Source organism: Bradyrhizobium sp. CCBAU 53351, from assembly GCF_015291745.1.
Taxonomy (GTDB): domain Bacteria; phylum Pseudomonadota; class Alphaproteobacteria; order Rhizobiales; family Xanthobacteraceae; genus Bradyrhizobium.
The window spans coordinates 1,184,468-1,237,876 of record NZ_CP030059.1 but is presented as its reverse complement, the minus strand read 5'-3'; the positions used below and the strand labels follow the sequence as shown (position 1 = coordinate 1,237,876).

General features: G+C 65.3%; 62 protein-coding genes and 1 riboswitch (2 of these 63 only partly in view). Of the genes, 42 read left to right on the top strand and 20 right to left on the bottom strand.

Features of this window, described 5'->3' with window-relative positions:
• Positions 1-337 carry the 3' portion of a nuclear transport factor 2 family protein gene (locus XH83_RS05960; protein WP_194406114.1) on the top strand. It extends 104 nt beyond the left edge of the window, so only the last 337 of its 441 coding nucleotides appear in the window; the start codon falls outside the window, past its left edge; it ends in the stop codon at positions 335-337.
• Positions 338-370: 33 nt separating this feature from the next.
• Here XH83_RS05960 and XH83_RS05955 read toward each other — a convergent pair whose 3' ends face one another.
• Entirely contained in the window at positions 371-622 is a 252-nt protein-coding gene (locus tag XH83_RS05955) for a hypothetical protein (protein WP_194406113.1), read from the bottom strand.
• Between the two features lie 24 nt (positions 623-646).
• Between XH83_RS05955 and XH83_RS05950 the strand changes: the two genes are divergently transcribed.
• The 3 genes from XH83_RS05950 to XH83_RS05940 all read left to right on the top strand — a co-directional run bounded on the left by XH83_RS05950 (position 647) and on the right by XH83_RS05940 (position 2,622).
• Positions 647-1,570, top strand: a complete 924-nt coding sequence (locus XH83_RS05950; protein WP_194406112.1) for a hypothetical protein — start codon at positions 647-649, stop codon at positions 1,568-1,570.
• Positions 1,571-1,774: 204 nt separating this feature from the next.
• Positions 1,775-2,197 carry a hypothetical protein gene (locus XH83_RS05945; RefSeq protein ID WP_194406111.1) on the top strand — a complete coding sequence of 141 codons (423 nt, stop codon included), beginning with the start codon at positions 1,775-1,777 and terminating at the stop codon, positions 2,195-2,197.
• A 287-nt stretch (positions 2,198-2,484) separates the two neighbouring features.
• Positions 2,485-2,622 carry a hypothetical protein gene (locus XH83_RS05940; RefSeq protein WP_007614812.1) on the top strand — a complete coding sequence of 46 codons (138 nt, stop codon included), beginning with the start codon at positions 2,485-2,487 and terminating at the stop codon, positions 2,620-2,622.
• 41 nt (positions 2,623-2,663) lie between these two features.
• On the opposite strand, the gene XH83_RS05935 is transcribed toward XH83_RS05940, so the two are convergent.
• From XH83_RS05935 to XH83_RS05925, 3 genes are all read right to left on the bottom strand, one after another.
• Positions 2,664-2,810 (bottom strand): hypothetical protein, encoded by a 147-nt coding sequence (locus XH83_RS05935; protein WP_018318322.1) that lies wholly within the window; start codon positions 2,808-2,810, stop codon positions 2,664-2,666.
• Between the two features lie 199 nt (positions 2,811-3,009).
• Positions 3,010-3,492, bottom strand: coding sequence for a MaoC family dehydratase (locus tag XH83_RS05930; RefSeq protein ID WP_194406110.1), 483 nt, complete (start codon positions 3,490-3,492; stop codon positions 3,010-3,012).
• Positions 3,492-3,944 (bottom strand): MaoC family dehydratase, encoded by a 453-nt coding sequence (locus tag XH83_RS05925; protein WP_194406109.1) that lies wholly within the window; start codon positions 3,942-3,944, stop codon positions 3,492-3,494. The genes XH83_RS05930 and XH83_RS05925 overlap by 1 nt, the downstream gene beginning before the upstream one ends.
• A 166-nt stretch (positions 3,945-4,110) precedes the next feature.
• On the opposite strand from XH83_RS05925, the gene XH83_RS05920 reads away from it, so the two are divergent.
• A complete protein-coding gene (locus XH83_RS05920) occupies positions 4,111-4,407 on the top strand; it encodes a DUF4282 domain-containing protein (RefSeq protein ID WP_018648333.1) in 297 nt (98 codons plus the stop codon).
• A 111-nt stretch (positions 4,408-4,518) separates the two neighbouring features.
• Here the strand turns inward: XH83_RS05920 and ychF are convergent, their stop codons facing one another.
• From ychF to XH83_RS05900, 4 genes are all read right to left on the bottom strand, one after another.
• Positions 4,519-5,616 (bottom strand): redox-regulated ATPase YchF, encoded by a 1,098-nt coding sequence (gene ychF, locus XH83_RS05915; protein WP_194406108.1) that lies wholly within the window; start codon positions 5,614-5,616, stop codon positions 4,519-4,521.
• Between the two features lie 5 nt (positions 5,617-5,621).
• The gene (gene pth / locus XH83_RS05910) at positions 5,622-6,227 is read right to left on the bottom strand and encodes an aminoacyl-tRNA hydrolase (RefSeq protein ID WP_194406107.1); all 606 of its coding nucleotides are present in this window, start codon (positions 6,225-6,227) and stop codon (positions 5,622-5,624) included.
• A gap of 61 nt (positions 6,228-6,288) precedes the next feature.
• Positions 6,289-7,005, bottom strand: coding sequence for a 50S ribosomal protein L25/general stress protein Ctc (locus XH83_RS05905; RefSeq protein WP_194406106.1), 717 nt, complete (start codon positions 7,003-7,005; stop codon positions 6,289-6,291).
• A gap of 275 nt (positions 7,006-7,280) precedes the next feature.
• Positions 7,281-7,544: an accessory factor UbiK family protein gene (locus XH83_RS05900; RefSeq protein WP_194406105.1), complete on the bottom strand. Its 264-nt coding sequence runs from the start codon at positions 7,542-7,544 to the stop codon at positions 7,281-7,283.
• 179 nt (positions 7,545-7,723) lie between these two features.
• Here XH83_RS05900 and XH83_RS05895 point away from each other — a divergent pair, with 179 nt between their 5' ends.
• The 6 genes from XH83_RS05895 to XH83_RS05870 all read left to right on the top strand — a co-directional run bounded on the left by XH83_RS05895 (position 7,724) and on the right by XH83_RS05870 (position 13,128).
• Positions 7,724-8,461, top strand: a complete 738-nt coding sequence (locus XH83_RS05895) for a dienelactone hydrolase family protein (RefSeq protein ID WP_194406104.1) — start codon at positions 7,724-7,726, stop codon at positions 8,459-8,461.
• Between the two features lie 8 nt (positions 8,462-8,469).
• Positions 8,470-9,315: a prolipoprotein diacylglyceryl transferase gene (gene lgt / locus XH83_RS05890; protein WP_194406103.1), complete on the top strand. Its 846-nt coding sequence runs from the start codon at positions 8,470-8,472 to the stop codon at positions 9,313-9,315.
• Between the two features lie 20 nt (positions 9,316-9,335).
• Positions 9,336-10,451 carry a class I SAM-dependent methyltransferase gene (locus XH83_RS05885; RefSeq protein ID WP_194406102.1) on the top strand — a complete coding sequence of 372 codons (1,116 nt, stop codon included), beginning with the start codon at positions 9,336-9,338 and terminating at the stop codon, positions 10,449-10,451.
• Entirely contained in the window at positions 10,451-11,218 is a 768-nt protein-coding gene (gene pgeF, locus XH83_RS05880) for a peptidoglycan editing factor PgeF (RefSeq protein WP_194406101.1), read from the top strand. Before XH83_RS05885 ends, pgeF begins: the two co-directional genes overlap by 1 nt.
• Before the next feature lie 146 nt (positions 11,219-11,364).
• Positions 11,365-11,982, top strand: coding sequence for a hypothetical protein (locus XH83_RS05875; RefSeq protein ID WP_194406100.1), 618 nt, complete (start codon positions 11,365-11,367; stop codon positions 11,980-11,982).
• A 192-nt stretch (positions 11,983-12,174) separates the two neighbouring features.
• The gene (locus XH83_RS05870; protein ID WP_194406099.1) at positions 12,175-13,128 is read left to right on the top strand and encodes a ribose-phosphate pyrophosphokinase; all 954 of its coding nucleotides are present in this window, start codon (positions 12,175-12,177) and stop codon (positions 13,126-13,128) included.
• Between the two features lie 110 nt (positions 13,129-13,238).
• Here the strand turns inward: XH83_RS05870 and XH83_RS05865 are convergent, their stop codons facing one another.
• Positions 13,239-13,811 carry a 6,7-dimethyl-8-ribityllumazine synthase gene (locus XH83_RS05865; RefSeq protein WP_194406098.1) on the bottom strand — a complete coding sequence of 191 codons (573 nt, stop codon included), beginning with the start codon at positions 13,809-13,811 and terminating at the stop codon, positions 13,239-13,241.
• A gap of 75 nt (positions 13,812-13,886) precedes the next feature.
• Positions 13,887-14,045, bottom strand: a riboswitch (FMN riboswitch).
• A gap of 437 nt (positions 14,046-14,482) precedes the next feature.
• Between XH83_RS05865 and XH83_RS05860 the strand changes: the two genes are divergently transcribed.
• The 3 genes from XH83_RS05860 (at position 14,483) to XH83_RS05850 (ending at position 17,455) form a co-directional block, all read left to right on the top strand.
• The gene (locus XH83_RS05860) at positions 14,483-14,983 is read left to right on the top strand and encodes a YbjN domain-containing protein (RefSeq protein WP_194406097.1); all 501 of its coding nucleotides are present in this window, start codon (positions 14,483-14,485) and stop codon (positions 14,981-14,983) included.
• 204 nt (positions 14,984-15,187) lie between these two features.
• Positions 15,188-16,027, top strand: a complete 840-nt coding sequence (proC, locus tag XH83_RS05855; protein WP_194408178.1) for a pyrroline-5-carboxylate reductase — start codon at positions 15,188-15,190, stop codon at positions 16,025-16,027.
• A gap of 75 nt (positions 16,028-16,102) precedes the next feature.
• Positions 16,103-17,455: an NAD(P)H-dependent oxidoreductase gene (locus tag XH83_RS05850; protein WP_194406096.1), complete on the top strand. Its 1,353-nt coding sequence runs from the start codon at positions 16,103-16,105 to the stop codon at positions 17,453-17,455.
• Positions 17,456-17,488: 33 nt separating this feature from the next.
• On the opposite strand, the gene XH83_RS05845 is transcribed toward XH83_RS05850, so the two are convergent.
• The 5 genes from XH83_RS05845 to XH83_RS05825 all read right to left on the bottom strand — a co-directional run bounded on the left by XH83_RS05845 (position 17,489) and on the right by XH83_RS05825 (position 21,836).
• A complete protein-coding gene (locus XH83_RS05845) occupies positions 17,489-17,881 on the bottom strand; it encodes a thioesterase family protein (RefSeq protein WP_194406095.1) in 393 nt (130 codons plus the stop codon).
• 112 nt (positions 17,882-17,993) lie between these two features.
• Positions 17,994-18,197: a tautomerase family protein gene (locus XH83_RS05840; RefSeq protein WP_008144861.1), complete on the bottom strand. Its 204-nt coding sequence runs from the start codon at positions 18,195-18,197 to the stop codon at positions 17,994-17,996.
• A gap of 100 nt (positions 18,198-18,297) precedes the next feature.
• Complete coding sequence (gene hisS / locus XH83_RS05835; RefSeq protein ID WP_194406094.1) at positions 18,298-19,818, bottom strand: histidine--tRNA ligase; 1,521 nt, start codon at positions 19,816-19,818, stop codon at positions 18,298-18,300.
• Between the two features lie 208 nt (positions 19,819-20,026).
• Positions 20,027-20,551, bottom strand: a complete 525-nt coding sequence (locus tag XH83_RS05830; protein ID WP_194406093.1) for a YegJ family protein — start codon at positions 20,549-20,551, stop codon at positions 20,027-20,029.
• Between the two features lie 202 nt (positions 20,552-20,753).
• Positions 20,754-21,836 carry a branched-chain amino acid aminotransferase gene (locus tag XH83_RS05825; protein WP_194406092.1) on the bottom strand — a complete coding sequence of 361 codons (1,083 nt, stop codon included), beginning with the start codon at positions 21,834-21,836 and terminating at the stop codon, positions 20,754-20,756.
• Positions 21,837-22,175: 339 nt separating this feature from the next.
• Here XH83_RS05825 and XH83_RS05820 point away from each other — a divergent pair, with 339 nt between their 5' ends.
• The 3 genes from XH83_RS05820 to XH83_RS05810 are packed head-to-tail and all read left to right on the top strand — an operon-like array spanning position 22,176 to position 24,854.
• Positions 22,176-22,718, top strand: a complete 543-nt coding sequence (locus XH83_RS05820) for a MarR family winged helix-turn-helix transcriptional regulator (RefSeq protein ID WP_246776418.1) — start codon at positions 22,176-22,178, stop codon at positions 22,716-22,718.
• A 2-nt stretch (positions 22,719-22,720) separates the two neighbouring features.
• Positions 22,721-23,446, top strand: a complete 726-nt coding sequence (locus tag XH83_RS05815) for a response regulator (RefSeq protein ID WP_194406090.1) — start codon at positions 22,721-22,723, stop codon at positions 23,444-23,446.
• A gap of 19 nt (positions 23,447-23,465) precedes the next feature.
• Entirely contained in the window at positions 23,466-24,854 is a 1,389-nt protein-coding gene (locus tag XH83_RS05810; protein ID WP_194406089.1) for an ATP-binding protein, read from the top strand.
• A 66-nt stretch (positions 24,855-24,920) separates the two neighbouring features.
• Here XH83_RS05810 and XH83_RS05805 read toward each other — a convergent pair whose 3' ends face one another.
• Complete coding sequence (locus XH83_RS05805) at positions 24,921-25,451, bottom strand: DUF3617 family protein (protein ID WP_194406088.1); 531 nt, start codon at positions 25,449-25,451, stop codon at positions 24,921-24,923.
• Positions 25,452-25,496: 45 nt separating this feature from the next.
• Positions 25,497-25,796, bottom strand: a complete 300-nt coding sequence (locus XH83_RS05800; RefSeq protein ID WP_194406087.1) for a hypothetical protein — start codon at positions 25,794-25,796, stop codon at positions 25,497-25,499.
• 185 nt (positions 25,797-25,981) lie between these two features.
• Between XH83_RS05800 and XH83_RS05795 the strand changes: the two genes are divergently transcribed.
• From XH83_RS05795 to XH83_RS05780, 4 genes are all read left to right on the top strand, one after another.
• The gene (locus XH83_RS05795) at positions 25,982-26,443 is read left to right on the top strand and encodes a hypothetical protein (protein ID WP_194406086.1); all 462 of its coding nucleotides are present in this window, start codon (positions 25,982-25,984) and stop codon (positions 26,441-26,443) included.
• 120 nt (positions 26,444-26,563) lie between these two features.
• Complete coding sequence (locus XH83_RS05790) at positions 26,564-27,268, top strand: ribonuclease T2 (RefSeq protein ID WP_194406085.1); 705 nt, start codon at positions 26,564-26,566, stop codon at positions 27,266-27,268.
• 123 nt (positions 27,269-27,391) lie between these two features.
• Entirely contained in the window at positions 27,392-28,252 is an 861-nt protein-coding gene (locus XH83_RS05785) for a 23S rRNA (adenine(2030)-N(6))-methyltransferase RlmJ (RefSeq protein WP_194406084.1), read from the top strand.
• Between the two features lie 281 nt (positions 28,253-28,533).
• On the top strand, positions 28,534-28,749 hold the full coding sequence (locus tag XH83_RS05780; RefSeq protein ID WP_008544396.1) for a cold-shock protein: 216 nt from the start codon (positions 28,534-28,536) through the stop codon (positions 28,747-28,749).
• Between the two features lie 114 nt (positions 28,750-28,863).
• Here XH83_RS05780 and XH83_RS05775 read toward each other — a convergent pair whose 3' ends face one another.
• Complete coding sequence (locus XH83_RS05775; protein ID WP_194406083.1) at positions 28,864-29,487, bottom strand: outer membrane protein; 624 nt, start codon at positions 29,485-29,487, stop codon at positions 28,864-28,866.
• 251 nt (positions 29,488-29,738) lie between these two features.
• Between XH83_RS05775 and uvrC the strand changes: the two genes are divergently transcribed.
• From uvrC to XH83_RS05730, 9 genes are all read left to right on the top strand, one after another.
• Positions 29,739-31,781 carry an excinuclease ABC subunit UvrC gene (gene uvrC / locus XH83_RS05770; RefSeq protein WP_194406082.1) on the top strand — a complete coding sequence of 681 codons (2,043 nt, stop codon included), beginning with the start codon at positions 29,739-29,741 and terminating at the stop codon, positions 31,779-31,781.
• Between the two features lie 96 nt (positions 31,782-31,877).
• Positions 31,878-32,495, top strand: a complete 618-nt coding sequence (gene pgsA / locus XH83_RS05765) for a CDP-diacylglycerol--glycerol-3-phosphate 3-phosphatidyltransferase (protein WP_194406081.1) — start codon at positions 31,878-31,880, stop codon at positions 32,493-32,495.
• Positions 32,492-32,743 carry a molybdopterin converting factor subunit 1 gene (gene moaD / locus XH83_RS05760; protein ID WP_194406080.1) on the top strand — a complete coding sequence of 84 codons (252 nt, stop codon included), beginning with the start codon at positions 32,492-32,494 and terminating at the stop codon, positions 32,741-32,743. The genes pgsA and moaD overlap by 4 nt, the downstream gene beginning before the upstream one ends.
• A 3-nt stretch (positions 32,744-32,746) precedes the next feature.
• Positions 32,747-33,229, top strand: coding sequence for a molybdenum cofactor biosynthesis protein MoaE (locus XH83_RS05755; protein WP_194406079.1), 483 nt, complete (start codon positions 32,747-32,749; stop codon positions 33,227-33,229).
• Complete coding sequence (gene prmB / locus XH83_RS05750) at positions 33,229-34,188, top strand: 50S ribosomal protein L3 N(5)-glutamine methyltransferase (protein ID WP_194406078.1); 960 nt, start codon at positions 33,229-33,231, stop codon at positions 34,186-34,188. Before XH83_RS05755 ends, prmB begins: the two co-directional genes overlap by 1 nt.
• Before the next feature lie 92 nt (positions 34,189-34,280).
• A complete protein-coding gene (locus XH83_RS05745) occupies positions 34,281-34,868 on the top strand; it encodes a phage holin family protein (protein ID WP_194406077.1) in 588 nt (195 codons plus the stop codon).
• Positions 34,868-35,998, top strand: coding sequence for a YihY/virulence factor BrkB family protein (locus XH83_RS05740; RefSeq protein WP_194406076.1), 1,131 nt, complete (start codon positions 34,868-34,870; stop codon positions 35,996-35,998). The genes XH83_RS05745 and XH83_RS05740 overlap by 1 nt, the downstream gene beginning before the upstream one ends.
• 162 nt (positions 35,999-36,160) lie before the next feature.
• The gene (locus XH83_RS05735) at positions 36,161-37,666 is read left to right on the top strand and encodes an EAL domain-containing protein (protein WP_194406075.1); all 1,506 of its coding nucleotides are present in this window, start codon (positions 36,161-36,163) and stop codon (positions 37,664-37,666) included.
• 15 nt (positions 37,667-37,681) lie between these two features.
• On the top strand, positions 37,682-38,536 hold the full coding sequence (locus XH83_RS05730) for a TIGR01459 family HAD-type hydrolase (RefSeq protein ID WP_028140142.1): 855 nt from the start codon (positions 37,682-37,684) through the stop codon (positions 38,534-38,536).
• Between the two features lie 201 nt (positions 38,537-38,737).
• Here the strand turns inward: XH83_RS05730 and XH83_RS05725 are convergent, their stop codons facing one another.
• Positions 38,738-39,133, bottom strand: coding sequence for a response regulator (locus XH83_RS05725; RefSeq protein ID WP_008567674.1), 396 nt, complete (start codon positions 39,131-39,133; stop codon positions 38,738-38,740).
• A gap of 229 nt (positions 39,134-39,362) precedes the next feature.
• Here XH83_RS05725 and XH83_RS05720 point away from each other — a divergent pair, with 229 nt between their 5' ends.
• From XH83_RS05720 to arfB, 7 genes are all read left to right on the top strand, one after another.
• Entirely contained in the window at positions 39,363-40,346 is a 984-nt protein-coding gene (locus tag XH83_RS05720) for a bifunctional riboflavin kinase/FAD synthetase (protein ID WP_194406074.1), read from the top strand.
• Between the two features lie 207 nt (positions 40,347-40,553).
• Positions 40,554-43,553 carry an isoleucine--tRNA ligase gene (gene ileS / locus XH83_RS05715; RefSeq protein ID WP_194406073.1) on the top strand — a complete coding sequence of 1,000 codons (3,000 nt, stop codon included), beginning with the start codon at positions 40,554-40,556 and terminating at the stop codon, positions 43,551-43,553.
• Positions 43,554-43,561: 8 nt separating this feature from the next.
• Entirely contained in the window at positions 43,562-44,056 is a 495-nt protein-coding gene (lspA, locus tag XH83_RS05710) for a signal peptidase II (protein WP_194406072.1), read from the top strand.
• A 96-nt stretch (positions 44,057-44,152) separates the two neighbouring features.
• Positions 44,153-44,881 carry a hypothetical protein gene (locus XH83_RS05705; RefSeq protein WP_194406071.1) on the top strand — a complete coding sequence of 243 codons (729 nt, stop codon included), beginning with the start codon at positions 44,153-44,155 and terminating at the stop codon, positions 44,879-44,881.
• A gap of 192 nt (positions 44,882-45,073) precedes the next feature.
• Positions 45,074-46,465: a pitrilysin family protein gene (locus XH83_RS05700; protein WP_194406070.1), complete on the top strand. Its 1,392-nt coding sequence runs from the start codon at positions 45,074-45,076 to the stop codon at positions 46,463-46,465.
• Entirely contained in the window at positions 46,462-47,826 is a 1,365-nt protein-coding gene (locus XH83_RS05695) for a pitrilysin family protein (RefSeq protein WP_194406069.1), read from the top strand. Before XH83_RS05700 ends, XH83_RS05695 begins: the two co-directional genes overlap by 4 nt.
• Before the next feature lie 116 nt (positions 47,827-47,942).
• Entirely contained in the window at positions 47,943-48,359 is a 417-nt protein-coding gene (gene arfB / locus XH83_RS05690; protein ID WP_194406068.1) for an alternative ribosome rescue aminoacyl-tRNA hydrolase ArfB, read from the top strand.
• A gap of 63 nt (positions 48,360-48,422) precedes the next feature.
• On the opposite strand, the gene XH83_RS05685 is transcribed toward arfB, so the two are convergent.
• The gene (locus XH83_RS05685) at positions 48,423-48,839 is read right to left on the bottom strand and encodes a hypothetical protein (protein WP_246776417.1); all 417 of its coding nucleotides are present in this window, start codon (positions 48,837-48,839) and stop codon (positions 48,423-48,425) included.
• Positions 48,840-49,032: 193 nt separating this feature from the next.
• Between XH83_RS05685 and XH83_RS05680 the strand changes: the two genes are divergently transcribed.
• The 4 genes from XH83_RS05680 to XH83_RS05665 are packed head-to-tail and all read left to right on the top strand — an operon-like array spanning position 49,033 to position 52,005.
• Positions 49,033-49,419 carry a cytochrome c family protein gene (locus XH83_RS05680; protein ID WP_194406067.1) on the top strand — a complete coding sequence of 129 codons (387 nt, stop codon included), beginning with the start codon at positions 49,033-49,035 and terminating at the stop codon, positions 49,417-49,419.
• Positions 49,420-49,815, top strand: coding sequence for a VOC family protein (locus XH83_RS05675; RefSeq protein ID WP_194406066.1), 396 nt, complete (start codon positions 49,420-49,422; stop codon positions 49,813-49,815). It begins immediately after the preceding gene.
• Positions 49,816-49,860: 45 nt separating this feature from the next.
• The gene (locus XH83_RS05670) at positions 49,861-50,409 is read left to right on the top strand and encodes a gluconate 2-dehydrogenase subunit 3 family protein (RefSeq protein WP_194406065.1); all 549 of its coding nucleotides are present in this window, start codon (positions 49,861-49,863) and stop codon (positions 50,407-50,409) included.
• A 27-nt stretch (positions 50,410-50,436) separates the two neighbouring features.
• Entirely contained in the window at positions 50,437-52,005 is a 1,569-nt protein-coding gene (locus XH83_RS05665) for a GMC family oxidoreductase (protein ID WP_194406064.1), read from the top strand.
• 278 nt (positions 52,006-52,283) lie between these two features.
• On the opposite strand, the gene XH83_RS05660 is transcribed toward XH83_RS05665, so the two are convergent.
• Positions 52,284-52,601, bottom strand: coding sequence for a ribbon-helix-helix domain-containing protein (locus tag XH83_RS05660; RefSeq protein ID WP_194406063.1), 318 nt, complete (start codon positions 52,599-52,601; stop codon positions 52,284-52,286).
• Positions 52,602-52,849: 248 nt separating this feature from the next.
• Here XH83_RS05660 and mutL point away from each other — a divergent pair, with 248 nt between their 5' ends.
• Positions 52,850-53,409: the 5' end (the start) of a DNA mismatch repair endonuclease MutL gene (gene mutL / locus XH83_RS05655; RefSeq protein ID WP_194406062.1), read on the top strand. Its footprint extends 1,255 nt past the window's final position; the window shows 560 of its 1,815 coding nt (coding positions 1-560); its start codon is at positions 52,850-52,852; the stop codon falls past the right edge of the window.

Genomic DNA, 53,409 nt, shown 5'->3' with positions numbered 1-53,409 from the left:
GGCGCTTTACGGCCCGATCGACATGTTTCCGTTTCTCGGCGCGCGCCAGGGCAGGGACGCCGTGCTCGACGTCATCCGCCAACTCGCCGACAATTTTACGGTTCGCCGCTTCGACCGCGAGAGCATCATGCTCGGCGTCGATTCCGCCGCCTCGATGGTGCGTTATTCGCTGACGGCGCTGGATTCGAACAAGCCGATCAGCTTGCGGGTCGCGCAGTTCGCCCAGTTCAGGGCGGGCAAGCTCGTCAGCATGCGCGTCCTGATCGACACGTTCGACCTGGTCGAGCAGGCACTCGGCCGCGCCATTCATCTGCCGAAGATGACCCGCGTCGGCTGACGCATGCAACAACAACCTGAAGCGCGATGAGGATCATCGGGCTTCTGGGGGGATACCAACGGGCCCCATTTCGGGACCGATCACGATGCCGGCTGCGACGTTCTGGCCTCCAGCCCCGCCGGATGCCGTCGCATCGAGACGCTTGTGATCGGGCGCGCCTGTCGCGCGGCCCGTTGGTTCGCTGCCCTGAAATGCCGCCACAATTTCGCAACGATGGATCAGCATTTTGCGCGCGGAATGGCGCATGGTCTTTGCTGACGGCCGATATATATTCTCGGACAGCATGCGCCGGGGTTCGCGGGCAGGACGATGGAATTCTCGACAGGTTTCGGCTGGACCCGGCTGCCAGTGCTGGCGGCCGCATTCATTCTGGGCTCGGTGCTGACAGTCTCGGCGCAGATCATTCCGCCCTTCTCACCCCCCGCGGCCGCGCCTGACGACGAGGCCGAGACCGAGGCCGTTGCGGAGGCCCCCGACGTCAACGACCCCGACGTGCTCAAAGGCATCGACGTCGACAAGCTCGACTGGAGCCAGCTGGCGGTCGATGCCGGCACCGGCATCGACCCCATGGCCGCGAAGAAGCGCGCCCAGGCCGCCGCCAAGGACGGGCTGGACTGGTCGTCGAATGCCAATGCCAACGGCTCCTCGGCGGTCACGGTCAAGCAGTCCGTGTTCTCGTTCTGGGATACGCGGATCGGCGCCGACATGACGGTGACCAGCGAGCCGCGAACCATGTCCGAGCTGCTGGCACAGAAGGCCACCAACGGCGGCAGCCTGCCGCAATCCTCGGGCAGCGCCTGGGCGACGGCAACCGCGCCCGGCGCGGGTGTGATCTGGGACAAGACCGCGGTGGAAGCCCGCGTCAATCCCGCCTCGGAACAGAGCAAGCTCGGGGCCTCGCTGACCAAATCGGTGCCATTGTCGGGCGACACCTCGCTGACGCTGCAGAACGGCTACAGCGTCAACCAGCAGGGCACCAGCGCGGTGCCCGGCGTCGGCGGTCACGTCACCCGCAATTACGAAACCGACCAGTCCGCCAAGGTCACCCTCACCGACACCGGCACCAGCATCACCGCCGGCCAGACGCTGTCGACCACCGACGACAAATGGCTGCGCAAGGTCGGCGCCGAGCAAAAGCTGTTCGACAACGTCACCGTCTCCGGCTCGGTCGGCGAGACCTCGCAAGGCGCGATCAACAAGAGCGTGTCGGCGGGATTCAAGAAGAGCTGGTAGCGACCTCGGCGCCCTCCCTCGTCCCGAAAGCGCATTGCGGCGTTCACACTCTCCTAACCATACGCCACGGCAAAGCCCCCGAATCGTCCGCCCTTGCCGTATCTCGGCCAAGTTGCGGTCAAATTCCGACGCCCTAGTCGGGCTGACCGAATTCGTCGTGCGGGGGACACTCGCGCTGCACTCAACGCGAACAGGGGAACAACGATGAACGCCATGCGCCCGGAAAAGATCGAAGGCACCGAGACCGAGACGGTCGACACCAACCTCGCCGCCGTGACGGAAGTCGAGGCCGGCATCCGCGACTTCGTTCGCAACGACATCGCCTATCTGCGCCGTCCGGCGTCGACCACCACCGACGCACCGCCGCTCGACCCGAGCGCGGAAGCCACCGTCAACAACGTCAACTCGCTGATCCAACGCGTCGCCGGCACCTCGCTCGCCGAGATCGAGAACCTGATCTCCGAGCTCGAGAGCCTGCGCGATCTGCTCCATGCCGAAGGCCAGCGCGTCCAGCGCGAGATCTCCGGCTATGCCCAGCTCAGCCAGGCCGCGATGAAGTCGACCCGCATGATCGCCGACAACGTCGCGCAGTGGAAGCGCGCCGCCGACGGCCTGCGCAACAGCTGATCGCTCAACCAAGCATCACCGGACCGCCGCGTTCCGCAAGGAGCGCGGCGGTTTTGATTCTGGCGGTCTCGTGCCCCGGACGCGGTGCGGCACGCAGTGACGCGCCGCAGAGCCGGGGCCCATGGTCCGGCGCATGAGCGGCGGGATGGGTCCCGGCTCTGCGCAGCAGCGTTGCACGCTGCAGCGCGTCCGGGACACGAGCGTTCACCTTTGAACCCCCATCCCTTCCCCGGCGACCAATGCCAGGCGCCCGTGGCCTCTTCGGCCGGGCCTGGGGAACATTTCACATGGAAAGCATTCGGCCCGACACCACGGACCCGATCCCGTTGCGGCCCGCGCCGAATCAATTCGGCACGATCATGCTGCGCTTTGTCGGGCTGCTGGCGGTTGCGATCGCCATATTGGCGTTCGTCTATAGCCGCTGAGTGCGGCGGCCGGATGCCGGCCGCGAAAACTTAACGAACTCTTACCGGCTCGCGTCGACGGCCGAGGCTTCCAGGGTGTAGGCCCCATCGGCGTAGCCCTTCACCACCATGCCGGCGACCAGCATGACGGCCAGCGTCGCGGTCGCGAAGATAAATCCAACAAATTTGAGTGCGCCGCGATCAGCCATGGTTCTCGTCCCCTGTCGTCTGCCCAATTCGTTTCAAATAGACAGCGACAGGTTCATAATTAGTTAGCACCTGAGTGGTTCCGCCAAACTGCTTCGCGGTAACCATGTTGCGCTGGCTTATGGCAGCCGCCCGGAATCGCGTCCATAGCGCGCGGGCAACACTCGCCCACGGATTTGGACCGTTCATCTTGGAACAGGTCTAAGCGCTCTTCGCACGCATCGGCACGAATGCCGAGGCCGTGATGGAATAGACGTCCTCACCGCGCTGGTTGGTGCCGGTGGTGCGGGCGGTCAGGATGCCCCAGCCGGGGCGCGAGGCGGACGTGCGCTTGTCGATCACGACATTGACGTAACCGACGGTGTCGCCGGCGAGCACCGGTCTGATCCAGCGCAGGTCGCGAAAGCCCGGCGACGGGCCCCACACCGCGACCTCCTCGCCGCGCGAGGCGGCCTCGCGCGCCAGACGCTGGCCGTCGGCGACAAGCAGGCTCATGCAGGCCGAACCGACATGCCAGCCCGACGCGGCGAGCCCGCCGAACAGCGAGTTCTTGCCCTCCTCCTCGTCGAGATGAAAACGCTGCGGATCGAACTTGGCGGCGAATGTCTTGATGGCTTCGGCCGTGAACGTATAGGTGCCGATCTCGCGGCGCTGACCGATCTCGATGTCGTCGAAGAACCGCATCAGACCGCTCCCTCGCGCCGCTTGATCAGGATCGGCGAGGTCATCTCGGCGAGCGCCTCACCCTTGGCGTTGCGCGCGGTGCATTTGAACTTGACGATGCCGAGCTCGGGGCGGCTCTTGGACGTGCGCGCCTCCAGCACGTCGACCTCGAGCGTGAGATCGTCGCCGGGCCGCAGCGGCGACAGCCAGCGCACCTCGTCGACGCCGGGAGATCCCAGCGATGCGGCGCGGGTAATGAAACCGTCGGCCATCATCCGCATCATCAGCGAGCAGAGGTGCCAGCCCGAGCCGGACAGGCCGCGCAGCATGCTTTTGCCGGCGGCCTCCTTGTCCAGATGCATGGGCTGCGGATCGAACTCGGCGGCAAAGGCCAAAATCTCGTCGCGGGTGACGTGGCGCGGGCCGAACGTGCCGAACCGGCCGGGCGGGAAATCTTCGAAGGTCAGGATCATCTCGGGAAAGCTTTGCGGGAATGACAGATTGTGGCCGCACTTTGCGGCAATCTCAACCCGCCGGCCCGCATGGCTCGTGCTACATACCGGGTGGCGGCGTTGATCCGAGTCGGATCGACCGAGGACCGAGATCCATTTACCAAGGCCCAATGCCCTGGGGAGAGCAATGTTTTCATTCAGCGACCTGTTTCAGTGGGACCGCTTCATCACGCCGACGATCATCAAGACCTTCTATTGGCTGGTGATCGCGCTGATCTGCCTGTTCGGCCTCTCCGGCATCTTCTCCGGCCTGGCTGCGATGGCGATCAGCCCGTTCGGCGGCTTCCTGGTGCTGCTGTCGTCGATCGCGAGCGTCGTCGTCGGCATCGTGTTCTCGCGCATCGTCGCCGAGCTGATCCTGATCGTCTTCCGCATCAACGAGCATCTCGGCGCGATCCGCGACCAGGGCGGCGGGATGCGCTAGCCCGTCGTTCCGGGGCGCCTCGAAGAGGCGAACCCGGAATCCATTCATCCTTTGGTTCTGGCGCCCGATGGATTCCGGGTTCGCGCTCCGCGCGCCCCGGAATGACAGGCCTTACGTATTGAACCTGAAATGCATCACGTCGCCGTCGGCGACGACGTATTCCTTGCCTTCGAGCCGGAGCTTGCCGGCATCGCGCGCGCCGGCCTCGCCGCCGAGCGCGACGTAATCCTCATAGGCAATGGTCTCGGCGCGGATAAAGCCCTTCTCGAAGTCGGTGTGGATCACACCCGCCGCGCCCGGGGCCTTGGTGCCGCGATGGATGGTCCAGGCGCGCGCTTCCTTCGGGCCGACCGTGAAATAGGTGATGAGGTCGAGCAGCGTGTAACCGGCGCGGATCAGGCGATCGAGGCCGGCTTCCTCCAGACCCAGCGTCTCCAGGAAGTCGGCACGTTCGTCGCGCGAGATCGTTGCGATCTCGGATTCGATCTTGGCGGAGATGACGACGGCGACCGCGCCTTCCTTGGCGGCCTGGTCCTGGACGGCTTTCGAGAACGAATTGCCCGTGGCGGCCGAGCCTTCCTCGACGTTGCAAACATAGAGCACGGGCTTGGACGACAGCAGGCCGAGCATCCCGAAAGCACGTTCCTCCTCCGCCTTGCGCTCGACGAGACGCGCGGGCTTGCCCTCGCGCAGCAGCACCAAGGTGCGGTTGACGAGGTCGAGCTGCTCCTTGGCGTCCTTGTCGTTGCCCTTGGCCTTCTTGGTGAGGTTGTCGACGCGCTTCTCGAGGCTGTCGAGATCGGCGAGCATCAGCTCGGTCTCGATGGTCTCGATGTCGGCGAGCGGGGCGATCTTGCCCTCGACATGGGTGATGTCGGAATCCTCGAAGCAGCGCACCACATGCGCGATGGCGTCGACCTCGCGGATGTTGGCCAGAAATTGATTGCCGAGGCCTTCGCCTTTGGAGGCGCCGCGGACGAGGCCCGCGATGTCGACAAAGGTCAGCCGGGTCGGAATGATGTGACCCGACTTGGCGATCGCCGCGAGCTTGTCGAGCCTGGGATCAGGCACGGCGACCTCGCCGACATTCGGCTCGATGGTGCAGAACGGATAGTTCGCGGCCTGCGCCGCGGCCGTCTCGGTCAGCGCATTGAACAAGGTCGACTTGCCGACATTGGGCAACCCGACAATCCCGCATTTGAATCCCACGAGCGTTATTCCTTGCCGTTGTCGTCCTTGGTCAAAAATCCCTTCGCCTGCATCGCAAGATGCACCCTGTTGGCGAAGGTCGCGTCCGTGCCCTTGGCGACCAGGCCTGCGTGCTCGGCCACCGCCTCACACAGCGTCGCCACCCAGTCATTGTCGGCCTTGGCGAAGTCCGACAGCACGTGGCCGTGCACCAGTTCCTTGACGCCGGGATGACCGATGCCGAGGCGCACGCGGCGATAATCGTTGCCGATATGCGCCGAGATCGAGCGCAGGCCGTTGTGGCCGGCGATGCCGCCGCCGATCTTCACCCGCACCTTGCCCGGCGGCAGCTCGAGTTCGTCATGGAACACGGTGACGTCGCCAGGCGCGATCTTGAAGAAGTTTGCAGCTTCCTGCACGGCGCGGCCGGACTCGTTCATGTAGGTCGTCGGCTTGAGCAGGATCACGCGCTCCGTGCCGAGCGTGCCTTCCGAGGTCTCGCCCTGAAAGCGGCGGCGCCACGGCGCAAAGCTGTGACGGCGCGCGATCTCGTCGACCGCCATGAAGCCGATATTGTGCCGGTTACGTGCGTATTTCGCGCCGGGATTGCCGAGCCCAACAAAGAGTCGCATGACGCGGCGCGCCCCTCAGCCAGCGCGCGATCAGGGACCGCGCGCCAGCTCCTTCGAGAGATTACTTCTTCTTGTCGCCGCCGGCGGGAGCCTTGGCAGCAGCAGCCGGTGCAGCAGCACCCGCAGCCGGAGCCGCAGCGCCAGCCGCCGGAGCAGCCGCAGCAGCGCCAGGAGCAGCAGCCGCAGCCGCGGCCTTCTGCTCTTCGGCGTAGCCGGACGGCGGCACGATGGTGACGAGGGTCGCGTCCTCGCGGGTCAGCGCCTTCACGCCGGCCGGCAGCTTGACGTCCGCCAGATGCAGCGAGTGACCGATTTCCAGCGCGCCGACATCGGCCTCGATGTACTGCGGAATGCTCTCGACGCCGCATTCGAGCTCGATCGCGTGGGCGACGATGTTGACGGTACCGCCGCGCTTCACGCCCGGGGAGGTTTCCGCCTTCACGACATGCAGCGGCACGCTGATGCGGATGGTGGCGCCTTCGCCGAGCCGCATGAAGTCGACATGGATCGGGAAGTCCTTGACCGGATCGAGGTGATAGTCGCGCGGAATCACGCGGTGCTTCTTGCCCTCGAGATCGATGTCCACCAGCGTGGTCAGGAACCGGCCGGCGAGGATGCGCTGGCGCAGTTCGCGATCTTCGATCGAGATCGTGACGGGGGGCTGGTTGTTGCCATAGATCACTCCGGGCACGCGCCCGGCGCGACGCTCAGCCCGGGCGGCCCCCTTGCCGCTCTTCGGACGTGCGGTCGCCTTCAATTCCTTGACGGTCGTCGCCATGTCGTTAAGTCCTTGTTTTTGCAAAAGTTAATGGGCCGCAGCGCGGCCCATGGCATAGCTCGCAGCAAGCCTCCAGGGGTGCGGGGGCCACGAACTTGGCGGGCTTTTACCCGGAAGATGCGGAAATGACAAGGAGAATGGGCTGGCGGAAGGTCCCGGATCTGCCGTCATTCCGGGGCGATCGCGGCAGCGGCCGAACGATGGTGCGCAATTGCGCACCTGAGAATCTCGAGGTTCCGGGTTCGGTCCTGCGGACCGCCCCGGAACGACGCCGGTCAGGACGTCGGCGCGCCCGCCAGCTTCGCCTCCAGCGCCGCGATGCGTGCCTTCAGCGCCTCGTTCTCCTCACGCGCCAGGCGCGCCATGTCCTTGACCGCCTCGAACTCCTCGCGCTTGACCAGATCCATGTCGCGCAGGAATTTCTCGGCTTGGGTCCGCATCACCGTGTCGAACTCGCGCTTGACGCCCTGGGCGGCGCCTGCGGCATCGTTCATCAGGCGGCCGATCTCGTCGAAAAACCGGTTGTTGGTCTGGGTCATTTCGGCCTCCTGGCAGATCAGATAAACTTTACGCGAACGCTCGGAAAGACAATGGCAATCCGCGCGAGGCCGTTCAAGTGCCCATCGGCGGTATCCTTGTCATGACCCGGTTTCCTTGCAATCGTATTCGACGTCCCTGCATAAGAAGAATCACAAGGCGCAAGTAAAAGATCGAACAGATGATCGACCAGCAGATCGCGATCCCCACCAAGGACGGCCACACCGCAACCTTCATCAGCCATCCCGAACGCGGTGGGCCGTTTCCGGTCATCCTGTTCTACATGGATGCGCCGGCGATCCGCGAAGAGCTGCGCGACATGGCACGCCGGCTCGCGACGTCCGGCTATTACGTGATGCTGCCGAACTTGTACTACCGCTCCGGCGTGATGGAGCTCGGTGCGCTGCCGGCCGACCCGAACGCGCCGGAGCGAAAGCGCATGTTCCAGCTGATGGGCTCGCTCACGATTCCCATGATCATGGACGACACGCGAGCGCTGCTCACCTATGCCGAGGGCCAGGCGGAAGCGAACACCAGGCTGGTCGGCACCGTCGGCTACTGCATGAGCGGCCGCTACGCCATCAACGCCGCGACGCACTTCCCTGCGAATGTCAAAGCGGCCGCCTCGATCTACGGCGTGCAGCTCGCGACCGATCAGGACGACAGCCCGCATCTCGCCGCAAGCAAGACCAAGGCCGAACTCTATTTCGGCTGCGCGGAGACCGACGTCTATGCGCCGCCGGAGATCATCGAGAAGGTCAAAGAGGGCATGAAAGGCGCGAAAGCCGAGGTCGAAATCTATCCCGGCACGCATCACGGCTTCGCCTTCCCCAAGCGCCCGGTCTATGACCGCGACGCTGCCGAGCGGCATTGGGAGCGTCTGCTGGCGCTCTATCGCCGCAATCTCGTCCAGGTATAGAAGGCGCGATGCCCTTTTTGCTCATCGACTTCCCCGCCTTCAAGCCGATCGCGCTCGAGATTGGTCCGTTCGCGATCCGCTGGTATGCGCTCGCCTACATCTGCGGCATCGTGTTCGGCTGGCTCTATGCGCGTTCGCTGCTGAAGAACGAACGCCTGTGGGGCGGCCCCGCGCCGATCTCGCTGCTCCAGGTCGACGACTTCATCCTCTGGGTCACGCTCGGCATCATTCTCGGAGGCCGCACCGGCTACGTGCTGTTCTACAACCTTCCCTTCTTCATCGACCATCCGGCGGCGATCTTCAGATTGTGGGAGGGCGGCATGTCCTTCCATGGCGGCTTCCTCGGCTGCGTCGTCGCGGTGATGTGGTTCGCCTACCGCAACAAGATTCCGATCCTGTCGCTCGGCGATATCACGACTGCTGTCGCCCCGGTCGGGCTGCTGCTCGGGCGGCTCGCCAATTTCATCAACGGCGAGCTGTGGGGCCGCGCCACCGATGCGAGCCTGCCCTGGGCGATGATCTTTCCCAACGATCCGACGCAGTTGCCGCGACATCCGAGCCAGCTCTACGAGGCCGGCATGGAAGGCATCCTGCTGTTCACGGTGCTTGCGATCATGATCCGCCTTGGCGCGCTGAAGCGGCCCGGCATGATCCTCGGCAGCTTCATCCTGATCTACGGCCTGACCCGGATCATCGGCGAGCATTTCCGCGAACCCGACGCCCAGCTCGGCTTCCTCTGGGGCGGATTAACCATGGGCATGCTGCTGTCGATCCCGATGCTTATCGTCGGCCTCGTCCTTATTGTATTGGCCGTCAGGCGCGGTGCGCCGAAGCCCATTGAGGCTATTCGTTAATTCATTTCGAGAAGATGGCCGTGACCGACCAGCCCTTACTCAACGAGATCAAGGCATTGATCAAAGCCTCAGGCCCCATGCCGGTCTGGCGCTACATGGAACTGTGCCTGATGCATCCGCGCTATGGCTATTACCTCTCGCGCGATCCGCTCGGACGTGAGGGCGACTTCACCACCGCGCCCGAGGTCAGCCAGATGTTCGGCGAGCTCTTGGGCCTGTGGACGGCCTCGGTGTGGAAGCAGATGGGCTCGCCGCAATTCTTGCGGCTGATCGAGCTCGGCCCCGGCCGCGGCACCATGATGGCGGATGCGCTGCGTGCACTGCGCGTGCTGCCGCCGCTCTACCAGGCGCTCCATATCCACATGGTCGAGGTCAATCCCGTGCTGCGCGAGCGGCAGGGCGCGACGCTGTCCGCCGTGCGCAACATCACCTGGCACGACAGCATCGACGACGTGCCTGAGGGACCGAGTATCATCCTCGCCAACGAATATTTCGACGTGCTGCCGATCCACCAGATGGTCCGTCTCGAGAACGGCTGGCACGAGCGCGTGATCGAGATCGATCCCAACGGAAAGCTTCAATTCGGCGCGGCGCCGGAGCCGACGCCGCGCTTCGACGTGCTGCTGCCGCCCCTGGTGCGCGCCGCGCCTGTCGGCGCCGTATTCGAATGGCGGCCCGACGGCGAGATCATGAAGCTCGCCACGCGCGTGCGCGACCAGGACGGCGCGGCCCTGATCATCGACTACGGCCATTTGCGCAGCGATGCCGGCGACACCTTCCAGGCGATTGCACGCCACACCTTCGCCGACCCCCTGAAGGCGCCGGGCCTGGCCGACGTCACCGCCCATGTTGACTTCCAGGCGCTGGCGCGCGCGGCCGAGGATGTCGGCGCCCGCGTGCACGGACCGGTGACGCAAGGCGACTTCCTGAAGCGGATCGGCATCGATACGAGGGCGGCCGCCCTGATGCAGAAGGCAACACCGGAAGTGGGCACCGACATTTCGATCGCGCTCAAGCGCCTGACGGACACCGGGCGCAGTGGCATGGGCTCGATGTTCAAGGTGCTCGGCATCTCCGAGCCGCGGCTGACGGGCATTGCCGGCCTCAGCGATCTCGAACAGGCCGGAGACGATTGATGACGGTCACGTCCTCGCTGCTCGCCGCGGTGCCCGGCCTGCGCCATGCCTTCTTCACCCGTGAAGGCGGCGTCTCAAGCGGCATCTATGCCGCGCTGAACGGCGGGCTCGGCTCCAACGACGATCAGGACCTGGTCGCGGAGAACCGCCGCCGCATGGCCGAGCATGTCGGCGTCGCCGCGGACCGCTTCATCAGCCTGCACCAGATCCACTCGCCCGACGTGCTCGTGGCCGAGACACCGTGGCCGAGCGGACCGCGGCCGAAGGGCGATGCGCTCGTGACGAAAACGCCCGGCATTGCGCTCGGCGTTTCCACCGCCGACTGCGGACCGGTGCTGTTCGTCGATCCCAATGCGCGCGTGATCGGCGGCGCGCATGCCGGCTGGAAGGGCGCGCTCACCGGCGTGCTGGAGGCGACGATCTCCGCGATGGAGAAGCTCGGCGCCACGCGTAGCGGCATCATCGCCGCGATCGGCCCCTTGATCCGTCAGGACAGTTACGAGGTCGGCAACGAGTTCGTGGCGCGCTTCATCGAGGCGGATGCGGACAACGCCATGTTCTTCATCCCCTCGGTGCGCGAGGGACACGCGATGTTCGATCTCGCCGGCTTCATCCGCAGGCGCCTCGACGCCGCCGGCATCCTGATGATCGACGATCTCGGTCTCGACACCTATGCCGACGAGCGCTTCTTCAGCTATCGCCGCTCGGTGCATCGCAAGGAGCCGGATTACGGCCGCCACGTCCACGCGATCGCGCTGGAAGGGTGAACACAAGAGCAACCTTTACAATCGTCATTCCGGGGCAGTCCGCAGGATCGAACCCGGAATGACGGGTGCATTGACGCGACGACAGTGAGTTGTGTCGCCCCTGCCCTAGACCTTAACCGATTTTAACGATATCGCTGCCCTCCATAATGAGGGACGCGTCATTCATCCTGGGCCGTGCGGGTTCGCGCGTGCTGGCGGTCATGCTGCTGGCGGCTGCGACCGCGCTTGGCGGCTGCGCCGGCGGTGGCGGCGGCGCCGCCAACTCCTATGCGATGGCGCCGAGCACCGGCTCGGGCGCGACGGTCGCCTTCGAATCGATCGACGGCCCGCCGCCGCCTGTATTCGACCGTATGGTCGGCGTGCTCGACAGCGAATCCAAGCTGCGCAGCCTGTCCGTCGTCTCCCGCGAGGGGACGGCCGCGTACCGCGTGCGCAGCTACTTGTCGGCCCAGGTCGTCCGCGGCAAGACCGTGATCGCCTGGGTCTGGGACGTCTATGACGCCAACCAGCAGCGCGCGCTGCGTCTCTCCGGCGAGGAACCGACCTCGGCCAAGGGCGGCCGCGATCCCTGGAACGCCGCCGACGACCTCGTGCTGCGGAAGATCGCCCAGGCCGGATTCAGCGGACTTTCCAACATGATCAACGGGACTCCGGATGGCTCTAGCCCGGCCCCAGGCTTGCGGGGACCGGCGGTGGCGAGCGTGATCAAGGACGTCCCGGCGCCCGAGATGCCGAGCTCGGCGCTCGGCTATGCCGAGCGATAACCCCCGCTAAACCACGGCCTCAAGTTGCGGCCAAGCCGTTGGCCCGACTCAGGATTTTCGAAGGGAAAACGTATCATCCCGGGTTGCCATTGCAGCCTCCCGCCTGATATTTCCTCGCCCGTTGTAACCGTGCTTCCAGTGGGATCTGAGATGTTGAACGTCGTATCCAGCAAAGCGCGGGAGGAAGCGTCCATGTCGGCCAAAAACGGCTCCATCAAGCTCGTCGCCGGCAACTCCAATCCGGCTCTCGCGCAGGCGATCGCGCAAGGCCTCGACCTGCCGCTGACCAAGGCGGTGGTGCGGCGCTTCGCCGACATGGAGATCTTCGTCGAGATCCAGGAGAACGTCCGCGGCTCGGATGCCTTCATCATCCAGTCGACCTCGTTCCCCGCGAACGACCATCTGATGGAATTGCTGATCATCACCGACGCGCTGCGCCGCTCCTCGGCGCGCCGCATCACCGCGGTGCTGCCCTATTTCGGCTACGCGCGGCAGGACCGCAAATCGGGCTCGCGCACGCCGATCTCGGCCAAGCTCGTCGCCAATCTGATCACGCAGGCCGGTGTCGACCGTGTCATGACGCTGGACCTGCACGCCGGCCAGATCCAGGGCTTCTTCGACATCCCGACCGACAACCTCTACGCGGCGCCGCTGATGGTGCGCGACATCAAGGACAAGTTCGATCTCTCCAAGACGATGGTGATCTCGCCAGACGTCGGCGGCGTGGCGCGCGCGCGCGGCCTTGCCAAGCGCATCAACACCCCGCTCGCGATCGTCGACAAGCGCCGTGAACGTGCGGGCGAGTCCGAGGTCATGAACGTGATCGGCGACGTCGCCGGCTACACCTGCATCCTGATCGACGACATCGTGGACTCCGGCGGCACGCTGGTGAACGCGGCCGACGCGCTGATCGCCAAGGGCGCCAAGGACGTCTACGCCTACATCACCCACGGCGTGCTCTCCGGCGGCGCGGCCGCCCGCATCACGAACTCCAAGCTGAAGGAGCTCGTGATCACCGACTCGATCCTGCCGACCGAGGCGGTGACCAAGGCGCCGAACATCCGCACCCTGCCGATCGCGAGCCTGATCTCCGACGCGATCGCGCGCACGGCGGCGGAAGAGTCGGTGTCGAGCCTGTTCGACTGACACCGTCATTCCGGGGCGGCGCGCAGCGCCGAGCCCGGAATCCATCTTGCAGCGATCCGTTTCGATAAATGGCTTCCGGGTTCACGCTGCGCGCCCCGGAACGACCAGACCTACCCCACGATCCCCGCCGCGACCTGGCCGCGCAAGCGTTCGAGGCCCAGCAACGTCTCCGCGCAGGCGGCCGCTACCTCGACGCCCTTGATGGCAAAGTGCCTGCGGAAGAAGTCGTAGTGCACCTCGGTCTCGTGGAATTGCTGCGGCGTCAGCACGGCCGAGAACACCGGCACCTCGGTGCGGAGCTGCACATCCATCAGCGCCTTGATCACGGTGTCGGCGACGAATTCGTGGCGATAGATACCGCCGTCGACGACGAGGCCGGCCGCGACGATCGCGGTATAGCGCCGCGTCTTGGCGAGGACCTGCGCGTGCAGCGGGATCTCGAAGGAGCCCGGCACCTCGAACACGTCGACATGGGTGAGGTGCCGCGCCGCAGCCTCCTTCATGAAGGCGATGCGGGCCTCCTCGACCACGTCGCGGTGCCAGCAGGCCTGCACGAACGCCACCCGCTGCGGTTTGGCGAAGCGCGGGTGCTCGGCCGCAGGTCCTTGCGGAACCGGCGGATGGGGGACTTCAGTTTCGACTTGGGAAGCTTCGACTTGGGGATCTTGCAACATCTGATTCATGGCTTTCCTTTTCGAGGACCAGAATCAGGGCACACGGAACGACAAACAGCCGCACCTTGCGATGCGTCTGCCACCGACCGTTCTCTTTCATCCGGACTTTAACCGTCGGCTTCGGAGTTGCACCGAATCTGCTGACCCTTCCGTTCGGGATACCCCTCGCGGAAGGCGCTCGCGGGCTTAGGCCTTTCGGCCCTTACCGCCGGTGGGGACTTTCACCCCGCCCTGAGAACATCGGCCGCCCGGAATGAACGGCCTGTTCGGAAATATGCCGCCGGCGCGGCGGCGCGGCAAGTATGTTCCGCATGGGCAAATCGCATGGTCCCATGCCGGCGTTGGGGTCCTCTTGGCGGTCCGGCCCCGCGGGACGGAATTAACGATTGGCGCCCCTGCGTGTTTGATTCTGATTTGTTCTCCTCGCTCGGGACCAGCGACTTCCGGCGTTAAGAATTGTGGCGGAGATGAGCTGTGGACGAACGAGTCCTGGCTTGTGGACGGACTCGGGACCCCGTTGCGCAGATTCCGCAAATCACATCACTTGATCCGCGAAAGGCCCGCGCTGATCCGAGGATCGCGAGAGCGACTCCAGGGATCGCGGTAGCGTCTAGGGAGCGCGCGCCGGGCCCAACCGCGTGCGTATCAAAGACAACAAGAAGGCAAGAGGTCGAGACGGCATGTCCCTGCTCGAAAGCACCATCGATTCCAAAAGCCATCCGCTCGCGGTGGTCGAGGACATCGCTGCCAGCAACAACTGGCCGTTCGAACGCTCCGGCGAAGACGAACTCACGATTGTCTCGAAGGGACAATGGACCGACTACCAGCTCTCCTTCACCTGGATGGGCGAGATCGAGGCGCTGCATCTGGCCTGCGCGTTCGACATGAAGATTCCGCTCGCGCGGCGCGGCGAGGTGCAGCGGCTCGTCGCCGCCGTCAACGAGCAGCTATGGGTCGGTCATTTCGACCTGTGGACCAGCACCGGCATGGTGATGCACCGCCAGGCCCTGGTGCTGCCGGGCGGCCTCACCGCCTCGACCGCGCAATGCGAAGCCATGCTCGCCGGCGCCATCCACGCCTGCGAGCGCTATTTCCCGGCGTTCCAGTTCGTGGTGTGGGCGGGCAAGTCCACGACCGAGGCGATGGACGCCGCGATGTTCGATACGGTCGGAGAGGCGTAGGGCTCAACTCCTCTCCGCTGTCGCCCCGGACAAGCGAAGCGCGGATCCAGGCCCATACCGCGTGATTCATCCTTGGGCACGCGGCTTGTTGCTCTGCTCTCCATCCACTAGAACCGCCCGTGGTAACGCGACGAGCAAGCGCTCGTGCGGGGGTCCCTGCGCCCGCGCGCAATTGCGCACCAGGCAGGGACGACACCTTTGTTGATGGTGAGCACAGTGGCAGACAACAGCACACTCCAAAACATCACCGGCACCATCCTGCTCGCCGGCGCCGGCAAGATGGGCGGCGCGATGCTGACCGGATGGCTCGCGGGCGGGCTCGACCCGCGCCGCGTCGCGGTGATCGATCCGCACATCTCGCCCGAGATCACCGCGCTTGCCACCAGGGGCGTCGCGCTCAATCCCGACGCAGCCACGGTCGGCCGGGTCGAGACGCTGGTCGTCGCGGTGAAGCCGCAGATGTTCCGCGAGGCCGGCGCGAGGCTGAAATCGTTCGTCTCGGAAAGGACCTCCGTGGTCTCGATCATGGCGGGAACCACGATCGCTGCGCTCCAGGACGTCTGCGGCGGCGCCGTCGTGCGCGCGATGCCGAACACGCCGGCCGCGATCGGCCGCGGCATCACCGTAGCCGTCGCAGCGAACAACGTCAGCACCGCGCAGCGCGCCGTGGCCGACGCGCTGCTGCGCGCCACCGGCTCGGTCGAATGGGTCGAGGATGAAGGGCTGATGGACGCGGTCACCGCCGTCTCCGGCTCCGGCCCCGCCTATGTGTTCCTGCTCGCCGAGGAGCTCGCGCGCGCCGGCGTCGAGGCGGGCCTGCCGGAAGCGCTGGCGACCAAGCTTGCGCGCGAAACCGTCGCCGGCTCCGGCGAGCTGCTGCATCAATCGGAGCTGCCTTCCGCCACGCTGCGCCAGAACGTCACCTCGCCCGGCGGCACCACCGCCGCAGCGCTCGGTGTGCTGATGGGCGAACCGGGCCTGCGCGATCTCATGATCCGCGCGATCGCAGCGGCCACGCAGCGGTCGAAGGAATTGGCGAAGTAGGCAGGGAGTGCTTGGGGCCGACTTGGGCGGGCCGATGCGAAGCGAGCTCGGCGGTTGCCGAAAGGGAGAGCGATCGTGAACCTGTACGCGAAACTTCTCGAACGACACGCCAGCGGACGCCCGATCAGAATCGGACTGATCGGAGCGGGCAAATTCGGTGCAATGTACCTTCATCAGGTTCTGCGCACACCGGGCGTCCATCTCGTCGGCATTGCGGACCTGTCACCGTCGCGTGCTCGCGAGAACCTGAACCGGGTTGGCTGGCGCCCGGAGCAATTCGCCGCGCTCTCGCTTGAGGATGCCCTCAAGAACGGCACGACCTTTCTGACCGACGACTGGGAAGCGCTGGTGAAGTGCGAAGCCGTGGAGGTGATCGCCGAGTGCACCGGCAATCCCGTGGCGGCGGTGGAACACTGCCTTGGCGCCTTTTCTGCCGGCAAACCTGTCATCAACGTGACGGTCGAGGCCGACGCATTCTGCGGACCGATCCTCGCACAACGAGCGAGGCAAGCCGGGGTGATCTACAGCCTCGCCTATGGCGATCAGCCGGCCCTCGCCTGCGACCTCGTCGATTGGGCAAGGGCCTGCGGTTTCCCGGTCGTCGCAGCGGGCCGCGGCCACAAGTGGCTACCGCACTACCGGGAGTCGACCCCCGAAACGGTCTGGGATCACTGGGGCCTCACTGCCGAGCAAGCTGCGCACGGCGGCATGAATCCAAAAATGTTCAACGCGTTCCTCGACGGCTCCAAGCCGGCGATCGAATCCGCCGCGATCGCGAACGCAACCGGGCTGGAGGCGCCCTCGCAAGGCCTCGCATTCCCGCCGGGATCGGTCGACGACATCCCGACGCTGATGCGCCCTCGCTCCGAGGGCGGCGTGCTGGAATCCAAGGGCCAGGTCGAAGTCGTGTCCTGCCTGACGGCCGAGGGCAAACCGATCCCCAACGATATTCGCAAGGGCGTCTGGGTCTGCTTCGAAGGCGACAGCGAGTACATCCGCAACTGCTTCAAGGAATACAGCGTCGTCACTGATCCGAGCGGCCGTTACATGAGCTCCTACAAGAAGTGGCATCTCATCGGTCTGGAGCTTGGAATTTCGGTGGCCTCGATCGCTCTGCGCAAGGAGGCGACGGGGGTCGCGACAACGTTCAACGCCGATGTTGCCGCGACGGCCAAGAAGGAGCTGCGCGCGGGGGATACGCTCGACGGAGAAGGCGGCTACACCGTCTTTGGCAAGCTGACGCCGGCCGGCACGTCGCTTGCTAAGGGCTATCTGCCGCTCGGACTTGCGCACAATGTGCGATTGACCAGAGCGGTTGCCAAGGACGCCTGCATCACCTGGGCCGACGTGGCAATCGACGAGACGCTGCCTGCCGTGCGCATCCGCAGGGAGCAGGAAGCGTTCTATGCCTCTTCGACGGTACGTTAGGCAGGTTGAGCGAGGTGGCGCCCGGCCGCAGCGCTACGCGCCAAGCCGCTTGTTGAACATCTCGACATTGACCAGCCCGCGCGCGTGGCGGCCCTCGCCGAGCTTGCGCGTGCCCTCGAAGGCCTCGACCTCGAAGCGGATGACGCGGCGCTCCACCGCGACGACCTTCGCATTGGTCCGTACCGTCGCGCCGACGAGGGCGGCGGCGAGATGGCGGATATCGACCTCGGTCCCGACGGTGATCCAGCCCGTCTGAAGCGCGGCGCGGATCGCATCGCCCGCCGTCATCTCCATTTCCAGGATCATCATCGGCGTCGCGTAGACCATGGGCATGCCGGGCACGAAATGCCCGACCGTGCGCTCCGCCGGCACCACCAGCGTGCGCTCGGCGCTCATGCCGATCGTGATGAAATCGCGTGCGTCCATGGGGCTTGCTCGTCATTCCGGAGCGGCGCATAGCGCCGATCCCGGAATCCAGAAGTTTGCGGCACGAAAGTCCGGGTTCGCGCTTCGCGCGCCCCGGAATGACGCTAACGCGTCACTTCTTCGCCGCTGCCGCGCGTTCCACGAAGGTCTTGCCGCCCTTCATCTTGTGACGGAGCGGGGCTTCGTTGATCTGGATGACGACGGCATCGGCATCGACGCCGAGATTCTTCACCAGCGCCTGCGTGATGTCGCGCATCATGCCGGCCTTCTGCTCGTCGGTGCGGCCTTCGGCCATGCTGACGGTGATCTCAGGCATTTGTCTCTCCCTTGCGGCCGGACGCCGGCCATTGACGGTCGCCATCAAACAAGACGTCGCTGCCCGGGACAAGCCCGGGCGCGACGGCCTCTCGGAATGGCTATCCCCACTTTACGTCATGGCGGGCCAAAACCTCGCGCACCTTCGCAACGAGATCGGCTTCGCTGCACGAGAACTGCGCCGGCCGGCTCTCGCGCCATTCCTGGTTGGACGCAATCGCGGCGGCCGCCTTGGCGCCTTCGATCAAATCCTTGATCTGCAACTCGCCGCGCGCCTTCTCGTCGGAGCCCTGGATGATCACGCAAGGCGAGTTGCGACGGTCGGCATATTTGAGCTGGTTGCCCATGTTCTTGGGATTGCCGAGATAGAGCTCGGCCCGGATGCCGGCGTTGCGCAACGACGCCACCATCTTCTGATAGTCGGCGACGCGGTCGCGGTCGAACACGGTGACGACGACGGGGCCGAAGTCCGGCTTGATGTCGAGCTTGCCGAGCAGCGTCAGCGCAGCCTGAAGCCTGGACACACCGATCGAGAATCCGGTGGCCGGCACCGGCTCGCCGCGGAAGCGCGAGACGAGACCGTCGTATCGCCCGCCGCCGCCGACCGAGCCGAAGCGCACCGGGCGGCCCTTCTCGTCCTTGGTCTCGAGCAGCAGTTCGACCTCGTAGACCGGGCCGGTGTAATATTCGAGGCCACGCACGACGGAGGGATCGATCTTGATGCGGTCCGCACCGTAACCCGACGCGGTCACCAGCTTGGCAATCTCTTCCAGCTCGCTCACGCCGGCCTGGCCGACCTGGCTCTTGGCGAGGTAGGTTTCTGCGGCGGCAATCGCCTCTTTCCAATCCTCGCGCGGTTTGGTGATGGCGAGAACGACGTCGGCTTCGGCTTCGCTCAGATTGGCGCCCTTGGTGAAGTCGCCCTTGCCTTCTTCGCCGCCGTCCCATCGTCCGGGACCGAGCAGCTTGCGCACCTCGTCGGCGGAAAACTTGTCGAGCTTGTCGATCGCGCGCAACACCGTCAGCCTGCGGCCGGCGTTCTCTTCGCCGGCGAGCCCGATGGCTTCCAGAACGCCGTCGAGCACTTTTCGGTTGTTCACCTTCACCACATACTGGCCGCGCTGAATGCCCAGCGCCTCCATCGTGTCCGCCGCCATCATGCAGATCTCGGCGTCCGCCGCGGGCGTCGCCGATCCCACCGTGTCGGCGTCGAACTGCATGAACTGGCGGAAGCGGCCGGGGCCGGGCTTCTCGTTACGGAAGACATAGCCGACGCGGTAGCTGCGATAGGGCAAGACCAGCGCGTCGGTGCCGTAGCGCTCGCCGACATAGCGCGCGAGCGGCGCTGTCAGATCGTAGCGCAGGCTGATCCACTGCTCGTCGTCGTCCTGGAACGAGAACACGCCCTCGTTCGGACGGTCCTGGTCGGGCAGGAACTTGCCGAGCGCGTCGGTATATTCCATCGCCGGCGTCTCCACCGGCTCGAAGCCGTAGAGCTCGTAGACGGCGCGGATCTTCTCGACCATCTCGCGCGTCGCCCGGATCGCTGAGGGGTCGCGATCCTCGAGCCCGCGCGGCAGGCGCGCCTTCAGTTTCTGGGGTTTTTTGGGTTTCTCGGCCATGCGCGGCGTTTACCAGCCGGGGCGCGAGGCGGCAACTGGTGCCTTTTCCCTCTCCCCTTGTGGGAGAGGGTGGCTCGCCGCGAAGCGGCGAGACGGGTGAGGGGTCTCTATCCGCGCGAGAAAATCTCACGATGAGATTCGCGGAGATAACCCCTCATCCGGCGCTTCGCGCCACCTTCTCCCACAAGGGGAGAAGGAAGAAGAGAACCTACGGCTGCTCCATCCGCGCCCGCAGGGCATCGGCATCCGCCTTCGGCAGCGACTTCAGCGTCGGCTTGATGGTTTCGCCGCCGACGATCTTGCCGTTGCGCATGAACATCCAGTCCGAGATGTCGGCTTCGCCGAACGAAACCTTATCGCCGGCGTGCTTGCCCGGCAGGTCGCGCGGTTCGTTGGCGAACAGGCCTGAATAGGTCCCGCCGGGCTGCTTCTTCACCTCGCCGATCCAGATGTGCTCGCCGCCCTTGCGGGTCGAAAAGCGCACCTTCAAGGCGTGCCCGGTCTCCGACGACTTCGGCGCCTCGTAGGACGCCCAGAAGGTCGGCAGCGTGCCGCGGGCCCGCGCGATCGCCGCATTCATCTCGGGATCGCTGGTGCGCACGTCGACGATCGGCGAGCGGTCTTGCGCGACGACCTCGTGCGTCGGACCGATGGTCAGGATGCCGAAAACGGAGACGCCGGTGATGGCGGCGAGAACGACCCATTTCACGGGGTGGGAGAGTTTGGTTGCCATGATCGCGATATCCGGGATGCTCGTTGTATCCGGACTTTGTCGCGGGATCGTGGCAGGTCGTTCATGGCGCTAAACGGCAGCAGCGTTCCCCGGATGCTGCGCAGCGCGGCGCCTCTTGGCGGCGTGGTGCGCTGCTGATCCGGGGTCCAGCCACTGGCACTCTGGGTCCGGCTCGCGCTTTGCGCGTCCGGGACACGAGACCTCAAAACACCTTGCGGATCCAGTTGTGCGGATCGTTGGTGCGGCCGTACTGGATGTCGACGAGCTGCTTGCGCAGGCCCATGGCGACGGGGCCGGCGGCGCCGCCCGAGATCTCGAAATCGCCGCTCACCGAGCGCACCTTGCCGATCGGCGAGATGACGGCGGCGGTGCCGCAGGCAAAGGCCTCCTTCAGCTTGCCGCTCCCCGCGTCCTTGCGCCACTGGTCGAGCGAATACGGCTCCTCGCGCACGGTCTTGCCGGCGTCCTTGGCCAGCGCGATGATGGAATCGCGGGTGATGCCGGGCAAGATGGTGCCGAGCGGCGGCGTGAGCAGCGAGCCGTCGTCGAACACGAAGAAGACGTTCATGCCGCCGAGCTCCTCGATATAGCGGCGCTCGATCGCGTCGAGGAAGACAACCTGGTCGCAGCCGTGCTGGATCGCTTCGGCCTGCGCGCGCAGGCTCGCGGCATAATTGCCGCCGCATTTGACGGCGCCGGTGCCGCCGACGGCCGCGCGCGTATAGTTTTCCGACACCCAGATCGAGACCGGCGCGGGACCGCCCTTGAAATAGGAGCCGACCGGCGAGGCGATGACCGAGAAGATGTATTCGGACGACGGCTTGACGCCGAGGAAGGTCTCGCTCGCGATCATGAAAGGCCGCAGGTACAGGCTGCCCTCGCCGCCCGGCATCCAGGCGCGATCGATGCGCACGAGCTGCTCGACCGCCTCGATGAAGACGTCCTCGGGCAGCTGCGCCATCGCCATGCGGTCGGCCGAGTCCCTGAAGCGCCGCGCATTGGCGTCGGGACGGAACAGGTTCACGCCGCCGTCGTCGCGCTTGTAGGCCTTCAGGCCTTCAAAAATCTCCTGCGCGTAGTGCAGGACGGCGCCGGCCGGATCCATCTGGAAGTTGGCGCGCGCCTCGATCTTCGCCTCGTACCAGCCGCCCTTGGCCTGGTTGTAGCGGACGATCGCCATGTGATCGGTGAAGACCCGGCCAAAGCCGGGGTCCACCAGCTTGGCCACGCGATCTTTCTCGGACGTCGGATTGGTGGCGGGCTGGATGTCGAATGTCATGCTCATGTCCTTGGCTCCCGCTGCCGGTATCGGCGCTGTTCTGGCGCCCGCCCGCCCCGTTCCGGGGCCAGCTGGCTCGATTGGTTTCTGGCTGGACCACCGCCAGCCTTGTTACGGCCGGTTTCCCGTGGCCAGCATGTCGGGCAGGACATGCTTTTGCGCGAGACGGAAGTCCAGTATGTTTTGCCGAAATGCCGCTCGACAATCGCACGGTAGATCTGATCCGGCTGTCGTCGCCTGTCCGGCTCTTTCCGCCGTCCCTGCATCGACGCCGCCCGCCGCGAAACGATCTAAAATTTCGTGCGGGCTGATCGTTTTGTAACATTGAACCCAAGATACGTCAATATGCCTGACATAAATTTCGCGAGTCCCTCTCAAGACGCCGCCGAGCCTCGGCGGGCCGCAGGCGATGGAGGCAATTTGCGCTGGGATATCATCGAGCTGCTGTTCTTCGCCTATCGCGACTTCGTCGGCGATCCCGACCAGGAGCTGGAGGCTTTCGGCTTCGGGCGGGCCCATCACCGGGTCATGCACTTCGTCTACCGCTATCCTGGTCTCAAGGTCGCCGATCTGCTCGACGTCCTGCGCATCACAAAACAGTCGCTCGGCCGCGTGCTCAAGCAGCTCCTGGACGAGGGCTACATCGTGCAGAAGACCGGCGACAACGACCGCCGCCAGCGCCTGCTCTACGCGACGCCGAAAGGCGAGACGCTGGTGCAGAAGCTCGCGGGTCTGCAGACCACGCGGATCACCAAAGCGCTCGCCGAGATGAGCCCGCAGGATGCCGAGACGGTCAAGCGCTTCCTGCGTGCGATGATCGATCGGGACGATCCGGACAAGGTGCTCGAGACGATCTTCGCCTCCGTCAACCAAGACGCCAAGGAGTAACCGTGACGCTCGCCGCCACTCTCGCCCGCGCACCGGCGCGCCCGGCCGACGATGCGCCGCATCTGTTGCTCGTCGACGACGACCGCCGCATCCGCGATCTGCTCTCGCGTTTCCTTGCCGGCGAGGGCTACCGCGTCACCACGGCCGCCAGCGCCGGCGATGCGCGGTCGAAATTGCTGGGTCTGCATTTCGACTTGCTGATCCTCGACGTCATGATGCCCGGCGAGACCGGCTTCGATCTCGCGCGCTTCATCCGGACCTCCTCCTCGGTGCCGATCGTGATGCTGACGGCGCGCCATGAAGCGGAGGCCCGCATCGAGGGCCTGCAGATCGGCGCCGACGACTATGTGGCGAAGCCGTTCGAGCCGCGCGAGCTGGCGCTGCGCATCAACAACATCCTCAAGCGCGCCGCTCCGCCGCCGCAGGCCACGACGATCGAGAAGATCGCCTTTGGTCCCTACATCTACCATCTCGATCGCGGCGAGCTGCGCCAGGGCGAGGAGGTCATCCACCTCACCGACCGCGAGCGCGAAATGCTGCGCATTCTCTCGGAGACGCCGGGCGAGACCGTGCCGCGCAGCGCGCTGACCGGCAATGGCAGCGTCAACGAGCGCGCCGTCGACGTGCAGATCAACCGCCTCAGGCGCAAGATCGAGACCGACCCCGCCAATCCGCTGTTCCTCCAGGCGGTACGCGGCATCGGCTACCGCCTGGTGGCCTCGCCATAAATCAAGTGAAGCGCGCCAGATGAGCACGATCGACACCGGCCTGACGCTTCTGAAGAGCGCCGCCGGCCGCGTTTCGGCGGCCAATGGCTGGATGGGCAACGCGTTCAAGGGCTGGATGCCGACCGGCCTCTACGCTCGCGCGCTCCTCATCATGATCGTGCCGATGGTGGTGCTGCAATCGGTCGTCGCCTTCGTGTTCATGGAGCGGCACTGGAACACGGTGACGCGCCGGTTGTCGGCCGCGGTGGTGCAGGACATCGCCGCACTGATCGACGTCTACAAGGGCTATCCGCAGGACAAGGACCGCACCGAGATCCGCCGCATCGCGCAGCAGCGGCTCGGCCTCGTGGTCGACTTCCTGCCCGCCGGCGACATGCCGCCGCCGGGACCGAAGCCGTTCTTCTCGCTGCTCGACCAGACGCTGTCGGTGCAGCTCGGCCGCCAGATCGGCCGCTCGTTCTGGATCGACACGGTCGGCCGCTCCAATTTGGTCGAAATCCGCATCCAGCTCGACGATGCCGTGATGCGCGTGTTCGCGCAGCGCAGCGCTGCCTATGCCTCGAACTCGGAGATCTTCCTGTTCTGGATGGTCGGCACCTCCTCGATCCTGCTGATCGTCGCGGTGCTGTTCCTGCGCAATCAGATCAAGCCGATCCTGCGTCTTGCGGACGCCGCCGAAAGTTTCGGCAAGGGCCGCGAGGCGCCGAACTTCCGCCCGCGCGGCGCGCGCGAGGTGCGGCGCGCCTCCGTCGCCTTTCTCGAGATGAAATCGCGCATCGAGCGCACGATGGAGCAGCGCACCGCGATGCTCGCCGGCGTCAGCCACGATCTGCGCACCATCCTGACCCGCTTCAAGCTCGAGCTGGCGCTGATCGGCGACAGCCCCGAGCTCGAGGGCATGCGCAAGGACGTCGACGAGATGTCGATGATGCTGGAGGATTACCTCGCCTTTGCGCGCGGCGATTCCGGTGAGCAATCGCAGCCGACCGACATGGCGCAGGCGCTCGAGGAGCTGCGCGGCGATGCCGAGCGCCATGGCCATGCCGCGACCGTCGCCTTCCACGGCCTGCCCGTCGTCACCGTGAAGCCGGCCTCGTTCAAGCGCTGCCTCGCCAACCTCGTCACCAACGCGGCGCGCTACGGCAAGAGCATCGCCATCACCGGCCAGCGCGATCACCGTTATTTGACCGTGACGGTCGACGACGACGGACCCGGCATTCCCACGCATTTGCGCGAAGAAGTGTTCAAGCCGTTCCTGCGGCTGGACAATGCCCGCAACCAGGACGAAGGCGGCACCGGCCTCGGCCTTGCCATCGCCCGCGACATCGCCCGCTCCCACGGTGGCGACATCACGCTCGGCGACAGCCCGATGGGCGGCTTGAGGGCGAGCGTGCGGATTCCGGTGTAGGTCTTACTTCACCTCCCCCCTAAGAACGGGGCGAGGAAGCGCATCGATTTTGCAGCTACGGCAATCCTACTTCGGCAGCAGCGCCTTCAGCTTGTCCATGTCGCGCACGTTCATCTTGAAGCCGCCGGGCATCACGATGTCGCCGGGCTTCTGCTCCGGCTTGCAGGCGCCGAGCCATTTCGCCTCGAGAGTCATCGAGGTGTCGCGGCCCGCGGCACCGGCGGCGCCGCCCTGCGCGTGCGAGGTGGTCTTCACCGTATAGGCCGAATTGAAATCGCCCGTGATCTCGGCATGCGAGGTCGTGCTGATGCCGGCGACGCTGCACTCGGAATCGCTGACATAGCCGGTCGCGGTCTTCTTGATCTCCTGCTTGGCGCAGACCTGCTTGGCCATCGGCGAGACGTTGTTGTTCATCTCCTTGTCGACGGTCTCGTCGGTGCAGTGCTGCATGGTCATCTCGGGCACCGGCCCGCCGGTGCGGACCATCTTCAATTCCCAGAGGCCGGCCTTGCGCACCGGCAGATCGTCGGCGCTGGCAATCCCCGCCGACACCACGAGACAAAGCGTCGAGCCGAGCAAAGCGAGTTTGCGCGTCATGCGAGAAGCTCCCGGCTTATTGGATTGCGGCGTTACGACAACGCCTCAGTAGAGCGTGCGGATCGGCTGCTCGGCGGCGCCATAGGGCACCCAGCGGCAGGAGAACGAGATGTAGCCGCCCTCATAGGCCTGCACGCTGAGGAACTTGACCACCTTGCGGTAGCGCGCGCAGTGATCGACCGCGACCTGACGTGCATCGACCTGGGTGGCCATCGAATAGGCAATGATCCCGCCGGTGTCATTGCCCTTGAACGGCGGCACGATGTCGGCGCGCGCCGACTGGCTCGCCGTCATACCCGAGACAACCAGGCTGGCGAGAAGACCCGCGGCCGCAATGATTCGCATTCCCGTCACTCCAATTGGCTGGCCCCCAGTTTACGGTGCCGGGATGGAAGTGGAAAGAACCGAAGCCCTGCCGACCACGATGTTGTGGTCAACTCCTGGCGAAGTGTTGCCGCGCTGCACTTGACCTCCCCCGGCCTTCACGGCACCGTCCGACCTTCGCAAGACCTTAGCTGTCCGGATTGACCATGCGCGCCCCCTCCCTGAAATCGCTCCGCTTTGCCGCTCTGCTCGGCCTCATATTCGGGGCGGTGACGCTCGGCGAGGCCAGGGCCGCCAATCCGCTGGAGCTGAATTTTTGGCTGAGCGGACCCCGCTATGACGGCAACGTCGCCAATTGCGACTGGGCTCTGCCGAGGATCGAGCGCGAGTTCGCGGAGAAGGAATATACGTTCTGGAATTCTTCGCTGAAGATCACCGGCTTCTCCGCCGTGCACGAGACCGCGTACCGGCCCTGGCAGTCCGACAACATTCCGCGCCGCTATTGCAGCGGAGAGGCCATGCTCACCGACGGCAAGGTGCGCAAGGTGCACTTCTCGATCATCGAGGACGGCGGGTTCGCCAGCTACGGTAACGGCGTCGAATGGTGCGTGGTCGGGGTCGATCGCAACTGGGCCTATAATCCGGCCTGCCGCGCCGCCAGGCCTTGAGCTCGAGGCGCCCTGATTCGGGCGCTGTCAGCCGCCAAATGGCGGCCGCCTGAATTTTGTTCTTGAAATGTTCTTTTCGCCTGCTAGGCTTCCTGCACAGTCTAGTTGAGGGGCGTTGCCATGTTTCATTCCAGATTGCATTCCTTCTCCCGCCTCGTGATCTCGCTGGCCCTTTCCCTGATCCTTGCGGCTAGCCTCGCCTCGTTCGCCGGCGACGCAAAGGCCCAGGACAAGCGGCAGAACGCGCCCGGCGAGTTCGATTTCTATGTGCTGTCGCTGTCATGGTCGCCCTCGTTCTGCGAGGAGGCGGCCGAGCGTGGCGGCCGCTCCCAGATCCAGTGCGGCGGACGGCCCTACGCCTTCGTGGTGCATGGGCTGTGGCCGCAATATGAGAACGGCTTCCCGGAATATTGCCAGCGGCCGGCGCCGCGGCTGAACCGCAACATCGTCTCCTCGATGCTCGACCTGATGCCGGCGCCGGGGCTGATCTTCAACGAATGGGACAAGCACGGCACCTGCTCGGGCCTCGAGGGCCGCAGCTATTTCGAGACGATCCGCAAAGCGCGTGCCGCGATCAAGATTCCGGCCGAATATCTCGATCTGTCGCAGGCCAAGTCCGTGGCGCCGACAGAGGTCGAGGAGGCCTTCATCAAGGCCAATCCGGGCTTGAGCAATGCCGCCGTCTCGGTCACCTGCAACCGCACCCGGCTCTCCGAGGTCCGCATCTGCCTCAGCAAGGACCTGCAATTCCGCGCCTGCGAGGAAGCCGACCGCCGCGCTTGCCGCCGCGAGCAGGTGACGATGCCGCCGATCAGGGGCGGTTGAGGCCGAGGCTCGCGCAAGAAACCGGGCCCCCGGCTCGGCGGCGCAGCGTTACACGCTGCACCGCGTCCAGGACACGTGATTGTGCCTCTTTGCTCAAGCCATCACGTGGCGTAGTCCTACCCCATGAATTACCGCCACGCCTTCCACGCCGGCAGCTTCTCCGATGTCATCAAGCACATCGTGCTGGCGCGCATCGTCACCTATCTGCAGGACAAGCCGGGGGCGTTCCGCGTCATCGATACCCATGCCGGGGCCGGCCTCTACGATCTCGACAGCGACGAGGCGCGCCGCAGCGGCGAATGGCTGACCGGCATCGCGCGGCTGATGCAGGCCCGGCTGTCGAACGAGAGCGCGGCGCTGGCCAAGCCCTATCTCGACATCGTCCGCGCCTTCAACCCGAAGGGCGAGCTCAAAACCTATCCGGGCTCGCCGTTGATCGCGCGCGGTCTGCTGAGGCCGCAGGACCGGCTGGTCGCCTGCGAGCTCGAACCGAAGGCGCGCAAGGCACTGATCGACGCGCTGCGCCGCGACGAACAGGCCCGCGTGGTCGATCTCGACGGCTGGGTAGCTCTGCCGGCCTTCGTGCCGCCAAAGGAGCGGCGCGGCCTCGTGCTGATCGATCCGCCCTTCGAAGCCAAGGACGAGTTCGAGCGGCTGGGCGAAGCCTTCGCCGCCGCCTTCGTGAAATGGCCGACCGGCATCTATCTCATCTGGTATCCGGCCAAGAGCCGGCGTGCCACCGACGCGCTGGCCCAAACGGTGGCCCGGCTCGCAGCCGCAGCAAAACCACCGGGAAAATGCCTGCGCCTCGAATTCAGCGTCGCGCCCCAGCTCGACGGCGGAGCTCTCGCCTCCACCGGGCTGCTGATCGTCAATCCGCCCTACACGCTGCAGGGCGAGCTGAAGACCATCCTGCCCGAGTTGGAAATACCGCTCGGCCAGGGCGGTGCTGCCAGATTCCGATTGGAGGTCCCCAAGCCTTAATCCCCAAGCCTTAAGGAGAGACCGTAACACTCCGGCATTCTTGGGAAAAATATGCAGGAGCGGTAGTCAATCTGCAGAGAACCGTATTATGCTGTTTCCGTGACTGGCTTTACGTTCCGCTTCCGCGAATGGTTGCGGCGGAGTGAAGGCCTAAGAAAGATCCGGCCGGACCGCTTACGGTCCGCCCAAGGATGGCCAGCTCTCCCGGGCTTCGTATCGCCCGGTCATGTCGCGACGTGAGTCTGCGTCGCGGCGGAGGAGCAATGAGGGGGAGTTTCCCGATGGCCATGACGGGAACGGTTAAGTTTTTCAACGGCGAACGCGGCTACGGTTTCATCAAGCCTGACGACGGCGGCCGCGACGTCTTCGTGCATATTACTGCTGTGGAGCGGGCCGGACTGAAGGACCTTGCGGAAGGACAGCGCATTACTTTCGAAGTCGAGCCGGACAAGAAGGGGAAGGGACCGAAGGCGGTCAACCTGGTCATCCTGTCCTAGCGGGCCTGACGCAAAATACCTCGCGAAAATACTTGGCGTAAAAAGTACTTGGCGAAAAAAAATCCCGGCCGCGAGCGGCCGGGAGTTGTTGTCCGGTATTTTCTTCTTCAGCTATCAGAAGCGATAATTCACGCCTGCGCGAACAACGCTGGCGCTATAGCCGTTTGACACGCCCGTAATTGCGAACTGACTGGTCGACAGATCGATGTAGAGATATTCGAGCTTGGCGCTCCAGTTCGGAGCAAGGCCGACTTCTGCGCCGGCACCGATGGTCCAGCCCGCGGTGGTGTGCGATTCCGACCAGCCGAAGGTCTGCGCGCGCAACTCGCCGAAGGCGAGGCCGGCGGTGCCGTAGAACAGCACGTTGTTGACGGCATAGCCCGCGCGGCCGCGCAGGGTGCCAAACCACGGATTGGAGAATTTCCACGGGGCGAAGGTATCGTCGGCACCGGCCGCCTGGATATCGCCCTCGACGCCGAACACGAACGGGCCGTTCTGGAAATTGTAGCCGGCCTGCACGCCCCCGACGAAGCCCGACGGCTTTGAGGGATTGTTGTCGACCGAGCCCCATTCGTAGCCGATGTTGCCGCCGAGATAGGGACCTGCCCAGCTATACGCATTGAGCGGCTGGTTGACGGTATAGGGCGCACGCTGGCCGTAATTGAAATCCGCGGCCTCTGCCGAAGCTGTCCAGCCGGCTGCGACCAACGCGGCCGCGCCCAAAATGAGCCCCCTCATCACTTAACTCCAACGCAACTGCCGTCGCCGGTGCGGCGCCCGCGCACCCCGCGCGAGGCAAACCGCATGGTTACGGAACCACCATCTTTTCGCGTAAGATTTATCGAGAGTTTTAAGTTAAAGGGCTGTTAAGCTGGGTTACCGCGCGCTTAACACCCTTAAGGAAGCGTTACCGGGAACCGCGCCGCCGTCCTGTGCGTGCCGCGCGGCCGGAACTTCAAATCGGCACCCCCAGCGCCTAAATTCGTCCCATGGTTCACGATTCCCCCGACAATCCGGACGACCGCGCGCGCAAACCGCCCCCGACTGCCGCGAGCGACACGCCGCCCGACCTCGATCCCGCGACGACCGGCGGTGACGACGAGGACGAGGCGCGGCTGCCCGACATCCTCGAAGAGAGCGGCGCGGTCGGCGAGGAGCCGCTGGCGACCGGTCACGAGGCGATCGAGCGCGCGGTCCGCCTCGCCCCGACCTCGCCCGGCGTCTATCGCATGCTCAGCGCGAATGCCGACGTGCTCTATGTCGGCAAGGCCAAGAACGTCAAAAAGCGCCTGTCGAACTATGCGCGCCAGAGCGCGCCGCAGCCGGCGCGCATCCTGCGCATGATCGCCGCCACCGTGACGGTGGAGATCGTCTCGACCAACACCGAGACCGAAGCGCTGCTGCTGGAAGCCAACCTGATCAAGCAGCTGCGTCCGCGCTTCAACGTGCAGCTGCGCGACGACAAGTCGTTCCCCTATATCCTGATCACCGGCGACCATTGGGCGCCGCAGATCCTGAAACATCGTGGCGCGCAGAGCCGGCCCGGGCGCTATTTTGGCCCATTCGCCTCCGCCGGCGCGGTCAACCGCACCATCACGGCACTGCAGCGCGCGTTCCTGATCCGCTCCTGCACCGATTCCTTCTTCGAGAGCCGCACCCGGCCCTGCCTGCTCTACCAGATCCGCCGCTGCGCCGGTCCCTGCACCCGCGAGATCGACTTCGGCGGCTATACGACGCTGGTGCGCGAGGCGAGCGACTTCCTGTCCGGCAAGAGCCATGCGGTGAAGCAGGAGCTTGCCGGCGAGATGGAGAAGGCGTCCGGTGAGCTCGAGTTCGAGCGCGCCGCGCTGTACCGCGACCGCCTCGCCGCGCTGTCGGCGATCCAGTCGCAGCAGGGCATCAATCCGCGCACGGTCGAGGAAGCCGACGTGTTCGCCATCCACCAGGAAGGCGGGTTCTCCTGCGTCGAAGTGTTCTTCTTCCGCACCGGCCAGAACTGGGGCAATCGCGCCTATTTCCCGCGCGCGGAGAAATCGTTCACCCCCGAAGAGGTGCTCGGCTCCTTCCTCGCCCAGTTCTACGACGACAAGCCGCCGCCGAGAAACATCCTGCTCTCGCACGAAATCGAGGAGAGCGAGCTGCTCGCCAACGCGCTGGCGATCAAGGCCGGCCACAAGGTCGAGGTCGCCGTACCCAAGCGCGGCGAGAAGAAGGAGCTGGTCGCTCACGCCCTGACCAATGCGCGCGAGGCGCTCGGCCGCAAGCTCGCCGACACCGCCACGCAAAGCCGCCTGCTCGACGCCATGGCCGCGACGCTGAGCCTGCCGCATCCGCCCAAGCGCATCGAGGTCTACGACAACAGCCATATCCAGGGCACCAACGCGGTCGGCGCCATGATCGTCGCCGGCCCCGATGGTTTCGTGAAGAACCAGTACCGCAAGTTCAACATCAAGTCGGAAGGCATCACGCCCGGCGACGACTTCGCCATGATGCGCGAGGTCCTCGAGCGGCGCTTCAAGCGCCTGATCAATCCGCCCGAGGACGCCGGCACCAAGGCCAAGGACGACGATTTCCCGCAATGGCCGGATCTCGTGATCATCGACGGCGGCCGTGGCCAGCTCAACGCCGTCCGCGAGATCTTCGCAAATCTCGGCCTGACCCAGGTATCGCTGATGTCGGTCGCCAAGGGGCCGGACCGGGATGCCGGCCGCGAGACCCTGTTCATGCCGGAGCGCGAAGCCATCAAGCTGGAGCCGCGCGACCCCGTTCTGTATTTCATCCAGCGCCTGCGCGACGAGGCCCACCGCTTCGTCATCGGCTCGCACCGCAAGCTGCGCAAGAAGGACATCCGCGAGGCCGGTTTGCAGGAGATTCCGGGCATCGGCCCGTCACGCAAGCGGGCCTTGCTGCATCATTTCGGCACCCTGAAGGAGATCGAACGCGCCTCGATCGCCGATCTCGGCAAGGTTCCGGGGGTCAGCGCCGAGAGCGCCCGCAGGATTTTCGACTATTTCCATCCCCAGCCGGGATGAACTAAAGGGGCTGCGGTCATATGGTCGTCGCACCCCGCACCCCATCTGGGGAGCGGAACGGTTGACCTTCAGGCTTGAGCGGTATTGGTAGGACGAATGAACATCGCCACGACACGAGGGACCACCAGCCGCGCGATGTCCCTCCCGAACATCCTGACTTATGGCCGGATCGCCGCGATCCCGGTCGTGGTCGGATGCATCTATGCGCAGTCGATCCTGGATCAGCCGCTGTGGCTGCGCTGGGTCGCGGTCGCCATCTTCATCGCCGCCGCGGTGACCGATTACCTTGACGGCTATTATGCGCGTATCTGGAATCAGCAATCGGCCTTCGGCCGGATGCTCGATCCGATCGCCGACAAGCTCCTGGTCGCCTCGTGCCTCTTGATGCTGGCCGCCGACGGCATCATCCACGGCTGGTCGCTGTGGGCCGCCATCGTGATCCTGTGCCGCGAGATCCTGGTCTCGGGCCTGCGCGAATATCTCGCCGCGCTCCGCGTCAGCGTGCCCGTGACCAAGCTTGCGAAGTGGAAGACCACGGTCCAGCTGGTCGCGATCGGGTTCCTCCTTGCCGGCCCCGCCGGCGACGAGGTCGTGCCCGTCGTCTCGATGCTTGGCCTCGCGCTGCTCTGGGCCTCGGCGATCGTGACCATCTACACCGGCTACGATTATTTCCGCGCCGGCATCCATCACCTCATTAAGGAGGACGAGGGATGAAGGTGAAGTATTTCGCCTGGGTGCGCGAGCGCGTCGGCAAGGCGGAGGAGACCATCGAGCCGCCGGCGACCGTGCGCACCGTAGAGGAGCTGATCGCCTGGCTGTCCGGCCAGAGCGAGGCCTACGCCTACGCGTTCGAGAAGCCGAAGGTGATCCGCACCGCGATTGATCACACCCACGTCAAATCGGATGCCGCGATCGCGGGCGCCCGCGAGATCGCGTTCTTCCCGCCGATGACCGGCGGCTAGACCATGACGTCCCCTGTCGCCAGCTGCCCCGTCACTATCCGTATTCAGGAAGACGATTTTGACATTGCGCGCGAGATCGCGATCCTGACCGAGAGCCGCACCGATATCGGTGCGGTCGTGAGCTTCTCCGGCATCTGCCGCGCCGACGACGACAGCGCCAGGGTCGCGGCGCTGACGCTCGAACATTATCCGGGGATGGCCGAGGAAGAGATCAGGCGCCACGCCGACGAGGCCACATCGCGCTGGCCGCTCAACGGCGTCACCGTGATCCACCGCGTCGGCCGCTTCATGCCGGGCCAGAACATCGTGCTGGTGCTGACCGCCTCGCAGCATCGCCAGGCCGCGTTCCAGGCGGCCGAGTTCCTGATGGATTATCTCAAGACCAGCGCACCGTTCTGGAAGAAGGAAGAGAGCGCCTCCGGCACCGGCTGGGTCGAGGCCCAGGCCCGTGACGACGAGGCCGCCGCACGCTGGACCAAATCCTGATGGCAAGAGCTGCAAAAAAGACCGCGCGCGGCCGCGCTACGCCGAAGCTCGCGAAAGTGGGCCCCGGCGAGCTTGTCACGCTGTTCGATTTCGTCCGCTATGCCGTGAGCCGCTTTGTCGAGGCCGAACTCGCCTTTGCCCACGGCACGACCGACCCGGTGGCCGAAGCCGCGTTCCTGGTCGGCGAAGCGCTGCATCTCGATCCCGAGCAGTTCGAAGCCTTTGCCCACGCCCGCGTCACGGCTGCCGAGGGCAAGACCGTCCTCGATCTGATCCACCAGCGGATCACCACGCGCAAACCGGCCGCCTATCTCGTCAACAAGATCTACATGCGCGGCCTGCCCTTCTATGTCGACGAGCGGGTCATCGTTCCGCGCTCCTTCATCGGTGAGCTCCTGGATTCGCATTTCGGCAACGAAGGCGCTGCCGGATCGCTGATCGACGATCCCACGGAAGTCGAGCGCGTGCTCGATCTCTGCACAGGGTCGGGATGCCTTGCGATCCTCGCCGCACATCATTTCCCGAACGCCATGGTCGACGCCGTGGACATCTCCAAGGGCGCGCTCGAGGTTGCCGCCCGCAATGTCGGGGAGTTCGGGCTCGAGGACCGGATCAGCCTGTATCGCGGCGATTTGTTCGCCCCACTCGGCAACAACAGATACGATCTGATCATCACCAACCCGCCTTACGTCGATGCCGAAGGCATGGCGGCATTGCCGCCGGAATGCCGGGCCGAGCCCAAGCTCGCCTTCGACGGCGGCGCCGACGGCCTCGATGTGATCCGCCGGATCCTGCGCGAGGCGCCAGATCACCTGACGCCGGACGGCGGGCTGATCTGCGAGATCGGCCGCGGCCGGGACTTGGTCGACGAGGCCTTTCCGGAACTGCCGCTGCTCTGGCTCGACACCGAGGAGTCCGAGGGCGAGGTGTTCTGGATCGCGGCCGCCGATCTCGGCTGATTCATCAGGACGGACGGAGCTCCGTCGGAACAAGTCAAATTCGGCCACGTTCATCCTCCGAACGAATTTTCTCGCTCTCGGAGGATGTCCAGATGCTCGCGCCATCGGGCGAATTGCTGCGCGCCGGCATGGCGCTCAAGCTCAATCACGTCAAACGCGCCGCGCAATCCTATCTGCGTGACCAGACCAGCCAGGCCACCGGCAAGGTGACATCCTACGCAATGGCTGGCGGGCTGTTCGCGGTGGCTGGCCTGTTCGCCATCGCGGCATTCTTCGTCGGGCTGATCGCCCTGTACCGCTGGGTCGCCATCACCTACGGCCAGTTCTGGGGTTTCGGTGCCGTCGCGGGCGTGCTGCTGGTGCTGGCGGCGGTCTGCGCCGGTGTGGCGATGGCGCAGATGAAGCGCAAGGCCAGGCCGATTGTGCCACTTACCAGCCGGTTGCGCGTTGCCATCGCGACGCCGCGGATTCCGCGCGGAACGGTCAAGCAGGCCGTCAAGGAGGTCGCCACCACGATTCCCCTTGCGCCGCTCGCGCCCGGCGAGCGCCGCCATGGTGCAAGCGCTCGGCCGGCGTATACCAACCGCCCCGTGCAGCTCGGTCTGATGCTCGCGGCGATTGGATTGGCGGGGTTCACGGCGGCGCGGCGCAGGCGTCACGGTCATAGATTGGATGCCTGATGCTGGTGCGGCGCTCCGAGCAGATCGACTCCTGGCTGCTGGTGGCGGCGACGGCCGTCTTCGTGCTGACGGCGGAGCGCTACTTCCAGGACTCTGACCTGGTCAGATCGGGCCCGCCGCGGGACCACCGCAAGGGCGAGGCAAACTCACCGGAGACACACCCGGTGCGCGCCGCCGTGCAGCCCGGCCGCGGCCGTCATGCGAAGAGCCCTTTCGCAATCCCCTGGGCCGGCTGGAAGGACATCTTCTGGCGGACCTATCAGCGCGTCGACGAGGATCGCCTGCTCGCGACTGCAGGCGGTGTCGTCTTCTTCGGGCTGCTCGCGATCTTTCCGGCGGTGACGGCGCTGGTGTCCTCCTACGGCCTGTTCGCCGATCCCGCGACGATCAGCGCCAATCTGCACACGCTCGCGACCATGCTGCCTGAGGGCTCGTTCCAGATTGTCGAGGACCAGGTGGCCCGCGTGGTGTCGCATGGCAACACGACGCTCGGTGTCACCTTCCTGTTCGGCCTCCTGCTGGCGATCTGGAGCGCCAATGCCGGCGTCAAGGCGATCTTCGATGCCCTCAATGTCGCCTATGAGGAGCGTGAGAAGCGCGGCTTCATCAAGCTCAACATGGTGTCGCTCGCCTTTACAGTCGGCGGCATCGTGGCGCTGCTGCTGATGGTCGGGGTTGTCGTCGCCTTCCCGCTGGCGCTCAATCATCTCGGCATGGCGCCCGAAAGCAAGCTGATCGTGGCGCTGGCACGATGGCCGCTGATGTTCCTCATCCTGCTCGTGGCGCTCGCGATCCTTTACCGCTTCGCGCCGAGCCGCGATGCGCCGCGCTGGCAATGGCTGAGCCTCGGCGCCGTGGCCGCGGCGATCCTCTGGATCGCCGGTTCGGCGCTGCTGTCCTGGTATCTCTCGGAATTCGCCAATTACAATGCGACCTACGGCTCGCTCGGCGCAGCGATCGGCCTCATGACGTGGATGTGGATGTCGGCGATCGTCATCATGTTCGGCGCCGAGCTGAATTCGGAGATCGAGCGGCAGACGCTGAAAGACACGACCGAGGGGCCAGCCAAGCCGCTCGGCAGCCGCGACGCCGTCTCGGCCGACACCGTCGGCGCCGCCGCGCCGTCTTGACTCCCCACGGGCCTGAACTTGCAGGCCCGAGGCGCTATCCCCTCGAATCAACAATGATGTTAAGGTTGCGCGGCTTGGGGAAGCACGAGGCGTGACGCGATCGCATGGCGACCCGTGTTTTCCCGGGTGAGGCAGTCAGCTCTTAAAGGCGTAACGCGCGGCATGATTCGCATTTCGACGATCTTCATCGCCATCTGCATGGTTCTGGTCGCGGCCTCACTCGGGCTTGTCCTCTACGCCGTCGCCGGCATCAGCGGAACCGAATCCGCGATCGTGGCGCTGACCGCGCTGACCTTCCTGATCCTCTACAATGCGGTGTCGATGCGGCTGCGTGACCGCAGCGACGTCGGCGGCCAGATCGCCGACCTGTCGCGCGGCACGGCCGACCTCGCCCGCCAGGTGGCCGAGTTCGGCCGGCGGCTCGCCGCGATCGAGGGACGCATCGCCTCGTCCAATTCGACCAACTCCGACCGCATCCAGTCGGTGGTCGGCGAGATCAACGAGCTCGGCGGATTGGTCAGACAGCTCGCCACCACCGTGTCGGCCCATGAGGACATGCTGGCCGGCAGCGCGCCGGCGCCCGCCCCGGTCGCCAGATCCGAGTTCAAGTCCGAGCCGGAGGCGCCGATCGACCTGGTTGCGCCGTTCGAGGAGCAACCAGCCCCTCCTCCCCCGCTTCCCCCAGCACCGCCGCCTGCGCTGGCGCAGCCGCGGCCGGCGCCGGCGGTCCAGCACCCGAGCTCCAACCCGGTTCAGACGGCAGGTGAGCGCAACCAGACCCAATTGCTGGCGACGCTGCGCAACGCCATCGACGAGAACCGCATCGACATCTTCCTGCAGCCGATGGTGACGTTGCCGCAGCGCAAGGTGCGGTTCTACGAGGCGGTGACGCGCCTGCGCGACGAACGCGACCAGTTGATCGCAGCCGAGGAATTCATCAGCATCGCGGAGGCCTCCGGGCTGATCGGGCGCATCGACAACATGGTGATGCTGCGCTGTGTGCAGGTGCTGCGGCGCCTGATGGTGCGCAACAAGGAGGTCGGCGTGTTCTGCAACGTCGCCGCGTCCACGCTCGGCAATTCCACCACCTTCGCACAATGCCTCGACTTCCTCGAAGCCAACCGGGCGCTGGCGCCATCGCTGGTGCTGGAGTTCAAGCAATCGACGTTCCGCAATCTCGGCCCGGCCGAGACCGAGAATCTCGCCGCGCTGGCCCAGCGCGGCTTCCGCTTCTCGATCGACCACGTCACGGATCTCAGGATCGAGCCGCGCGAGCTGGCCGATCGCGGGGTGCGGTTCATCAAGGTGCCGGCGACGCTGCTGCTCGACCCCAGGCAGGCTTCGGCCTCGGACATCCATCCTTCCGACCTCTCCGACCTGCTCGGCCGCTTCGGCATCGACCTGATTGCCGAACGGATCGAAGGCGAGCGCGCGGTCGTGGACCTGCTCGATTACGACGTGCGGTTCGGCCAGGGCTTCCTGTTCGCGCCGCCCCGGCCATTGCGGCCGGAGGGGGCATCTGCTACCGGCGGGGCCTCGCCGAACCAGGACATTCAGGGATCCAATGGCTCCGCTTCCCCCAGCCAAGGCACGCAATCTGGCACGACGTCAGCCGCTTCTGCGGCCCAACGCATCACCGGCAACGCCGCGCTTGCGCGCCGCATCTGATCGGCCCCGCGCATCATGACCACGCTGCATTTCGCCGAAAGCCTGCGTGAGCTCGTGGGCGGCGTCGACGTCGTGCTGAGCGACATCTGGGGCGTCGTCCATAACGGCCTCGAATCCTTCCCCGAAGCTTGCGAAGCCTTGCACACTTATCGCAGCCGCGGCGGTACGGTGATCCTGATCACTAACGCACCGCGGCCGGCCGACTCCGTGCAGCGGCAATTGCGCAAGCTCGGCGTCGCCGACGAGACCTACGACGCCATCGTGTCTTCGGGCGACCTGACGCGGCTCTATGTCGCCGAGCATCCCGGCCGCAAGATGTTCTGGCTCGGGCCCGAGCGCGACAACTCGATCTATCGCGGCCTCGATGCAAAGACCGCTCCGTTGGAGGAAGCCGATTACATCGTCTGCACCGGCCTCTATGACGACGAGACCGAGACGGCGGAAGACTATCGCGGCATGATGCTGAAGGCCCGCGAGCGCAAGCTGACGCTGGTCTGCGCCAACCCCGACATCGTGGTGGAACGCGGCGACCGGCTGATCTACTGCGCCGGCGCCATCGCGGAGCTCTACCGGGAGCTCGGCGGCGAGGTGATCTTCTACGGCAAGCCGCATCGGCCGATCTACGAGCGCGCCATGGCGCTCGCCGGCGAACGCCAGGGCCACCCGATCGACCGGAAAAAGGTGCTGGCGATCGGCGATTCCGTCCGCACCGACTTAACCGGCGCGCGCGAGTTCGGCATCGACTGCCTGTTCGTGACCCGCGGCATCCATGCCGAGGAGTTCGAGGGCCTCGACCAGCTCGACCCGGCATCGGTGATGGAATTGTTCGGCCACCCGCCGAAGGCCTTGATGCGCGAATTGAAGTGGTGACGATCTAGCCGTCATCCCGGGATGGTCCGAAGGACCAGACCTCAGATACGCAATTGCGCATCGGGGGATCTCGAGACTCTCAGGTGTGCAATTGCGCACCATAGCTCGGTGCTCGCGCACCGCTCCGGAATGACGAATCCAACGCAAAAAGCCCGGGACCAGCCCGGGCTTTTCCGAATCACCTGATGGCTTCGAAGCGCGTTACGCGCTCGCCATGTCCGGGAAGACCGCCTCGATCTTGGTCTTCAGCGTCGCCGCATTGAACGGCTTGACGATGTAGTTGTTCACGCCGGCCTTCTTGGCCGCGATCACGTTCTCGGTCTTGGATTCGGCTGTGATCATGATGAAGGGCGTGGTGGCGAGGTTCGGATCCGCGCGCACTTCGCGCAACAGGTCGTAACCCGTCATCGGCTCCATGTTCCAATCGGAGATCACGAGCCCGTACTTCTTGCCGCGCATCTTGTTCAGCGCTGCCGAACCGTCGCTGGCATCATCGATGTTCTCGAAGCCAAGCTGCTTCAGCAGATTCCGGATGATACGGATCATGGTGCTGTAGTCATCCACCACCAGAACCGGCATCGACAAATCAACCGCCATCTCGACTCCCCCAACGCATACCCAGGAATATTACGATCGGACCTGCCGGGCCGGAGCCCGCCTGTTCCAGATGCAAGGACTAGCACCAAGGCGTTAAACAGCGCGTTAATTGGGGGCGCCCCGAAAGAACTGAAATTGCGTTCGATACGCCCCGCCCCCTTCCGCTTGACTTCATCGGGCCCGTCGCGCCACGGTCCCGGACGGTCCCGCCGGTTCGAGAATTCCCCTGATGGCCCCGCATTTTAACGTTATCCGCGACACCACGCCGAACTCCGCGATTCCAAGGGGCGCCGTGGTCGCCATGGGCAATTTCGACGGGGTCCATCTCGGTCACCGCGCCGTGATCGCCGCCGCCCTGGAAATGGGCCGGGCGCATGGCCGTCCTGCGCTGGCGCTGACCTTCGAGCCGCATCCAAGGCGGTTTTTCAGCCCCAACACCCCGCAGTTCCGCCTGACGGACGAACGGGCCAAGCTGCGGCTCCTGGCCGGGACAGGGCTTGCCGGCGCCGTGGTCATGACCTTCGACAAGGCGCGCGCCGGGACCAGCGCGCAAGATTTCATTCACCATGACCTGATCGGGCGGCTCGGCGTCAGCGGGATCGCGGTCGGCTACGACTTCCATTTCGGCAAGGGACGCGTCGGTTCGCCCAGCCTGCTGGTCAACGAGGCGCCCCGGCTCGGCATCGAGGTCGACGTGCAGCCGCATGTCGACATCGACGAGCGGCCGGTGTCCTCCAGCGCGATCCGGATCGCCCTCGCCGAAGGCCAGCTCGACGAGGCCACCACCATGCTGAGCGCGCCCTGGTTCATCACCGGCGAGGTGATCCACGGCGAGAAGCGCGGCCGCGATCTCGGCTACCCCACCGCCAATATCCGCCTGGACGCCAATTGCGGGCTGAAGCACGGCATCTATGCGGTGCGGGTCGGCCGCGGCCAAGGAAAGGATCAGGTGCGGCTCGACGGGGTCGCCAGCTTCGGCCGCCGCCCGACCTTCGACAACGGTGCCCCGCTGCTGGAAATCTTCCTGTTCGACTTCAAGGGCGACCTCTACGGGCAGGTGCTGGACTGCGCCTTCATCGGCTTCATCCGCGAGGAGCTGAAATTCGAGGGTATCGAGGCCCTGATCCGGCAGATGGACGACGATTCCGCCCGCGCCCGCGCCATCCTGGCCGCCGCTCCGGACGCGTTTCCGCGGCTCGGCGCCCTCGATTGAGGGCTGATCCCGGCCTTTCCCGAACCTTTGCGCTTCCTTTGGCCCCCTGCTATGGAGAGCCCATGTTTGCGCGGCGCATCATAGGGATTAGCGGCCCGGCTTCCGCCTGAGCCTAAAGGCTCGGCGCAAGACCGGGATTTTGGTCGTTTCACCCCCGCGATTCCGCATCGCCATCCGTTCCCGCGCCATTCCGAGCCAGTCAGCCCCATGTCCGAAAAGCCGCAAAAGTCCGACACCAAAGACTATTCGAAGACCCTGTTCCTGCCGCAGACCGAATTCCCGATGCGCGCCGGCCTGCCGCAGCGCGAGCCGGAGATCCTCAAGCGCTGGTACGAGATCGGCCTCTACGAGAAGCTGCGCCAAACCGCGAAGGGCCGCGCCAAATTCGTGCTGCATGACGGCCCGCCCTACGCCAACGGCAACATCCATATCGGCACGGCGCTGAACAAGATCCTCAAGGATCTCGTCACCAAGAGCCAGCAGATGCTCGGCTTCGACTCCAACTACGTGCCCGGCTGGGACTGCCACGGCCTGCCGATCGAGTGGAAGGTCGAGGAGGAGCACTATCGCAAGAAGGGCAAGCAGAAGCCCGACTTCCGCGACAGTGCCGCGATGATCGATTTCCGCCGGGAGTGCCGCGCCTACGCCACGCATTGGCTCGGCGTGCAGCGCGAGGAATTCAAGCGCCTCGGCGTCATCGGCGACTGGGACCATCCCTACGCCACCATGAGCTTCCCGGCCGAGGCCCAGATCGCGCGCGAGCTGATGAAGTTCGCCGCCAACGGCACGCTCTATCGCGGCTCCAAGCCGGTGATGTGGAGCGTGGTCGAGAAGACCGCGCTGGCCGAAGCCGAGGTCGAGTACGAGGACTACACCTCCGATACGGTGTGGGTGAAATTCCCGGTCACCTCCCCCGCGCACGGTGCCCTCGCCGCCGCAAGCGTCGTGATCTGGACCACCACGCCCTGGACGCTGCCCGGTAACCGCGCCATCTCGTTCTCGCCGAAGATCGCCTACGGCCTGTACAAGGTGACGGACGCGCCCGCCGACAATTGGACCAAGACCGGCGATCTCCTGATCCTCGCCGACGCACTGGCCGAAGAGGTCTTCAAGCAGGCGCGCGTGAGTGCTTACGAGAAGGTTCGCGACGTCCCCGGCGACACCATGGACGCGATCGAATGCGCCCATCCGCTCAAGGGGCTTGCCGGCGGCTACGACTTCATCGTGCCGCTGCTGCCCGGCGACCACGTCACCGACGACACCGGTACCGGCTTCGTGCACACCGCGCCCGGCCATGGCCGCGAGGACTTCGATGACTGGATGGCGCAGGCGCGCGACCTCGATGCGCGCGGCATCAATACGGCGATCCCCTACACCGTCGACGAGAACGGCGGCTACACCGATCATGCGCCGGGTTTTGCCGGCAAGCGTGTCATCAACGACAAGGGCGAGAAGGGCGATGCCAACGAGGCCGTGATCAAGGCGCTCGTCGAACGCGGCATGCTGCTCGCCCGCGGCCGGCTGAAGCATCAATACCCGCACTCCTGGCGCTCCAAGAAGCCGGTGATCTTCCGCAACACGCCGCAATGGTTCATCGCCATGGACAAGGACGTGGCGCAGAGCGGCAAGGCCAAGAGCGGCGACACGCTGCGCGCCCGCGCGCTGCACGCGATCTCGGTGACGCAATGGGTGCCGCCGTCGGGCGAGAACCGCATCAACGGCATGATCGAGGCGCGGCCCGACTGGGTGATCTCGCGCCAGCGCGCCTGGGGCGTGCCGATCGCCGTGTTCGTGCGCGAGAAGGGCGACGGCTCCGCCGAGATCCTGCAGGACGAGGCGGTCAACGCCCGCATCGGCGAAGCCTTCGAGAAGGAAGGCGCCGACGCCTGGTACGCGACGGGCGCGCGCGAGCGCTTCCTGGGATCGCGCGCGAGCGAGGATTGGCAGAAGGTCGACGACATTCTCGACGTCTGGTTCGATTCCGGCTCGACCCACGCCTTCGTGCTCGAAGACCCCGTGCAGTTTCCCGGGCTCGCCGGCATCAAGCGCAAGGTCGACGGCGGCACCGACACGGTGATGTACCTCGAGGGCTCGGACCAGCATCGCGGCTGGTTCCACTCCTCGCTGCTGGAAAGCTGCGGCACGCGCGGCCGCGCACCCTACGACATCGTGCTGACCCACGGCTTCACCCAGGCCGAGGACGGCCGCAAGATGTCGAAGTCGCTCGGCAACACCATCGAGCCGCAGGCGGTCATCAAGGAATCCGGCGCCGACATCCTCCGGCTCTGGGTCGCGTCCTGCGACTACACCGACGACCAGCGCATCGGCCCCGAGATCCTGAAGAACACGGTCGAGACCTACCGCAAGCTGCGCAACACCGTGCGCTGGATGCTCGGCACGCTGCATCATTACAAGCCGGCTGAGGCCGTCGCCCCCGCCGACATGCCCGAGCTCGAGCGGCTGATGCTGCACGAGCTCGCGATGCGCGCGGCCGCCGTCGACAAGGCCTATCGCGAGTTCGACTACAAGACCGTGGTCGCGACCCTCTCCGCCTTCCTCAACAGCGAGCTCTCCGCGTTCTATTTCGACATCCGCAAGGACACGCTGTATTGCGATCCGCCGTCCTCGCTGACGCGCAAGGCGGCGCTGACCACGATCGACCTGTTGTGCACCTCGATCCTGAAGTGGTTGGCGCCGATCCTGAGCTTCACCGCGGAGGAAGGCTGGCGCATGTACCGGCCCGACGCCGAGCCGTCGGTGCACCTGACGCTGTTCCCGACGGATCTCGAAGGCTTCCGCGACGACAAGCTCGCCGCGAAGTGGGAGACGATCCGCAACGTGCGCCGCGTCGTCACCGGCGCGCTCGAGCTCGAACGCGCCGCCAAGAACATCGGCTCGTCGCTGGAGGCGTCGCCCGTGATCTATGTCGCGGACCGCGCGATGCTGGCGACGCTGTTCGACATCGACCTGGCTGAAGTCTGCATCACCTCGAATTACGAGGTGCGCGAGGGCGAGGCGCCGGCTTCGGCGTTCCGTCTCGATGCCGTGCCCGGTGTCGCGGTCGTGGTGGAGAAGGCGGTCGGCACCAAATGCGCCCGCTCCTGGAAGATCTCCCCGATGGTGGGCGAAGACGCTGAATATCCCGACGTCACCCCGCGCGATGCCAAGGCGCTGCGCGAATGGAAGGCGTTGGGGGTAGCGGTCTGATTCCGGCCATGTCCCCGCTCGGCGCCGGCATCCTCGCGGCATTGGCGACCCTCGTGGCCGACCAGGCCTCGAAGCTCTGGCTGCTGAACGGGTTCGACCTCGCCCGCCGCGGGGTCGTGAAGGTGACGCCGTTCTTCGATTTGGTGCTGGCCTGGAATATCGGCATCAGCTTCGGCTGGCTGCAGAACGACGGCCAGGCCGCGCAGCTCGCGCTGATGGCCGTCAAGGTCATCGCCGTGGTCGCCCTGGCGATCTGGATGGCCCGTTCGCAAACCCGGCTTGCGACCGTCGCCCTGGGGCTGATCATCGGCGGCGCCATCGGCAACGGCATCGACCGCCTGGCCTATGGCGCGGTGGTCGATTTCGCGCTGTTCCACATCGAGATCGGCGGAAATACCTATAATTGGTATGTGTTTAACCTCGCGGACGTGGCGATCGTTGCTGGGGTGGCGGGGCTATTGTATGATTCCTTCCTGGGGGTACCCGCCGCAAAAGCGCCCTGATCCCGGCCGATACGGACCGGCAGGTGGAACCCGGCTTTTGCGAGGGGGCGGCCGCGTTTGAGCGGCAATCTGCCACAATATGGAACAGGTACAGTAATGCGCAGCTCGAAGACCAGCGGTTCGATGGTTCGAGACCCCCAATCGGGGTTCTGGCAGGCGTTGAAATTGTCCGCTGCCGTACTCGGCGTCGGTCTCGTCGTCATGTCGGCTGGTGCGGCCCGCGCCGGTGACGACGACGATGAAGATGACGGCATGACCTTCGAAGAGAAGATCATCGACAATCTGATGTCCGGCATCGGCGCCAAGAGCATGGAGAAGAAGGGCATCGAATACCGCGAGCGCTCGCCGCTGGTCGTGCCGCCCAAGCTCGATCTGCCGCCGCCTGCGACCGAAGCCAAGGCTGCGCCGAACTGGCCCAAGGATCCCGAGGAAAAGCGCCGCAAGGAAGCCATCGCCGCGCGCAGGAAGGCGACCAAGGAAACCGAGAACTGGCAGGCCGCCCGACAGCTGACGCCCGCCGAGATGAAGGCCGGCCAGGTCGCCGCCGCCCCCCGGACCAGCAATGATCCGATCCAGCCGGGCACCAACGGCAATCCGTCGCTCAGCCCCGCCGAGCTCGGCTTCTCCGGCGGCCTGTGGAATATGATGAAGGGCGGCAACGCCACCGAAGAGAAGAAATTCACCAGCGAACCGCCGCGACAGTCGCTGGTCGAGCCGCCCGCGGGCTATCAGACGCCTTCGCCGAACTACGCCTATGGCGCCGGACCGGACAAGACACGGCGGACCTATTTCGACATCATGTCGGGCAAGGACAAGGAACAATAGCGTTCCTGTCTCATAGAAGCGGCCCCGAAGCCGGCGTGTCATGCACGCCGGCCGCAGTCCATAAATTGCCTATCAGTAACTTGCCACCGCGTTGAGTTCTCTGCTTCGTGACGCGAAGCCTCAGCCGCACGGTGTACCATGCCGTGCCTTTCGAGCCGGACATCCGGACTCGGCCTTTCACTAGGGATCATGATGTCCGCAAACCGATCGGCTGCCTGCCTCCTTGCCGCGCTGCTTTCGACCAGTGCCCTGACAGCGGGCGCGGCCCTCGCCCAGACCACGGTCACATCCGCCCCGCCCGCCAGCTTCACGCTTCCCAACGGCATGCAGGTCGTGGTGATTCCCGATCACCGCACCCCCGTCGTCACTGAGATGATCTGGTACAAGGTCGGCTCGGCCGACGAGACGCCGGGCAAGTCCGGGCTCGCGCACTTCCTCGAGCATTTGATGTTCAAGGGCACCTCGAAGCATCCCGTCGGCGAATTCTCCCAGACGGTGCTCCGCGTCGGCGGCAACGAGAACGCTTCGACCTCGGTCGACTACACCAATTACTACCAGCGTGTGCCGAAAGAGCAGCTGCCGACCATGATGGAGTTCGAGGCCGACCGTATGACCGGCCTGATCCTCAAGGACGAGAACGTGCTGCCCGAGCGCGACGTGGTGCTCGAAGAATACAACATGCGCGTCGCCAACAATCCGGACGCGCGGCTGAACGAGCAGATCATGGCCGCGCTCTATCTCAATCATCCCTACGGCCGTCCGGTGATCGGCTGGCATCAGGAGATCGAGAAGCTCGATCGCGAGGACGCGCTTGCCTTCTACCGCCGCTTCTATGCGCCGAACAACGCGATCCTGGTGATCGCCGGCGACGTCGAGGCCGCCGACATCCGCCCGCTGGTCGAGCGCAATTTCGGCGCGATCCCGGCGCAGCCTGCGATCCCGGCACGCCGTGTCCGCCCGCAGGAGCCGGAGCCCGCTGCCCCGCGCACCGTCACGCTGGCCGACCCGCGCGTCGAGCAGCCGAGCATGCGCCGCTATTATCTCGTGCCCTCGGCGACCACGGCCGCGGCCGGTGAGAGCGCGGCCCTCGACGTGCTGGCGCAGCTGATGGGCAGCGGCAGCAATTCCTATCTCTACCGCGCGCTCGTCGTCGACAAGCCGCTCGCGATCTCCGCCAATGCCAGCTATTCGAGCATCTCGCTCGACCCGACCCAGTTCGCGATCTCCGCGGCGCCGAAGCCCGGCGTCAGCTTTGCCGACGTCGAGCAGGCGGTCGACGGCGTCATCGCCAACGTCGCGCAAAACCCGATCCGCGCCGAGGACCTGGAGCGTGTGAAGACCCAGCTCATCGCGGAAGCGATCTACGCCCAGGACAACCAGGCGGTGCTGGCACGCTGGTATGGCGGCGCGCTGACCACGGGCCTGTCGATCGAGGACATCAGGAGCTGGCCCGACCGCATCCGCGCGGTCACCGCCGAGCAAGTCCGTGCCGTCGCGCAGAAATGGCTCGAGAAGAAGCGCTCGGTCACGGGCTATCTGATCAAGGATACCGCGACGACCAAGCGCGAGGAGAAGCGTTCGTGACCTATCCCTTCCTTCGACGCATTGCATTCTCTCTCGCCTCCGGCGCGGCACTCGCGCTGGCCGCGGTGACGCCGTCGCTGGCCGCTGCCAAGATCCAGCACCTGACCTCGCCGGGCGGCATCGAAGCCTGGTTCGTGCAGGACGCGACCGTGCCGCTGATCGCCATGGAATATTCCTTTGCCGGCGGCTCGGCGCAGGATCCCAAGGACAAGCCGGGCGTCGCCAATCTGGTCGGCGATCTGCTCGACGAAGGCTCCGGCGACCTCGATTCCAAGACCTTCCACGAGCGGCTCGACCGCCGCGCCATCGAGCTCTCCTTCAGCGCCACCCGCGACACCTTCCGCGGCAGCCTGCGCATGCTGCGTGACAACAAGGACGAGGCCTTCGACCTCTTGCGCAGCGCACTGACCTCGCCGCATTTCGACACCGCCGATGTCGAGCGCATCCGCTCGCAGGTCATCTCCGGCCTGCGCCGCGAGACCACCAACCCGACCTCGCTGGCGAGCCGCAAATTCCTCGAGGTCGCCTTCGGCGATCATCCCTACGGCCGGCAGAGCAACGGCAACCTCGACAGCGTGCCGACCATCACGGTCGCCGACATGAAGGACTATGTCGGCCGCGTGCTTGCCAAGGATGGGCTCAAGATCGCAGTCGTCGGCGACGTCGATCCGGCGACGCTCGGCAAGCTGCTCGACCACACCTTCGGCAGCCTCCCCGCCAAGGCCAACCTCACGCCGGTCCCCGACGTCGAGGCCGCAAAGCCGCCGCAACGCGCCTTCGTGACCCTCGACGTGCCGCAGACCGTGATCACCTTCGGCGGTCCCGGGGTGAAGCGCAGCGATCCCAACTTCATGGCCGCCTATGTCGTCAACCACATCCTCGGCGGCGGTGGATTGTCCTCGCGCCTCTATCGCGAGGTCCGCGAGAAGCGCGGCCTCGCCTATTCCGTGTTCGAATCGCTGCTCTGGATGCAGCATTCGGCGGTGTTCATCGGCAATACCGGCACGCGCGCCGACCGTGCCAGCGACACGATCGAGGCCATCGACAAGGAAGTCCGTCGCATTGCCGAGGAAGGCCCCACGCAGAAGGAGCTCGACGAGGCCAAGTCCTACCTCAAGGGCTCGCAGATGCTGGCGCTCGACACCTCCTCCAAGCTGGCGCAGGCGCTGCTGCAGTACCAGCAGGACAAGCTGCCGATCGACTATATCGAGAAGCGCAACGCCATCGTCGACGCCGTGACGCTGGACGACGCCAAGGCCGCCGCCAAGCGCCTCTGGGGCCAGGGCCTCCTGACCGTCGTCGTCGGCCGCGCCCCGCAGGCCGCGGCACAGCCGGCCGCTCCGGCGACGAAGTCGAACTGAGACCTCCAACGTCGACTGCAATGGCCGGGCTCGCCCCGGCCATTTGCGTTTTCAGCATGCACCATTGCCGAAATCTGACGTCCGCGATATGTCCGGACATCACAGATGGTGCCATCATGCTGCGGATATCCCGCGATCTCGTCATCGACGAGGACGACATCGAGATCGGCTTTGTCCGCGCCTCCGGCCCGGGCGGGCAGAACGTCAACAAGGTCTCGACCTCGGCCCAGCTGCGCTTCGACACGCGCAAGCTGACGATCCCGGAGGACGCGGCGATCCGGCTCGCCCGCATCGCCGGCCAGCGCATGACCAAGGACGGCGTGATCGTGATCCACGCCCAGCGCTTCCGCACCCAGGAGCGCAATCGACAGGACGCCATCGATCGGCTGGTCGACATCCTGAGCGAGGCGATGGTGCGGCCGAAGCCGCGGCGCGCGACAAAGCCGACTTTCGGGTCCAAGCAACGCCGGCTCGACGGCAAAAAGCGCCGCAGCGACGTCAAGGCCGGACGCGGCCGGAGCTTCGACGATTAGCAGGCGCAGCCGAAAAAACTCCGGCCGCGAGGCGACCGGAGTTTAGCCGCTTCACCGGCGGGATCAGTAGCGCTTGGATGGAGCTGCGCCGCCCGTCGCCGCATCGTCGGCGGTTCCCTTGTGCGCAGCGCTGCCCGTGGTGCCGACCGTACCTTTGGTGCCCTTGGTCGACTTCATGCCGGTCTTCTCGCCCGCGGCGCCCGGCTGAGCATTCATCTCGTCATCGCCGCTGCCCATCGTGCTGCCTTGCATGGGTTTGCTTTGCACGGTGCCGCCCGGCTTGGCGGTCGGGGGTGCGCTCTGCGCGAGAACGGGCGTCGCAATAAGGGCCGACAGAGCGCATGCGATCATCGAGGTCTTCACCAACTTCATCCATTTCTCCTGGATTTTCGCGCGATGAATGGCTCGGCCGTTCTCGACGCCGCTTGCCTGCGCCGACCCATCGCATCGCATAAAGTCATTAAGCGGCGCGAACGCCATGCAATGCGCCTCGTGTGGTGATCGTTTAGGGATTTGACGGCGGTTTCGCGGAATTGTGCTCCGCATATAAGGCGGCGTGGAACACCACGCGCCGCGAGCAACTCCGCTCGCCGCAAAACAGCCCGCTACTACCACAGCCCATCTGACGCCGCCTAGAGTTGCGCAGGTTGATGTGGATGGGCGGCTCCTGACGATGCGCGCGATCGTGCTGGGATTGTGCACCGCGATGGTGCTGGTGGTGCGGACGGCGGACGCGCAAATGCCCTTGCCGGCCGCAAAGCCGCCGGATGGCGTAACGCTCTTCAAGCAGCAATGTGCGGTCTGCCACACGTTGAATTCGTCTGAACCGATGCGGCAAGGCCCGCCGCTGATGAAAGTCGTCGGACGTCCTGCCGGCAAGGCTGAAGGTTTCAAGTACTCGGAGGCCCTGTCGAAAGCCGACTTCGCCTGGGATGAATCCCGGCTCGACGCCTGGCTGACCAATCCACAAGCGGTCATTCCCGGTGCGGTCATGGCTTATCGGCAGGCCAAGCCGGAGACGCGCGCTGCCATCATCACTTATCTGAAGGAGCAGAACTGAATGGCAAAGCCGGTCCATTCCATGATCCGTGTGCTGGATGAAGCGCGCTCGCTCGATTTCTACCAGCGTGCCTTCGGCCTGGAAGTCGCCGACCATCTGAAGTTCGCGGACTTTGCCTTGATTTATCTGCGTCATCCCTCCTCACCTTTCGAGGTCGAGCTGACGGTGAACTTCGATCGCAAGGAGCCATACGCGCTCGGCGACGGCTACGGCCATCTCGCCGTAGTGGTGGAGGATCTCGATGCCGAACATGCTCGCTTCGAGCGCGAGAAGCTCGCACCAGGGCCGCTGCGCGACTTCAAGCACGACGGCAGGACGTTGGCGCGCTTCTTCTTCGTCAGTGATCCCGATGGCTACAAGATCGAGGTGATCCAGCGCGGCGGACGCTTCGGCTAACCAGATCAAGACATCAAAATCGCAAAAAATATACGGAGGAATGCCATGAGAGAAGTCGATCGTCGAAGCAAGCACAGCCGCCGCGTCTTTCTCAAGGGCGCGGCCACGGCCGTGCCGGTCGTGGCCGTCGCGACCAGCGTCACCGTGAGCATCGAAGATGCCTGGGCCGATGACGCCACCGCGCTCTCGCCCGCGACGATGAAGACACTGCTGAAGGTCGCGCGCGACATCTATCCGCACGACGTGCTCGGCGACAGCTACTACATCACCGCGATCAAGCCATGGGACGGCAAGGCGGCCAAGGATCCCGCGGTCAGATCACTGATCAGCGACGGCATTACGCGGCTCGATCAGAACTCGCGGGACCGCCACAAGATGGCCTATGCCGAAGTGCCCTGGGAAGCCGACCGCGTGGTGCTACTGAAGGAGATCGAGCAAAGCGACTTTTTCCAGAAGGTCCGCGGCGACCTCATCGTCTCGCTCTACAACCAGAAAGAGGTTTGGCCGCGGTTCGGCTACGAGGGCTCCTCCGCCGAGCATGGCGGCTACATCAACCGCGGCTTCGCCGACATCGACTGGCTGCCGAAGGCTTAAGCCACACAACGGTTCAGGAGAACTTAGATGGCAAAATTCGATCTGAACGATTCCAGCGTTGTGGTGATCGTCGGCTCCGGTGCCGGCGGCGGCACGCTGGGCAACGAGCTCGCGCAGAAGGGCGTCAAGGTGGTCATCCTCGAAGCAGGCCCCCGCATCGAGAACCACGACTTCGTCAACGACGAGTGGGAGAGCTTCTCGCAGCTCGCCTGGACCGATGCGCGCACCACGTCGGGGACATGGCGCGTCTCCAAGGATTTTTCGGGACTGCCCGCCTGGATCGTCAAGGCGGTCGGCGGCTCGACGACCCATTGGGCCGGCGCCTCGCTGCGCTTCGACGAGCATGAATTCAAGGTAAAGACCACCTATGGCAACATTCCCGGCGCCAATCTCCTGGACTGGCCGGTGACGCTCGCGGAGATGGAGCCGTGGTACGCCAAGGCCGAGGACAAGATGGGCGTGACCCGCACCAACGGCATTCCCGGACTTCCCGGCAACAACAATTTCAAGGTGCTCGAAGCCGGCGCCAGGAAGCTCGGCTACAAGACCGTGCACACCGGCAACATGGCCATCAACAGCCAGCCGCGTGACGGACGCGGCGCCTGCCAGCAGATCGGCTTCTGCTTCCAGGGCTGCAAGTCGGGTGCGAAATGGTCGACGCTCTATACCGAGATCCCCAAGGGCGAGGCGACCGGCAATCTCGAGGTGCGGCCGAGCAGCATGGCGATCAAGATCGAGCATGATGCCGGCGGCAAGGTGACCGGCGTCGTCTATGCCGACGAGCGAGGTGCAATGCAGCGCCAGAAGGCGCGCATCGTTGCGGTTGCCGGCAATTCCATCGAGAGCCCGCGGCTGCTGCTCAACAGCGCCTCGACCATGTTCCCCGACGGCCTCGCCAACTCCAGCGGCCAGGTCGGCCGCAACTACATGCGCCACATGACCGGCAGCGTCTACGCCGTGTTCGAGAAATCGGTGCACATGTATCGCGGCACCACCATGGCCGGCATCATCCGCGACGAGGCCGCCAACAACCCGAAGCGCGGCTTCGTCGGCGGCTACGAGATGGAGACGCTGTCGATCGGACTGCCCTTCATGGCGGCATTCCTCAATCCCGGCGCCTGGGGACGTCCGTTCACGTCGGCGCTCGACGGCTATCCCCGGATGGCCGGCATGTGGCTGGTCGGCGAGGACATGCCGCAGGAGACCAATCGCATCACGCTCGACCCGGCCGTGAAGGACAAGTTCGGTCAGCCGGTCGCAAGCGTGCATTTCGACGATCATCCCAACGATCTTGCGATGCGTGCCCACGCCTACAAACAGGGGGCGGCGGTCTACGACGCCGTCGGCGCCACCGTGACCTATCCGACGCCGCCCTATCCGAGCACGCATAATCTCGGCACCAACCGGATGAGCGAGAAGCCCAGGGACGGCGTGGTCAACAAGTTCGGCCAGAGCCACGACGTCAAGAACCTGTTCGTCTCCGACGGCAGCCAGTTCACCAGTGGAGCTGCCTGCAACCCGACGCTGACCATCGTCGCGCTGGCGATGCGGCAGGCCGATTACATTGCGGGCGCTATGCAGAAGAAGGAGATTTGAGGTCAGAGAAGCGAACCGCTCTCTCCTCCGTCATTGCGAGGAGCTCAGCGACAAAATTGCGTAGCAATTTTGCGCGGATGCGACGAAGCAATCCAGACTGCCGCCGCAGAAAGATTCTGGATTGCTTCGCTGCGCGCGCAATGACGCCGGAGGGAGTCTCGTAGCCCGGATGGAGCGCAGCGTAATCCGGGGCAGTTCACCCCTGTGGCATTGATTGCGTATCCACACTCAAGGGTGTCTTCCCGGCGCTCGCCGGGACGACATCGAGTGTGGAGCAGCTATTCCGCCGCATCCAGGATCGGCGCGACGGTCGCCTTGAACTCCGTCACCGGCACCATGCTCCGGGAGCGGTAGATCAGGCACGAGCAGCGCAGCAGCGACGCGAAATTGTTGACCTCGCCGTGATGGTCGAGCACCTCGTTGTAGAGCGTGGTGAGGAACTTGCCGAGGCTCGTGCTCTCCTTGGCCGCGATCTCCTCAAGCGTGTCCCAGAACGCCATTTCCAGCCGGATCGAGGTGCAATGGCCGTCGATCCGCAACGAGCGGGTCTGGGATTCGTAGTCGCGTTGGGGCTGATGCGCGAAGAGATGGCACATGGCGTCCTCCCGTCCTGTTGCCGTTTTTTCACGATGCTACACCGCGGCCCGGCACCCCACAATCAGGACAGTATCCGACCGGGCGTCCATCCCGGCTGTGCAATTTTCTCGAACGCCCAATGTCTTCAATGTGATAGGCAACCCTCTTCCCCAGGCCGCCACATGGCTGTTGCCCAACACACGCTTTTGACGCAACACGGCCTAGAATAGCGCTGCCAGCGAATCCAAATCCGAGCCAGATCAGGTTCATGCCCGTCCGCCAATTGCCAGAACAGGTCGTCAACCGCATCGCCGCCGGCGAGGTGGTCGAGCGGCCCGCGAGCGTGGTCAAGGAACTGGTCGAGAACGCGATCGATGCCGGCGCGAGCCGGATCGACGTCTTCACCGACGGCGGCGGACGGCGGCGAATCGGCATCACCGATGACGGCGGCGGCATGACCGCGAAAGACCTCGCGCTCGCGGTCGAGCGCCATGCGACCTCCAAGCTCGACGACGAGGATCTCTTGCAGATCCGCACGCTCGGCTTCCGCGGCGAGGCGCTGCCCTCGATCGGCTCGGTCGCGCGGCTCTCCATCACCACGCGGCATGCGAGCGAACCCCACGCCTGGGCGCTGACAGTCGAGGGCGGCGAGAAATCCGAGATCATGCCGGCGGCGCTGGCCCATGGCACCCGCGTCGAGGTGGGCGACCTCTTCTATGCGACACCGGCGCGGCTGAAGTTTCTGAAGACCGACCGCACCGAGGCCGAGGCGATCCGCGAAGTGGTGCGGCGCCTCGCAATGGCGCGGCCCGATATCGCCTTCACGCT

Excerpts from the sequence above, each read along its gene's own strand:
- XH83_RS05935 (WP_018318322.1), bottom strand. The coding sequence starts at position 2,810 with ATGGCTGATCGCGGCGCACTCAAATTTGTTGGATTTATCTTCGCGACC.
- XH83_RS05720 (WP_194406074.1), top strand. The coding sequence starts at position 39,363 with ATGGCCCCGCATTTTAACGTTATCCGCGACACCACGCCGAACTCCGCG.
- pgsA (WP_194406081.1), top strand. The coding sequence starts at position 31,878 with ATGAACATCGCCACGACACGAGGGACCACCAGCCGCGCGATGTCCCTC.
- ileS (WP_194406073.1), top strand. The coding sequence starts at position 40,554 with ATGTCCGAAAAGCCGCAAAAGTCCGACACCAAAGACTATTCGAAGACC.
- XH83_RS05795 (WP_194406086.1), top strand. The coding sequence starts at position 25,982 with ATGCGCGCCCCCTCCCTGAAATCGCTCCGCTTTGCCGCTCTGCTCGGC.
- XH83_RS05790 (WP_194406085.1), top strand. The coding sequence starts at position 26,564 with ATGTTTCATTCCAGATTGCATTCCTTCTCCCGCCTCGTGATCTCGCTG.
- pth (WP_194406107.1), bottom strand. The coding sequence starts at position 6,227 with ATGCGACTCTTTGTTGGGCTCGGCAATCCCGGCGCGAAATACGCACGT.
- XH83_RS05700 (WP_194406070.1), top strand. The coding sequence starts at position 45,074 with ATGTCCGCAAACCGATCGGCTGCCTGCCTCCTTGCCGCGCTGCTTTCG.
- arfB (WP_194406068.1), top strand. The coding sequence starts at position 47,943 with ATGCTGCGGATATCCCGCGATCTCGTCATCGACGAGGACGACATCGAG.
- proC (WP_194408178.1), top strand. The coding sequence starts at position 15,188 with ATGGTGAGCACAGTGGCAGACAACAGCACACTCCAAAACATCACCGGC.
- XH83_RS05865 (WP_194406098.1), bottom strand. The coding sequence starts at position 13,811 with ATGAATCAGATGTTGCAAGATCCCCAAGTCGAAGCTTCCCAAGTCGAA.
- XH83_RS05680 (WP_194406067.1), top strand. The coding sequence starts at position 49,033 with ATGCGCGCGATCGTGCTGGGATTGTGCACCGCGATGGTGCTGGTGGTG.
- lgt (WP_194406103.1), top strand. The coding sequence starts at position 8,470 with ATGCCCTTTTTGCTCATCGACTTCCCCGCCTTCAAGCCGATCGCGCTC.
- XH83_RS05940 (WP_007614812.1), top strand. The coding sequence starts at position 2,485 with ATGGAAAGCATTCGGCCCGACACCACGGACCCGATCCCGTTGCGGCCC.
- XH83_RS05735 (WP_194406075.1), top strand. The coding sequence starts at position 36,161 with ATGATTCGCATTTCGACGATCTTCATCGCCATCTGCATGGTTCTGGTC.
- XH83_RS05860 (WP_194406097.1), top strand. The coding sequence starts at position 14,483 with ATGTCCCTGCTCGAAAGCACCATCGATTCCAAAAGCCATCCGCTCGCG.
- XH83_RS05925 (WP_194406109.1), bottom strand. The coding sequence starts at position 3,944 with ATGATCCTGACCTTCGAAGATTTCCCGCCCGGCCGGTTCGGCACGTTC.
- XH83_RS05825 (WP_194406092.1), bottom strand. The coding sequence starts at position 21,836 with ATGAGCATGACATTCGACATCCAGCCCGCCACCAATCCGACGTCCGAG.
- XH83_RS05930 (WP_194406110.1), bottom strand. The coding sequence starts at position 3,492 with ATGCGGTTCTTCGACGACATCGAGATCGGTCAGCGCCGCGAGATCGGC.
- XH83_RS05740 (WP_194406076.1), top strand. The coding sequence starts at position 34,868 with ATGCTGGTGCGGCGCTCCGAGCAGATCGACTCCTGGCTGCTGGTGGCG.
- XH83_RS05685 (WP_246776417.1), bottom strand. The coding sequence starts at position 48,839 with ATGGCGTTCGCGCCGCTTAATGACTTTATGCGATGCGATGGGTCGGCG.
- XH83_RS05805 (WP_194406088.1), bottom strand. The coding sequence starts at position 25,451 with ATGACGCGCAAACTCGCTTTGCTCGGCTCGACGCTTTGTCTCGTGGTG.
- XH83_RS05705 (WP_194406071.1), top strand. The coding sequence starts at position 44,153 with ATGCGCAGCTCGAAGACCAGCGGTTCGATGGTTCGAGACCCCCAATCG.
- XH83_RS05950 (WP_194406112.1), top strand. The coding sequence starts at position 647 with ATGGAATTCTCGACAGGTTTCGGCTGGACCCGGCTGCCAGTGCTGGCG.
- uvrC (WP_194406082.1), top strand. The coding sequence starts at position 29,739 with ATGGTTCACGATTCCCCCGACAATCCGGACGACCGCGCGCGCAAACCG.
- XH83_RS05755 (WP_194406079.1), top strand. The coding sequence starts at position 32,747 with ATGACGTCCCCTGTCGCCAGCTGCCCCGTCACTATCCGTATTCAGGAA.
- XH83_RS05730 (WP_028140142.1), top strand. The coding sequence starts at position 37,682 with ATGACCACGCTGCATTTCGCCGAAAGCCTGCGTGAGCTCGTGGGCGGC.
- XH83_RS05780 (WP_008544396.1), top strand. The coding sequence starts at position 28,534 with ATGGCCATGACGGGAACGGTTAAGTTTTTCAACGGCGAACGCGGCTAC.
- XH83_RS05840 (WP_008144861.1), bottom strand. The coding sequence starts at position 18,197 with ATGCCTGAGATCACCGTCAGCATGGCCGAAGGCCGCACCGACGAGCAG.
- XH83_RS05905 (WP_194406106.1), bottom strand. The coding sequence starts at position 7,005 with ATGGCGACGACCGTCAAGGAATTGAAGGCGACCGCACGTCCGAAGAGC.
- XH83_RS05785 (WP_194406084.1), top strand. The coding sequence starts at position 27,392 with ATGAATTACCGCCACGCCTTCCACGCCGGCAGCTTCTCCGATGTCATC.
- XH83_RS05665 (WP_194406064.1), top strand. The coding sequence starts at position 50,437 with ATGGCAAAATTCGATCTGAACGATTCCAGCGTTGTGGTGATCGTCGGC.
- XH83_RS05670 (WP_194406065.1), top strand. The coding sequence starts at position 49,861 with ATGAGAGAAGTCGATCGTCGAAGCAAGCACAGCCGCCGCGTCTTTCTC.
- XH83_RS05810 (WP_194406089.1), top strand. The coding sequence starts at position 23,466 with ATGAGCACGATCGACACCGGCCTGACGCTTCTGAAGAGCGCCGCCGGC.
- moaD (WP_194406080.1), top strand. The coding sequence starts at position 32,492 with ATGAAGGTGAAGTATTTCGCCTGGGTGCGCGAGCGCGTCGGCAAGGCG.
- pgeF (WP_194406101.1), top strand. The coding sequence starts at position 10,451 with ATGACGGTCACGTCCTCGCTGCTCGCCGCGGTGCCCGGCCTGCGCCAT.
- XH83_RS05725 (WP_008567674.1), bottom strand. The coding sequence starts at position 39,133 with ATGGCGGTTGATTTGTCGATGCCGGTTCTGGTGGTGGATGACTACAGC.
- XH83_RS05945 (WP_194406111.1), top strand. The coding sequence starts at position 1,775 with ATGAACGCCATGCGCCCGGAAAAGATCGAAGGCACCGAGACCGAGACG.
- XH83_RS05745 (WP_194406077.1), top strand. The coding sequence starts at position 34,281 with ATGCTCGCGCCATCGGGCGAATTGCTGCGCGCCGGCATGGCGCTCAAG.
- XH83_RS05900 (WP_194406105.1), bottom strand. The coding sequence starts at position 7,544 with ATGACCCAGACCAACAACCGGTTTTTCGACGAGATCGGCCGCCTGATG.
- XH83_RS05820 (WP_246776418.1), top strand. The coding sequence starts at position 22,176 with ATGCCTGACATAAATTTCGCGAGTCCCTCTCAAGACGCCGCCGAGCCT.
- XH83_RS05870 (WP_194406099.1), top strand. The coding sequence starts at position 12,175 with ATGTCGGCCAAAAACGGCTCCATCAAGCTCGTCGCCGGCAACTCCAAT.
- hisS (WP_194406094.1), bottom strand. The coding sequence starts at position 19,818 with ATGGCCGAGAAACCCAAAAAACCCCAGAAACTGAAGGCGCGCCTGCCG.
- prmB (WP_194406078.1), top strand. The coding sequence starts at position 33,229 with ATGGCAAGAGCTGCAAAAAAGACCGCGCGCGGCCGCGCTACGCCGAAG.
- XH83_RS05895 (WP_194406104.1), top strand. The coding sequence starts at position 7,724 with ATGATCGACCAGCAGATCGCGATCCCCACCAAGGACGGCCACACCGCA.
- XH83_RS05920 (WP_018648333.1), top strand. The coding sequence starts at position 4,111 with ATGTTTTCATTCAGCGACCTGTTTCAGTGGGACCGCTTCATCACGCCG.
- XH83_RS05775 (WP_194406083.1), bottom strand. The coding sequence starts at position 29,487 with ATGAGGGGGCTCATTTTGGGCGCGGCCGCGTTGGTCGCAGCCGGCTGG.
- XH83_RS05675 (WP_194406066.1), top strand. The coding sequence starts at position 49,420 with ATGGCAAAGCCGGTCCATTCCATGATCCGTGTGCTGGATGAAGCGCGC.
- XH83_RS05830 (WP_194406093.1), bottom strand. The coding sequence starts at position 20,551 with ATGGCAACCAAACTCTCCCACCCCGTGAAATGGGTCGTTCTCGCCGCC.
- lspA (WP_194406072.1), top strand. The coding sequence starts at position 43,562 with ATGTCCCCGCTCGGCGCCGGCATCCTCGCGGCATTGGCGACCCTCGTG.
- XH83_RS05800 (WP_194406087.1), bottom strand. The coding sequence starts at position 25,796 with ATGCGAATCATTGCGGCCGCGGGTCTTCTCGCCAGCCTGGTTGTCTCG.
- XH83_RS05660 (WP_194406063.1), bottom strand. The coding sequence starts at position 52,601 with ATGTGCCATCTCTTCGCGCATCAGCCCCAACGCGACTACGAATCCCAG.
- XH83_RS05845 (WP_194406095.1), bottom strand. The coding sequence starts at position 17,881 with ATGGACGCACGCGATTTCATCACGATCGGCATGAGCGCCGAGCGCACG.
- XH83_RS05955 (WP_194406113.1), bottom strand. The coding sequence starts at position 622 with ATGCTGTCCGAGAATATATATCGGCCGTCAGCAAAGACCATGCGCCAT.
- XH83_RS05875 (WP_194406100.1), top strand. The coding sequence starts at position 11,365 with ATGAGGGACGCGTCATTCATCCTGGGCCGTGCGGGTTCGCGCGTGCTG.